Source organism: Pantoea sp. MQR6 (genome assembly GCF_022761075.1).
GTDB classification, from domain to species: Bacteria; Pseudomonadota; Gammaproteobacteria; order Enterobacterales; family Enterobacteriaceae; genus Pantoea; species Pantoea phytostimulans.
Map to the genome: position 1 here is coordinate 57,672 of NZ_JAKYXB010000002.1, position 57,671 is coordinate 115,342.

General features: G+C 53.1%; 52 protein-coding genes (2 of these 52 cut by a window edge). 36 read left to right on the forward strand and 16 right to left on the reverse strand.

The window, feature by feature from the left end:
* The 8 genes from sfsA to panD form a co-directional block, all read left to right on the forward strand.
* On the forward strand, positions 1-270 hold the 3' end of the coding sequence (gene sfsA, locus MUG06_RS10460) for a DNA/RNA nuclease SfsA (RefSeq protein WP_215847586.1). It extends 435 nt beyond the left edge of the window; the window shows 270 of its 705 coding nt (coding positions 436-705); its start codon lies beyond the left edge, outside the window; the stop codon is at positions 268-270.
* A 247-nt stretch (positions 271-517) separates the two neighbouring features.
* Positions 518-973, forward strand: a complete 456-nt coding sequence (dksA, locus tag MUG06_RS10465) for an RNA polymerase-binding protein DksA (RefSeq protein WP_008925615.1) — start codon at positions 518-520, stop codon at positions 971-973.
* A 73-nt stretch (positions 974-1,046) separates the two neighbouring features.
* A complete protein-coding gene (gene gluQRS / locus MUG06_RS10470) occupies positions 1,047-1,976 on the forward strand; it encodes a tRNA glutamyl-Q(34) synthetase GluQRS (RefSeq protein WP_215848334.1) in 930 nt (309 codons plus the stop codon).
* 40 nt (positions 1,977-2,016) lie between these two features.
* The gene (pcnB, locus tag MUG06_RS10475) at positions 2,017-3,429 is read left to right on the forward strand and encodes a polynucleotide adenylyltransferase PcnB (protein ID WP_215848335.1); all 1,413 of its coding nucleotides are present in this window, start codon (positions 2,017-2,019) and stop codon (positions 3,427-3,429) included.
* A complete protein-coding gene (gene folK, locus MUG06_RS10480) occupies positions 3,426-3,911 on the forward strand; it encodes a 2-amino-4-hydroxy-6-hydroxymethyldihydropteridine diphosphokinase (RefSeq protein ID WP_243078563.1) in 486 nt (161 codons plus the stop codon). Before pcnB ends, folK begins: the two co-directional genes overlap by 4 nt.
* Before the next feature lie 85 nt (positions 3,912-3,996).
* Positions 3,997-4,791: a 3-methyl-2-oxobutanoate hydroxymethyltransferase gene (panB, locus tag MUG06_RS10485; protein ID WP_215847587.1), complete on the forward strand. Its 795-nt coding sequence runs from the start codon at positions 3,997-3,999 to the stop codon at positions 4,789-4,791.
* A gap of 15 nt (positions 4,792-4,806) precedes the next feature.
* Positions 4,807-5,661 (forward strand): pantoate--beta-alanine ligase, encoded by an 855-nt coding sequence (gene panC, locus MUG06_RS10490; RefSeq protein ID WP_215847588.1) that lies wholly within the window; start codon positions 4,807-4,809, stop codon positions 5,659-5,661.
* Between the two features lie 50 nt (positions 5,662-5,711).
* Positions 5,712-6,092 (forward strand): aspartate 1-decarboxylase, encoded by a 381-nt coding sequence (panD, locus tag MUG06_RS10495; RefSeq protein ID WP_215847589.1) that lies wholly within the window; start codon positions 5,712-5,714, stop codon positions 6,090-6,092.
* A 70-nt stretch (positions 6,093-6,162) separates the two neighbouring features.
* Here the strand turns inward: panD and MUG06_RS10500 are convergent, their stop codons facing one another.
* Together MUG06_RS10500 and MUG06_RS10505 are read right to left on the reverse strand one after the other, a co-directional pair.
* Positions 6,163-6,933: an ABC transporter permease gene (locus tag MUG06_RS10500; protein WP_215847590.1), complete on the reverse strand. Its 771-nt coding sequence runs from the start codon at positions 6,931-6,933 to the stop codon at positions 6,163-6,165.
* On the reverse strand, positions 6,930-7,856 hold the full coding sequence (locus tag MUG06_RS10505) for an ABC transporter ATP-binding protein (RefSeq protein ID WP_243078564.1): 927 nt from the start codon (positions 7,854-7,856) through the stop codon (positions 6,930-6,932). Before MUG06_RS10505 ends, MUG06_RS10500 begins: the two co-directional genes overlap by 4 nt.
* Positions 7,857-7,963: 107 nt before the next feature.
* Here MUG06_RS10505 and can point away from each other — a divergent pair, with 107 nt between their 5' ends.
* Positions 7,964-8,626 (forward strand): carbonate dehydratase, encoded by a 663-nt coding sequence (can, locus tag MUG06_RS10510; protein ID WP_215847591.1) that lies wholly within the window; start codon positions 7,964-7,966, stop codon positions 8,624-8,626.
* 193 nt (positions 8,627-8,819) lie between these two features.
* Here can and hpt read toward each other — a convergent pair whose 3' ends face one another.
* A complete protein-coding gene (gene hpt / locus MUG06_RS10515; RefSeq protein WP_215847592.1) occupies positions 8,820-9,356 on the reverse strand; it encodes a hypoxanthine phosphoribosyltransferase in 537 nt (178 codons plus the stop codon).
* Between the two features lie 164 nt (positions 9,357-9,520).
* Between hpt and MUG06_RS10520 the strand changes: the two genes are divergently transcribed.
* The gene (locus MUG06_RS10520) at positions 9,521-10,804 is read left to right on the forward strand and encodes a cystathionine gamma-synthase family protein (protein WP_243078565.1); all 1,284 of its coding nucleotides are present in this window, start codon (positions 9,521-9,523) and stop codon (positions 10,802-10,804) included.
* A 2-nt stretch (positions 10,805-10,806) separates the two neighbouring features.
* Here the strand turns inward: MUG06_RS10520 and cueO are convergent, their stop codons facing one another.
* Positions 10,807-12,396 carry a multicopper oxidase CueO gene (gene cueO / locus MUG06_RS10525; RefSeq protein WP_243078566.1) on the reverse strand — a complete coding sequence of 530 codons (1,590 nt, stop codon included), beginning with the start codon at positions 12,394-12,396 and terminating at the stop codon, positions 10,807-10,809.
* Between the two features lie 179 nt (positions 12,397-12,575).
* Here cueO and MUG06_RS10530 point away from each other — a divergent pair, with 179 nt between their 5' ends.
* The 3 genes from MUG06_RS10530 to speD all read left to right on the forward strand — a co-directional run bounded on the left by MUG06_RS10530 (position 12,576) and on the right by speD (position 14,737).
* On the forward strand, positions 12,576-12,923 hold the full coding sequence (locus MUG06_RS10530; protein ID WP_215847595.1) for a YacC family pilotin-like protein: 348 nt from the start codon (positions 12,576-12,578) through the stop codon (positions 12,921-12,923).
* 120 nt (positions 12,924-13,043) lie between these two features.
* Positions 13,044-13,913, forward strand: a complete 870-nt coding sequence (gene speE / locus MUG06_RS10535; protein WP_243078814.1) for a polyamine aminopropyltransferase — start codon at positions 13,044-13,046, stop codon at positions 13,911-13,913.
* Between the two features lie 8 nt (positions 13,914-13,921).
* Positions 13,922-14,737 carry an adenosylmethionine decarboxylase gene (gene speD / locus MUG06_RS10540; RefSeq protein ID WP_215847596.1) on the forward strand — a complete coding sequence of 272 codons (816 nt, stop codon included), beginning with the start codon at positions 13,922-13,924 and terminating at the stop codon, positions 14,735-14,737.
* Positions 14,738-14,851: 114 nt separating this feature from the next.
* On the opposite strand, the gene MUG06_RS10545 is transcribed toward speD, so the two are convergent.
* Genes MUG06_RS10545 through MUG06_RS10555 form a run of 3 tightly spaced genes read right to left on the reverse strand, consistent with a single transcriptional unit; the run spans position 14,852 to position 17,846 of the window.
* Positions 14,852-15,613, reverse strand: coding sequence for a DeoR/GlpR family DNA-binding transcription regulator (locus MUG06_RS10545; protein ID WP_243078567.1), 762 nt, complete (start codon positions 15,611-15,613; stop codon positions 14,852-14,854).
* A gap of 6 nt (positions 15,614-15,619) precedes the next feature.
* Complete coding sequence (locus tag MUG06_RS10550) at positions 15,620-16,600, reverse strand: D-threonate 4-phosphate dehydrogenase (RefSeq protein ID WP_243078568.1); 981 nt, start codon at positions 16,598-16,600, stop codon at positions 15,620-15,622.
* The gene (locus MUG06_RS10555) at positions 16,593-17,846 is read right to left on the reverse strand and encodes a four-carbon acid sugar kinase family protein (protein WP_243078569.1); all 1,254 of its coding nucleotides are present in this window, start codon (positions 17,844-17,846) and stop codon (positions 16,593-16,595) included. Before MUG06_RS10555 ends, MUG06_RS10550 begins: the two co-directional genes overlap by 8 nt.
* Positions 17,847-18,035: 189 nt before the next feature.
* Between MUG06_RS10555 and MUG06_RS10560 the strand changes: the two genes are divergently transcribed.
* The 7 genes from MUG06_RS10560 to MUG06_RS10590 all read left to right on the forward strand — a co-directional run bounded on the left by MUG06_RS10560 (position 18,036) and on the right by MUG06_RS10590 (position 26,332).
* Positions 18,036-19,184, forward strand: a complete 1,149-nt coding sequence (locus MUG06_RS10560) for an iron-containing alcohol dehydrogenase (RefSeq protein ID WP_243078570.1) — start codon at positions 18,036-18,038, stop codon at positions 19,182-19,184.
* A gap of 11 nt (positions 19,185-19,195) precedes the next feature.
* Positions 19,196-20,080, forward strand: coding sequence for a dihydrodipicolinate synthase family protein (locus MUG06_RS10565; RefSeq protein WP_243078571.1), 885 nt, complete (start codon positions 19,196-19,198; stop codon positions 20,078-20,080).
* Positions 20,081-20,136: 56 nt separating this feature from the next.
* Positions 20,137-21,090: a phosphoglycerate dehydrogenase gene (locus MUG06_RS10570; RefSeq protein WP_243078572.1), complete on the forward strand. Its 954-nt coding sequence runs from the start codon at positions 20,137-20,139 to the stop codon at positions 21,088-21,090.
* A 42-nt stretch (positions 21,091-21,132) separates the two neighbouring features.
* Positions 21,133-22,443, forward strand: a complete 1,311-nt coding sequence (locus MUG06_RS10575; RefSeq protein ID WP_243078573.1) for an MFS transporter — start codon at positions 21,133-21,135, stop codon at positions 22,441-22,443.
* An 83-nt stretch (positions 22,444-22,526) separates the two neighbouring features.
* The gene (locus tag MUG06_RS10580; RefSeq protein WP_215848337.1) at positions 22,527-23,864 is read left to right on the forward strand and encodes an MFS transporter; all 1,338 of its coding nucleotides are present in this window, start codon (positions 22,527-22,529) and stop codon (positions 23,862-23,864) included.
* Complete coding sequence (locus tag MUG06_RS10585; protein ID WP_243078574.1) at positions 23,861-24,904, forward strand: cyclase family protein; 1,044 nt, start codon at positions 23,861-23,863, stop codon at positions 24,902-24,904. The genes MUG06_RS10580 and MUG06_RS10585 overlap by 4 nt, the downstream gene beginning before the upstream one ends.
* Positions 24,905-24,985: 81 nt before the next feature.
* Positions 24,986-26,332, forward strand: coding sequence for an Nramp family divalent metal transporter (locus tag MUG06_RS10590; RefSeq protein WP_243078575.1), 1,347 nt, complete (start codon positions 24,986-24,988; stop codon positions 26,330-26,332).
* 31 nt (positions 26,333-26,363) lie between these two features.
* Here the strand turns inward: MUG06_RS10590 and yacL are convergent, their stop codons facing one another.
* Complete coding sequence (yacL, locus tag MUG06_RS10595) at positions 26,364-26,738, reverse strand: protein YacL (RefSeq protein ID WP_215847605.1); 375 nt, start codon at positions 26,736-26,738, stop codon at positions 26,364-26,366.
* Positions 26,739-26,955: 217 nt separating this feature from the next.
* Between yacL and MUG06_RS10600 the strand changes: the two genes are divergently transcribed.
* The 8 genes from MUG06_RS10600 to MUG06_RS10635 all read left to right on the forward strand — a co-directional run bounded on the left by MUG06_RS10600 (position 26,956) and on the right by MUG06_RS10635 (position 35,978).
* Complete coding sequence (locus MUG06_RS10600; RefSeq protein ID WP_243078576.1) at positions 26,956-27,870, forward strand: LysR family transcriptional regulator; 915 nt, start codon at positions 26,956-26,958, stop codon at positions 27,868-27,870.
* A gap of 134 nt (positions 27,871-28,004) precedes the next feature.
* A complete protein-coding gene (locus tag MUG06_RS10605) occupies positions 28,005-29,432 on the forward strand; it encodes a M20 family metallopeptidase (protein WP_243078577.1) in 1,428 nt (475 codons plus the stop codon).
* Positions 29,433-29,448: 16 nt separating this feature from the next.
* Entirely contained in the window at positions 29,449-31,041 is a 1,593-nt protein-coding gene (locus MUG06_RS10610) for an ABC transporter substrate-binding protein (protein WP_243078578.1), read from the forward strand.
* Between the two features lie 12 nt (positions 31,042-31,053).
* Complete coding sequence (locus MUG06_RS10615) at positions 31,054-32,127, forward strand: ABC transporter permease (RefSeq protein ID WP_243078579.1); 1,074 nt, start codon at positions 31,054-31,056, stop codon at positions 32,125-32,127.
* The gene (locus MUG06_RS10620; protein ID WP_215847607.1) at positions 32,124-33,059 is read left to right on the forward strand and encodes an ABC transporter permease; all 936 of its coding nucleotides are present in this window, start codon (positions 32,124-32,126) and stop codon (positions 33,057-33,059) included. The genes MUG06_RS10615 and MUG06_RS10620 overlap by 4 nt, the downstream gene beginning before the upstream one ends.
* Positions 33,052-33,918, forward strand: coding sequence for an ABC transporter ATP-binding protein (locus MUG06_RS10625; protein WP_215847608.1), 867 nt, complete (start codon positions 33,052-33,054; stop codon positions 33,916-33,918). The genes MUG06_RS10620 and MUG06_RS10625 overlap by 8 nt, the downstream gene beginning before the upstream one ends.
* On the forward strand, positions 33,915-34,679 hold the full coding sequence (locus MUG06_RS10630; RefSeq protein WP_215847609.1) for an ABC transporter ATP-binding protein: 765 nt from the start codon (positions 33,915-33,917) through the stop codon (positions 34,677-34,679). Before MUG06_RS10625 ends, MUG06_RS10630 begins: the two co-directional genes overlap by 4 nt.
* A 3-nt stretch (positions 34,680-34,682) precedes the next feature.
* Complete coding sequence (locus tag MUG06_RS10635; RefSeq protein ID WP_243078580.1) at positions 34,683-35,978, forward strand: MmgE/PrpD family protein; 1,296 nt, start codon at positions 34,683-34,685, stop codon at positions 35,976-35,978.
* 52 nt (positions 35,979-36,030) lie between these two features.
* Here MUG06_RS10635 and acnB read toward each other — a convergent pair whose 3' ends face one another.
* Together acnB and MUG06_RS10645 are read right to left on the reverse strand one after the other, a co-directional pair.
* The gene (gene acnB / locus MUG06_RS10640) at positions 36,031-38,628 is read right to left on the reverse strand and encodes a bifunctional aconitate hydratase 2/2-methylisocitrate dehydratase (RefSeq protein ID WP_215847611.1); all 2,598 of its coding nucleotides are present in this window, start codon (positions 38,626-38,628) and stop codon (positions 36,031-36,033) included.
* Between the two features lie 239 nt (positions 38,629-38,867).
* The gene (locus MUG06_RS10645) at positions 38,868-39,863 is read right to left on the reverse strand and encodes an aldo/keto reductase (protein WP_243078581.1); all 996 of its coding nucleotides are present in this window, start codon (positions 39,861-39,863) and stop codon (positions 38,868-38,870) included.
* 98 nt (positions 39,864-39,961) lie between these two features.
* Between MUG06_RS10645 and MUG06_RS10650 the strand changes: the two genes are divergently transcribed.
* Positions 39,962-40,861: a LysR family transcriptional regulator gene (locus tag MUG06_RS10650; RefSeq protein WP_243078582.1), complete on the forward strand. Its 900-nt coding sequence runs from the start codon at positions 39,962-39,964 to the stop codon at positions 40,859-40,861.
* Between the two features lie 715 nt (positions 40,862-41,576).
* Here MUG06_RS10650 and lpdA read toward each other — a convergent pair.
* From lpdA to pdhR, 4 genes are all read right to left on the reverse strand, one after another.
* The gene (lpdA, locus tag MUG06_RS10655) at positions 41,577-43,001 is read right to left on the reverse strand and encodes a dihydrolipoyl dehydrogenase (protein ID WP_243078815.1); all 1,425 of its coding nucleotides are present in this window, start codon (positions 42,999-43,001) and stop codon (positions 41,577-41,579) included.
* A gap of 159 nt (positions 43,002-43,160) precedes the next feature.
* Positions 43,161-45,059 carry a pyruvate dehydrogenase complex dihydrolipoyllysine-residue acetyltransferase gene (aceF, locus tag MUG06_RS10660; protein ID WP_243078583.1) on the reverse strand — a complete coding sequence of 633 codons (1,899 nt, stop codon included), beginning with the start codon at positions 45,057-45,059 and terminating at the stop codon, positions 43,161-43,163.
* 14 nt (positions 45,060-45,073) lie between these two features.
* Positions 45,074-47,740, reverse strand: coding sequence for a pyruvate dehydrogenase (acetyl-transferring), homodimeric type (aceE, locus tag MUG06_RS10665; protein WP_243078584.1), 2,667 nt, complete (start codon positions 47,738-47,740; stop codon positions 45,074-45,076).
* Between the two features lie 103 nt (positions 47,741-47,843).
* Complete coding sequence (gene pdhR / locus MUG06_RS10670; RefSeq protein ID WP_215847615.1) at positions 47,844-48,608, reverse strand: pyruvate dehydrogenase complex transcriptional repressor PdhR; 765 nt, start codon at positions 48,606-48,608, stop codon at positions 47,844-47,846.
* A 516-nt stretch (positions 48,609-49,124) separates the two neighbouring features.
* Here pdhR and aroP point away from each other — a divergent pair.
* The 3 genes from aroP to MUG06_RS10685 all read left to right on the forward strand — a co-directional run bounded on the left by aroP (position 49,125) and on the right by MUG06_RS10685 (position 53,024).
* Positions 49,125-50,480: an aromatic amino acid transporter AroP gene (gene aroP / locus MUG06_RS10675; protein WP_243078585.1), complete on the forward strand. Its 1,356-nt coding sequence runs from the start codon at positions 49,125-49,127 to the stop codon at positions 50,478-50,480.
* A 175-nt stretch (positions 50,481-50,655) separates the two neighbouring features.
* A complete protein-coding gene (locus MUG06_RS10680; protein ID WP_243078586.1) occupies positions 50,656-52,068 on the forward strand; it encodes an MFS transporter in 1,413 nt (470 codons plus the stop codon).
* A complete protein-coding gene (locus MUG06_RS10685) occupies positions 52,065-53,024 on the forward strand; it encodes a family 43 glycosylhydrolase (RefSeq protein ID WP_243078587.1) in 960 nt (319 codons plus the stop codon). The genes MUG06_RS10680 and MUG06_RS10685 overlap by 4 nt, the downstream gene beginning before the upstream one ends.
* Here the strand turns inward: MUG06_RS10685 and ampE are convergent.
* Together ampE and ampD are read right to left on the reverse strand one after the other, a co-directional pair.
* On the reverse strand, positions 53,006-53,860 hold the full coding sequence (gene ampE, locus MUG06_RS10690) for a beta-lactamase regulator AmpE (protein ID WP_215847619.1): 855 nt from the start codon (positions 53,858-53,860) through the stop codon (positions 53,006-53,008). The genes MUG06_RS10685 and ampE overlap by 19 nt on opposite strands.
* 25 nt (positions 53,861-53,885) lie before the next feature.
* Positions 53,886-54,428 (reverse strand): 1,6-anhydro-N-acetylmuramyl-L-alanine amidase AmpD, encoded by a 543-nt coding sequence (ampD, locus tag MUG06_RS10695; RefSeq protein ID WP_243078588.1) that lies wholly within the window; start codon positions 54,426-54,428, stop codon positions 53,886-53,888.
* Positions 54,429-54,625: 197 nt separating this feature from the next.
* Here ampD and nadC point away from each other — a divergent pair, with 197 nt between their 5' ends.
* From nadC to hofC, 4 genes are all read left to right on the forward strand, one after another.
* The gene (nadC, locus tag MUG06_RS10700) at positions 54,626-55,522 is read left to right on the forward strand and encodes a carboxylating nicotinate-nucleotide diphosphorylase (protein ID WP_243078589.1); all 897 of its coding nucleotides are present in this window, start codon (positions 54,626-54,628) and stop codon (positions 55,520-55,522) included.
* A gap of 176 nt (positions 55,523-55,698) precedes the next feature.
* Entirely contained in the window at positions 55,699-56,154 is a 456-nt protein-coding gene (gene ppdD / locus MUG06_RS10705) for a prepilin peptidase-dependent pilin (RefSeq protein ID WP_243078590.1), read from the forward strand.
* Positions 56,141-57,526: a type II secretion system protein GspE gene (gene gspE / locus MUG06_RS10710; RefSeq protein WP_243078591.1), complete on the forward strand. Its 1,386-nt coding sequence runs from the start codon at positions 56,141-56,143 to the stop codon at positions 57,524-57,526. Before ppdD ends, gspE begins: the two co-directional genes overlap by 14 nt.
* Positions 57,519-57,671 carry the 5' portion of a protein transport protein HofC gene (hofC, locus tag MUG06_RS10715; protein WP_243078592.1) on the forward strand. 1,047 nt of this gene lie beyond the right edge of the window, so the window shows 153 of its 1,200 coding nt (coding positions 1-153); the start codon lies at positions 57,519-57,521; its stop codon lies beyond the right edge, outside the window. The genes gspE and hofC overlap by 8 nt, the downstream gene beginning before the upstream one ends.

Sequence of the window (57,671 nt, forward strand, 5' to 3'; positions counted from 1 at the left end):
AAAGGCTACTTCCCGGATGCGGTGACGACTCGAGGTCAAAAGCACCTGCGCGAGCTAAGCGCAGTTGCCGCTGAAGGTCATCGAGCTGTCTTGTTGTTCGCGGTTCTGCACTCGGGGATTGAGGACGTTTCCCCGGCCCGTCATATTGACGCGGCTTACGCAGAACAACTGGTCCAGGCGCAGAAGGATGGCGTTGAAGTTTTGGCGTATCAGGCAAACTTATCGGTGGCAGGTATGTTTCTTAAAAATCCTGTTGCAGTAAAGTTGTAATATCTTTAGCAATTATTTGTGCTAAGAATGTTCTGAGCATGACGCCAATTACGCTGCTCCTCACAGGCTTGTCAAGGTGCGTTCACGAATAATTGCTAACCTTGACTGCTTCTGTTATTTATAGCGGCCTGTTTTTTTCCCCGTTGGGGGATCGATGTACCCGAGAGATGTCAAGAAGCAGGCAGGCGGCAACGCACCTGTTGCAAGAAGTTGAAGGGTATAGTGCGTGTTATCCAGGAGAAACAACATGCAAGAAGGGCAAAACCGTAAAACATCGTCCCTGAGTATTCTCGCAATCGCTGGGGTTGAGCCTTATCAGGTAAAACCGGGCGAAGAGTATATGAATGATGCCCAGCTGACCCATTTTCGTAAGATTCTGGAAGCCTGGCGTAATCAACTGCGGGACGAAGTGGATCGCACCGTATCGCACATGCAGGATGAAGCTGCCAACTTCCCGGACCCGGTTGACCGTGCCGCGCAGGAAGAGGAATTCAGCCTGGAGCTGCGTAACCGCGATCGCGAACGTAAGCTGATTAAAAAGATCGAAAAAACGCTGAAGAAAGTTGAAGATGACGACTTTGGCTATTGCGATTCCTGTGGCGTAGAGATTGGCATTCGCCGTCTTGAAGCGCGTCCTACCGCCGATCTTTGCATCGACTGTAAGACATTAGCAGAAATCCGCGAGAAACAAATGGCTGGCTAATGCCGCAGCCACTTCGTTGCCGCGCATCAAGAGAACTGCAGGTTTTCTCGTTGCGCGGTAACCTCTAATGCACATGTCAATGTCATCTTGCACTGGGCGCTTCGCCCCATCCCCTTCCGGTGAACTTCACTTTGGCTCACTCATCGCTGCTTTAGGCAGTTACCTTAGCGCGCGCGCGCAAAATGGTCGCTGGCTGGTACGCATTGAGGATATTGATCCGCCGCGTGAAATCCCGGGCGCCGCCACGCATATTCTGCAGCAGCTTGAACAATACGGTTTGCATTGGGATGGTGAGGTGCTGTGGCAATCGCAACGGCATGAAGCTTATCGCGAAGCCCTCGACTGGCTACAACAGCATCGTCAAAGCTACTTTTGTACCTGCCCGCGCAGCCGAATTCAGCAGTTGGGCGGCTTTTATGATGGTCATTGCCGCGATTTACAGCGGGGATCGGAAAACGCCGCATTACGTTTGCGTCAGCATGCGCCGGTGAATGAATTTACCGATCGCCTACGCGGCACGTTGCAGGCCGATCCTCGTCTGGCGCAGGAAGACTTTATTATTCATCGTCGCGATGGGTTGTTCGCTTATAACCTGGCGGTGGTGGTTGACGATTATTTCCAGGGTGTGACCGAAATTGTTCGCGGTGCTGACTTGATTGAACCCACGGTAAGGCAGATCGCGCTTTATCAGCAATTTGGCTGGGCGGTGCCGCAATATCTGCATTTGCCGCTGGCGATCAATGCTGACGGCAATAAGCTTTCGAAGCAAAATCATGCGCCGCCGTTGCCTCAAGGTGATGCACGGCCGCTATTGGTTGAGGCGCTACGCTTTCTTGGTCAGCAGGTTGATGAGAACTGGCAGGACGAAACGCAGGAGAAACTGCTGTCTCGTGCGGTGTCACAGTGGAATATCGCTTTGATCCCTCAAGACAACGCTCTGAAACCGGATGCCAGGACAACAGCATTCTCAAACGGTTCTCAACAGGCTATGATTAGCCGCTGATTTTACCCACACCCTTTTTACGTCACTGTCGAGGTGTCCCATTTTTACCCGAGTAGCTAATTTTTGCAGAAAAGTCCTTAAGCGTGATGACGAGGAGGCACCAGTAGAGGTTGAACCCGAGCGTCTTATGACCATTATTCCTCGTGAAAGCCATATCATCTCACGCAAAGACATCAGCGAAAATGCCCTCAAAGTGCTGTATCGCCTGAATAAAGCCGGTTACGAAGCCTATCTGGTAGGCGGCGGCGTGCGCGATTTGCTGTTAGGGCAAAAGCCGAAGGACTTCGACGTGACCACCAATGCCACGCCAGAGCAGATGCGTAAGCTGTTCCGCAACTGTCGGCTGGTGGGTCGCCGTTTCCGTTTGGCCCATGTGATGTTTGGCCCGGAAGTGATTGAGGTCGCGACTTTCCGTGGTCATCATCAGGCTGAAGAGGAAGTGGACGATCGCAACACGTCGCAGCGCGCTCAAAGCGGCATGCTGTTGCGCGATAACATCTTTGGCAATATTGAAGATGATGCGCAGCGTCGCGATCTCACCATCAATAGCCTTTATTACAGCGTGGCTGATTTCAGCGTGCGCGATTACGTCGGCGGTCTGCACGATTTGCAGGAAGGCATTATTCGACTGATTGGCGATCCGGAAACCCGCTATCGCGAAGATCCGGTGCGGATGCTGCGCGTGGCGCGTTTCGCCGCTAAATTGAACATGCGCATTGCACCAGAGACCGCTGAGCCGATTCCTCGCCTGGCCACGCTATTACGTGACATTCCGCCAGCGCGCCTGTTTGAAGAGTCGCTTAAGCTGCTGCAAGCCGGTTACGGTTACAGTACCTATCTCAAGCTGTGCGAATACCAGTTATTCCAGCCGCTGTTCCCGACGCTGTCACGCAACTTCACCGAAAACGGTGATAGCTTCATGGAACGCATGCTGGCGCAGGTGCTGAAAAATACCGATAACCGCATCCACAACGATATGCGCGTAAACCCGGCATTTTTGTTTGCTGCCATGTTCTGGTATCCCCAGTTGGAAACTGCCGAGCGCATTGCGCAGGAAAGTGGCCTGACCTACTTCGAAGCCTTTGCCATGGCGATGAACGATACGCTGGATGAAGCCTGCAAAGCGCTGGCGATTCCTAAACGTATTACTTCGCTGATTCGCGATATTTGGCAACTCCAGCTGCGTATGTCTCGCCGTCACGGTAAACGAGCGTGGAAGCTGATGGAGCATCCAAAATTCCGTGCAGCCTACGATTTGCTGGCGCTGCGTGCTGAAGTTGAGAATAACCCAGAGCTGTTGCGCCTGAGCCAGTGGTGGGGTGAATTCCAGGTCGCTGCACCGCCGCATCAGAAAACCATGCTGAATACTCTGGGTGATGATCCTTCACCGCGCGGTAAAGCGCGTCGTCGTCGTCCTCGTTCGGCTGCGCCACGGAATCAAAGCGCGTCATGACCCGCGTTTACCTTGCGTTAGGCAGTAATCTCGCCGATCCGCTGCATCAGGTTGATGCAGCGTTGGCAGCGCTGGATGCGCTGCCCGAAACGCAACGTATCGCCACCTCCGCGTTTTATCGCACCCCGCCTTACGGTCCAGCGGATCAGCCAGATTATCTTAACGCTGCCGTCGCGCTGGAAACCCAGCTGTCGCCTGAAAGCCTGCTCGACCACACTCAACGCATTGAGCTTGAGCATGGTCGCGTACGCAAAGCTGAGCGTTGGGGGCCGCGCACGCTGGACATTGACGTCATGCTGTTTGGCGAAGCGGAGATCAATACCGAACGCCTTATCGTGCCGCATTACGACATGCTGAATCGCGCCTTTATGCTGCTGCCGCTGCTTGAGATTGCGCCCGATGCTGCCCTGCCCGATGGACGCGCACTCAAAACCTTTCTTCCTACACTGGATGCCAGCAATATTCGCCTCTGGCACGCCTGAACCGCACAATAGCACTTCTTTCATTCCGCTCCTTGACGCTATCCAGTAAACTTCGCCCATCAGAACTCCCTGAGTTGAGAAGGTTATGAAACCCACCACGATTTCCCATTTACGCCAGTGGAAAGCCAGCGGTAAAAAATTCGCAACGCTGACCGCTTACGATTTCAGTTTTGCTCGCCTGTTTGCTGATGAAGGTATTCAGGTGCTGCTGGTCGGTGATTCTCTTGGCATGACGGTTCAAGGTCACGACTCGACATTACCGGTTACGGTTAGCGATATTGCTTATCACACGGCGGCAGTACGTCGTGGTGCGCCGCAGTCGCTGCTGCTTTCTGACCTGCCCTTCATGAGTTACGCCACGCCTGAGCAAACCTTCGAGAATGCCGCGCAGCTGATGCGCGCCGGGGCCAACATGGTGAAAATTGAAGGTGGCGAGTGGCTGGCTGAGACCGTACGTATGCTCGCCGATCGTGCGGTGCCGGTATGTGGTCATCTCGGGTTAACGCCGCAGTCGGTGAATATTTTCGGTGGCTACAAAGTGCAAGGTCGTGATGAGGCAGGTGCTGAACGCGTGCTGGCTGATGCATTGGCACTGGAAGCAGCAGGTGCACAGTTACTGGTGCTTGAATGCGTGCCGGTCGCGCTGGCGAAGCGCATCACCGAAGCGTTGACCATTCCCGTGATTGGTATTGGTGCCGGTAACGCCACCGATGGTCAGATTTTAGTGATGCATGATGCCTTTGGCATTACCGGCGGGCACATTCCCAAATTCGCTAAAAATTTCCTGGCCGAGACCGGCGACATTCGCGCGGCGATTCGCCACTATATTGCCGAAGTGGAGTCTGGGGCTTACCCCGCCGCTGAACACAGTTTCCAGTAATTCAGGAGAATTGCAGTGCTGATCATTGAAACGCTGCCGTTGCTGCGCCGTGAAGTGCGCCGCTGGCGTCAGGAAGGCAAACGCATCGCATTGGTGCCGACCATGGGTAATCTTCACGACGGACATTTAACGCTGGTTGATGAAGCGCGTAACCGCGGCGACATCGTTATCGTGTCGGTTTTTGTTAACCCGATGCAATTTGATCGTGCCGACGATTTAGCGCGCTATCCACGCACCTTGCAGGAAGATTGCGAAAAGCTGAACCGTCGCGGTGTAGATGTGGTGTTTGCGCCCTCTCCGGCCGAAGTCTATCCGCACGGCACTAAAAACCAGACCTTTGTTGAAGTGCCGGTACTTTCTTCACTGCTGGAAGGCGCCAGCCGTCCTGGTCATTTCCGTGGCGTTGCCACTATCGTGAGCAAGTTATTTAATCTGGTTCAGCCCGATATCGCCTGCTTTGGTGAAAAAGATTTCCAGCAGCTGGCGATCATCCGCAAAATGGTGGCGGACATGGGCTTTGATATCGACATCGTTGGCGTGCCTACCGTGCGTGCCAAAGATGGCCTGGCGCTGAGCTCGCGTAATGGCTATCTCAGCGATGACGAACGCAAGCTGGCACCGGCGTTAAGTCAGGTGATGAATGAGATCGCCACGCAGTTGGCCAATGGCGAACGGCACGTTGATGAGATGATTGAAGCCGCTAACCAATCGTTGCTGGAAAAAGGTTTACGTCCAGATGGGCTGGCCATTTGTGATGCTGAGACGCTGCAACCCTTGACGGTCGACAGTCAGTGCGCGGTGGTATTAATGGCGGCGTGGCTCGGTAACGCGCGTTTAATCGATAACAAACAGGTCGATCTCACCCAGTAATTCGCTGTTGCTGGAGAGATTTTTTCCGCTGCATAAGAAAGGTTTTGGCTATGATTCGTACCGTTTTACAAGGTAAGTTACATCGGGTGAAAGTGACGCAAGCGGACCTGAATTATGAAGGTTCCTGCGCTATCGACCAGGATTTTCTTGATGCCTCAGGCATCCTGCAATACGAAGCGATTGATATCTACAACGTGACCAACGGTCAGCGCTTTTCAACCTATGCCATTGCGGCTGAACGCGGCTCAAAAATCATTTCCGTGAATGGTGCAGCGGCGCGTTGTGCCTGTGAAGGCGATATTCTGATTATCTGCTCGTATGTGCAGGTGGAAGAGGCTGAAGCGCGGACATGGCAGCCTAAAGTGGCCTATTTTGAAGGCGACAACCAGATGAAGCGCCTGGCGAAAGCGTTGCCCGTTCAAGTAGCCTGACGCTTTGTGCTATTCGCTCCAATAAAATAACGCAGCCTGAGCTGCGTTATTTATATTGCTGATGCTGCGATTAGCTGCGTAAACCGCGGCCACGCTGAATCAGGCTATACACCAAGATATAAAACACCACAATAAAGCCGATCAGCACCGACAACGTGAAAATGATCGGCACATCGTTGATACCCAGAAAACCAAAGCGGAACCCGCTGATCATATAAACCACCGGGTTCAGTTTCGACACCATTTGCCAGAACGGTGGCAGCAGCGTCAGCGAATAGAACACGCCGCCAAGGTAGGTTAACGGTGTCAGCACAAAGGTTGGAATCAAGCTGATGTCATCAAAAGTACGCGCAAACACGGCATTCAGCAGGCCCGCCAGTGAGAACAAAATTGCTGTCAGTAACAAGGTTACTGCCACCATCGTCCATGAATGCACGTGGAACGGCACAAAAAACAGAGAGATTGCTGTAACCAAAATACCGACGCACACGCCGCGCGCGACACCACCACCAACATATCCAGCGATGATAATGTGTGTGGGAACGGGCGCGACTAACAGCTCTTCAATGTTACGCTGGAACTTCGCGCTGAAGAAGGATGACGCCACGTTAGCGTAAGCATTGGTGATCACCGACATCATGATTAAGCCCGGCACAATAAACTGCATGTAGCTAAAACCATGCATATCGCCAATGCGTGAACCGATCAAATTACCGAAGATAATGAAATAGAGCGTCATGGTAATTACCGGCGGCACCAGCGTCTGAATCCAGATGCGGGCAAAGCGGTTAATTTCCTTGCTCCAGATGCTCTTTAACGCCACCCAGTACAAATGTGTCATGCTTTTGCTCCTGTTTTTCCCTGCACCAGGCCGACGAACAACTCTTCCAGTCGGTTGGCTTTGTTACGCATACTCAATACCTGAACGCCCTGCGCACTAAGCTGGCTGAATACGCTGTTTAATCCCTGTTCACGCATCACTTCCACTTCCAGCGTTGAGGTATCAACCAAGCGATACTGAAAACCTTCCAGTGCTGGCAGCGGGCTGCGCGGGGCTAAATCAAGAATGAAGGTTTCCGATTTCAGCTTGGAGAGCAAACCTTTCATGGAGGTGTTTTCCACCAGTTCACCGCTCTGGATAATGCCAATATTGCGGCACAGCATTTCGGCCTCTTCCAGATAGTGCGTGGTAAGGATAATGGTGGTGCCTTTCGCATTGAGATCTTTCAGAAACACCCACATTGAACGGCGCAGCTCAATGTCTACGCCGGCGGTGGGTTCATCAAGAATCAGCAGTTTGGGTTCATGCATTAAGGCGCGAGCAATCATCAGGCGACGCTTCATACCCCCGGAAAGCATACGCGCACGCTCGTTGCGTTTTTCCCACAGATCGAGCTGCTTCAGGTATTTTTCAGCGCGCGTATTGGCTTCTCGACGTTCAACGCCGTAATAACCCGCCTGATTCACGACAATCTGCATGACGGTTTCAAACGGGTTAAAGTTGAACTCCTGCGGCACCAATCCGAGCTGCCGTTTGGCATTTACCACATCTTTTTCCAGGTCGTAACCAAATACCCGCACGCTGCCTTCGGTCTTATTCACCAGCGAGCTAATAATACCGATAGTGGTGGATTTACCGGCGCCGTTTGGCCCCAGCAGCGCATAAAAGTCGCCCGCCTCAACGTTAAGATCAATCCCTTTCAGCGCCTGCATGCCGCCGGGATAGGTTTTAGTTAACCGGGAAAGTTCCAGTGCATAAGTCATTACGAATCCATACCCTGTTGTAGTGGCATTTTTATGCCGTTTGAAATTATTAAGCCTTCGCCTATAGTACGCCCACGCACAACGCGCAGTAACAGGTCGCTCACGCCATGACAGACATCGATACCCTGATCAGTAATAACCGCGAATGGTCCAAATTACTGGTCGAAGAAGATCCCGGCTTTTTTGAGCGGCTTGCCCAGGCACAAAAACCCCGCTTTTTGTGGATTGGCTGTTCAGACAGCCGCGTTCCCGCCGAGCGCCTCACCGGACTTGAACCGGGCGAACTTTTTGTTCATCGCAACGTGGCCAATCTGGTGGTTCACACCGATCTCAACTGCCTTTCCGTGGTGCAATACGCCATCGAAGTGCTGGAAGTTGAACACGTCATTGTTTGCGGCCATTATGGCTGCGGCGGTGTACAGGCGGCGATGGATAACCCGGAGCTGGGTTTGATCAACAACTGGCTGCTGCACATTCGCGATCTCTGGTACAAGCATAGCGTGTTGTTGGGGGAACTCCCGCCGGATAAGCGCCTCGATAAACTGTGCGAAATCAACGTGGTTGAGCAAGTTTATAACCTTGGACACTCTACCATTCTGCAATCCGCCTGGAAACGCGGGCAGAATGTTTCGCTGCACGGCTGGGTATACGGTATTCAGGACGGCTGCTTGCGTAACCTTGATGTCACCGCCAACAGCCGCGAAATCCTTGAGCAACGTTATCGCCACGGCATTGCCAATTTATTGGTCAATTCCGAAAGCCCGCAGTAATCCGTCTGGATATACCCTAAATCATTCTCGTTGCAGCCACACGGCAAGCGTATTTATCCCGATGAGCTGACTCAAGTCAGTGATTCGGATAAACACAGGTAGCCAACGCATCTGCAGCGTGAAGAATGATGGGTATCGCGGCGACAAGCCTACACTAAGCAGGCTGTCGTAGCCTTGGAAGAATGTGCGGTGCTTATGCTTCGAGCGGAACGACTTTACCGATATAAGGCAGATTACGGTAGCGCTGCGCATAGTCGATACCGAAGCCCACCACGAATTCATCGGGAATAGTAAAGCCGACATATTCTACTTTTACTTCAACTTCACGACGTTCCGGTTTATCCAGCAGAGTACAAATTGCCAGTGATTTCGGTTGGCGCAATGCCAGGATTTCACGCACTTTGCTCAGTGTATTACCGGAGTCGATGATGTCTTCCACGATCAGCACATCTTTACCACGAATATCTTCATCCAAATCTTTCAGGATCTTCACATCACGCGTGGTAGACATGCCGCTGCCGTAGCTTGATGCCGTCATAAAATCGACTTCATGCGAAACATCGATGGCACGGCACAGATCGGCCATAAACATAAAGGAGCCGCGTAGCAGCCCGACAAGTACCATGTCACTGCCGCTGTCGCGGTAATGCTCGGTAATCTCTTTGCCCAGTTCGGCGATGCGCTCGGCGATTGCCTGCTCAGGGATCATCACTTCAACAGTGTGTTTCATTGCGTTCAGCCCGGTTACGTCAGAAAGCCACGAAGTCTATCATAGTCGATACCGCCGCTGACGCCGTACGGCAAAGGCAAACGTTACCGTGGCGAAAAAGGATGCAGTAGCGTTAACTGTATGAATCGTACGCTGCTCGTTAACCCAGGTTAGCCGGAGATTTCATGACCTCTTCATCCAGTAAAAAGACCCACATAGGCGATCGTCCCCTTCATCCTGAAACGCAAATGCTGAATTACGGCTTTGATCCACGCCTCTCAGAAGGCGCGGTTAAACCGCCGGTTTTCCTCACCTCCACCTTTGTTTTTAACAGTGCTGAAGAAGGACGTGATTTTTTTGATTACGTCTCAGGACGCAAAGAACCACCAGAAGGGAAAACTGGCGGGTTGGTCTATTCGCGCTTCAACCATCCCAACAGCGAAATTGTTGAGGATCGGCTAGCGATTTATGAACACGCTGAAAGCTGTGCCCTGTTTGCATCGGGCATGGCGGCAATTTCAACCACGCTGCTGGCCTTCTCCCGTCCTGGCGAAGTCATTTTGCATTCGCAACCGCTCTATGGCGGCACCGAAACGCTATTGAGTAAGACGCTGCATAATCTGGATATTCAGGCGGTGGGTTTCAGCGATGGCAATGATGAAAGCAAAGTGCGTGACGCTGCACAGCGCGCAATGGCGCAAGGTCGGGTGGCGATGATCCTGATTGAAACGCCCGCCAACCCGACCAACAGTTTGGTAAATATCGCCTTGATTGCGCGCATCGCCGACGAGATCGATCAGCAGCAAGGATCACGTCCGATCGTGGCTTGTGACAACACCCTGCTTGGCCCGCTGTTTCAGCAACCGCTGACGCTGGGCGCGGACGTGTCGCTCTATTCACTGACCAAATATGTGGGTGGGCATTCTGATTTAATTGCTGGCGCGGCGATGGGCAGTAAAGCGCTGATGACAAAAATCCGTGCCTTACGCAGCGCGATTGGTACGCAGCTCGATCCCCATTCCAGCTGGATGATTGGTCGCTCGCTGGAAACGCTGTCGCTGCGCATGGAAAAAGCCTGGCATAATGCCGAAGCGGTGGCTGCATTTTTACGCGACCATGCGAAGGTGGAAAAGCTGCATTGGCTGCCCTATCTGGATGCAGAGAGCGCAGAAGGAAAAACCTACCGTGAGCAATGTCACGGCGCCGGCTCAACCTTTTCATTTGATATCGTTGGCGGCCAGCCAGCTGCGTTTCGTTTTCTTAATGCGCTAGCGCTGTTCAAACAGGCCGTCAGCCTTGGCGGTACCGAATCGCTGGCCAGCCATCCTGGCAGCACCACCCATTCGGGCGTGCCGGAAGCGGTGCGTCAGCGGATTGGCATTACTGACGCGACCGTGCGTTTGTCGATTGGCATCGAGAATGCGGATGACCTGATAGAAGACATTAAGCTGGCGCTTGATATCGCCTGAATTTAGGTCACGGTGAACCCCAGCATCATGCCGGTATCTTCATGCTCCAGCAGATGACAGTGCGCCATATAAGCCTGTTCGGCGGCGGCAACATAGTTGAAGCGCACCAGCACTTCGCTGCGCCAGCCGTCAACATTCACGATATCTTTCCAGCCCTGACGATGCGGGGCTGGCGGTTTGCCATTCTCCGATAAAATGCGGAACTGCGTACCGTGAATATGGAAGGGATGCAGCATGCTGTCGCCTTCCCCGGAGATCGTCCACTTCTCTACCGCGCCCAGCTCGACATTGAACATCGGCTTAGCCATATTAAACGCCTGACCATTGATTTTATTGCCGTTGTGGAAGTCATAGGCCGCTGCGGTTTTTTGCTGGCTTGGTGCGCCGTGATCCATTGAATGTTCGCCGTGCGCCATGCTGCTATCACCGCCGCCCATTTTCATCTCATGGTGGCCCTTGCCCATCGCTTTCTCGCCATAGCGCTGCATTAATGCCTGCATACCTTGCTGGTCAAGCTGCGGATCCATCATCAGTTGCAGCCAGCGCGTATTGAGCCCTTCGGTTTTTGGTATAACAGGCAACGTGGCTAACGTGTCGGGTAACGTGGCGCTGGCCATCACGCGCAGCGGTAAAATCTGCACCAGCGGCAAGGGCTGGTCGAACGGTGCCAACGTCATACCCATTTGCTCAACAGGTAATGTCACGATGTCAAAGGCGTTGCCGTCAGAAGTGTCGATCATCACCTCAAAACGTTCACCCGGCAACAAAGGCAGCGACGCAATTTTGACAGGTTCAGCCAGCAAACCGCCGTCACTGCCGATCACATACAGTGGACGTTTATCGCTGGCAGCAATGTGCAGCGAACGGGCGTTACACCCGTTGAGCAGGCGCAAACGCAGCCAGCCACGTGGCACGGCATGTTGCGGATACTGCACGCCGTTGGTCAGCATCATGTCGCCAAACCAGCCCACCGCGGCACGCATGATATCCAGTTGATAATCGATACGATCGCCCTGCTTTGTGAGCAGTTTGTCCTGAAAAATCAGCGGCACATCATCTGCGCCCCACTGCGTGGGCAGACGTAATTTGCCGGATTCATTATCTTCTAACAGCACCAATCCAGCCAAACCCTGCGCTACTTGATGACCGGTTTTGCCATGTAAATGTGGATGATACCAACAGGTTGCCGCTGGTTGATCGGGCGTAAATGTCACTTGCCGCGTCGTGCCCGGCGCAATGCTGGCGTGCGGTCCGCCGTCAACCGCGCCGGGGATTTCCAAACCATGCCAGTGCAGCGTCGTCGCTTCGTTGAGCCGGTTGTGAATATTTACCGTGACTGCCTTGCCACTTTGTAACACCAACGCCGGCCCGAGCAGATTGCCATTATAACCCCAGGTTGGAACGTCTTTGCCCTTCCACTGCGTGCTGCCTTGCCTGGCGGTGAGGTTGTATTGGCCTCTGCTATCCGGTTCCAGTAAGGAAGGAATCGGCAGCAGCGGGCGTTCAGCCGCCATTAGCGAGCGGCTCCAGAGCGGCAGCGCACCCGCCGCGCTCAGTGCAGCGGTGAGTTTGAGGAAATGGCGACGTTGCATGGTAATCATCCTTGTGACAAGAGAGGGCATAGCCTAAACCCTGACCTAATGGGAAGGTCAAGCATTCCCACCAGAATCGCCCGAAAAAATGCGGTCCTCTGCGGTAGCGGGCAAATTAATCGAAAACCTGTTAACAACTGTGCTAACGTCAATAAGATTATCCCTTGAAGAGAATGACTATGAAGAAGAGCATCAAGATCCTGCTGTTGTCAGGACTCCTTGGCTTCTCCTCCACCAGCTTTGCCTTGAGCGAATCCGAAGCCGAAGATCTGGCCGATCTCACGGCGGTGTTCGTTTATTTGAAAAACGACTGCGGCTATCAAGATTTACCCGATGCGCAGATTCGTAAAGCATTGGTATTTTTTGCGCAACAAAATCGCTGGGATTTAAGCAATTACAGCAACTACAACATGAAGGCGCTTGGCGAAGATAGCTATCGTGATTTAAGCGGTATTGCGATCGCCAATGACAAAAAGTGTAAGTCCCTGGCGCGTGATTCTTTAAGCCTGCTTGCCTACGTTAAATAACCCGCAGAACCCGCTCTCCTGCTGAACATTTGACCGTGCAACCACGGTCAGAGTTAGCTATGATGTGCCGCCCATTTTCATGGCGATGTCATTAGAGGAGAGCCTACCATGCCCCAAAAAATGGCCCAAAAAGAAACGTGGTATGAAACGCTTCATGCTGGATTTGGACAGTATTTTACCGTCGATAAACAACTCTATCGGGAAAAGACAGCGCATCAGGATTTAATCATCTTCGAAAATGCGGAGATGGGCCGCGTGATGGCGTTGGATGGTGTGGTACAAACCACTGAACGTGATGAGTTTATCTATCATGAAATGATGACGCACGTGCCAATTCTGGCGCACGGTGCAGCCAAAAGCGTACTGATTATTGGCGGTGGCGATGGCGCGATGTTACGTGAAGTCTCACGCCATCCGCAGATTGAAAAAATCACCATGGTGGAAATTGATGCGGGCGTCGTCACTTTTTGCCGTCAATATTTGCCCAATCACAGCGCCGGTGCTTATGACGATCCGCGCTTCACGCTGGTGATTGATGATGGCGTCAACTTCGTTAATCAAACCCATGAAAAATTTGATGTCATTATCTCTGACTGTACCGATCCTATCGGCCCAGGCGAGAGTTTGTTCACCTCAGAATTCTATGCTGGCTGCAAGAATGCCCTTAATGAAAATGGCATCTTCGTGGCGCAAAATGGCGTGTGTTTCCTGCAACAGGACGAAGCCATCAACAGCCATCGCAAACTCAGCCACTACTTTGCCGATGTCAGTTTCTACCAAGCCGCGATTCCGACCTATTACGGCGGCATCATGACGTTTGCCTGGGCGAGCGACAATCCGGCGCTGCGCCAGCTCGACGCTGCAACTTTGCAGACGCGTTTCGAGACCGCTGGCCTGAACTGCCGTTACTACAACGTGGCAATCCATACCGGCAGCTTTGCCCTGCCGCAATATCTGTTGAATGCTTTGTCACAGACCGAGCATTTATAAGGGGGTGAATGAAATTGCAAAAGCTAAAACTACATGGCTTCAACAACCTGACTAAAAGCCTGAGTTTTTGTATTTACGATATTTGCTATGCAAATACGGAAGCTGAGCGCGATGGCTATATCGCCTACATTGACGAGCAATATAACGCGACCCGTTTGACTGAAATTTTGACGGAAACCTGTTCGATCATTGGTGCCAACGTGCTGAATATTGCACGCCAGGATTATGAGCCGCAGGGCGCGAGCGTGACCATTCTGGTGAGCGAAGAGCCGATCGATCCGAAAGATATCGATAACTCGGAGCATCCTGGCCCGCTGCCGAATTCTGTGGTTGCTCACCTCGACAAGAGCCATATCTGCGTACACACCTATCCCGAAAGCCACCCCGAAGGCGGACTTTGTACCTTCCGTGCAGACATTGAAGTCTCCACCTGTGGCGTGATTTCACCGCTGAAAGCGCTGAATTATTTGATTCACCAGCTCGAATCGGACATCGTTACGGTTGATTATCGCGTGCGCGGATTCACCCGTGACGTGAATGGGTTGAAGCATTTCATCGATCACGAGATCAACTCGATTCAGAACTTCATGTCAGATGACATGAAGGCGATGTATGACATGGTGGACGTGAACGTCTATCAGGAAAACATCTTTCATACCAAGATGATGCTGAAAGATTTCGAACTGAAACATTACCTGTTTAATACCAAGCCGGAAGATCTCAGCCCACAAGAACACAAGCGCATTACTGATTTGCTGTGGAAAGAGATGCGTGAGATTTACTACGGCCGCAACATACCTTCAATGGGTTTGAAGACGCTGTAGTGGCTGCCTCCGCGGGCTAAGTTAGGTGCTCGCTGGAGCTGGTTCTCGCAGTCCCCCACCTCGCTTCTCCCCCCTTCATGGGGGAAGGCTGGGAGGGGGACAAACGACCCCGATCTATTTCGTCAACTGTAAGCCAATGCCGCGTTCACGTAACTCCCGCCTCACGTCCTCTTCCAGCCGGTTGTCGGTCACCACATCGGTTAAATTTTCCAGCGGCGAAGCGCAAAACAGCGACCAGGAACCGTATTTACTGCTATCAGCCAGCAAGACACGTCGTGCGGCATTCGCTAACAGATCGTGCTTCAGTCCCGCTTTCTCTTCGGTCGGCGTGGTAATGCCGCGCTCCAGACTCCATGAGTTGCAGCTGACAAACGCGATATCGGGGTTAATGCTGCGCAACAGACGGCGTCCATGTTCACCAATACACGACTGGCTGGAATCATCAATGCGCCCACCAATAATGGTCACTTCGATCTGTTTGAATTCGGAAAGAAACAGCGCGATATGTAAATCTGCGGTGATGACGCGCAGCGGCAGGTGCGTGAGCTGCCTCGCCAGTTCCAGCATAGTAGTGCCGGCATCCAGCACCACTGCATCACCCGACTGCACAAAGCTGGCTGCTTGTTCAGCAATCGCCTGTTTTTCGGCTAAATTACGCTGCATTTTCTCCAGCGTGGTGGGCTGGCTGGGAATAAACCGGTTTAAGGTCACACCGCCGTGGCTACGGCTGATTACGCCCTCTTTATCCAGCTTGATCAAATCACGCCGAATGGTGGCCGGTGAGGCGGAAATCGCACTCACCAACTGCTCTACAGTCACCAGATTATGGCTTTTCAGATAATCCATAATCTGGTCAAGACGACTTTGTCCCTTCATATTTCCCTATGCAAGCTGCATCGCGAGTTTGATCGAGATCGCCATGCTCTCAGACTTCGCTTTACCTGTCCAGGCGATATCAAACGCGGTGCCGTGGTCTGCCGAAGTGCGGATAAAAGGCAGTCCTGCGGTAATGTTCACGCCATCATAAAAGCCCAGCAGCTTCAGCGGGATATGTCCCTGATCGTGGTACATCGCCACCACAATATCGTACTGCCCTTCCTGACATTGCAGGAACACCGTGTCTGGCGGACAAGGCCCATAAACGTCAATGCCCTGCGCTTTCATCGCCTTGATTGAGGGTGCAACCGTGGTGATCTCTTCATCGCCAAATAACCCATTTTCACCCGCGTGGGGATTAACACCCGCGACGGCAATACGCGGCTTCTCAAAACCGACGCGGCGCAAGAAGGTATCCGCCATGCCAATCACCGTTTCAATGCGCTCACGATTCAGCGTATCGAGGAACTTACGCAGCGCAATGTGCGTGGTGACATGAATCACCTTCAGCTTATCGGTATACAGCACCATGGCGTAATTTTTAGTGTTGGTAAGGTGCGCCAGCAGTTCGGTATGTCCCGGATAGATATGGCCTGCCGAATGCAGCGCTTCCTTGTTCAGCGGCGCGGTGGCAATCGCCTGCACTTCTCCGGCCAGCGCCAGTTCCGTCGCGCGCTTTACGCAGCGCCAGGCCAGATCGCCCGCTTCTTTTTGTACCACGCCAGGTTTTAACGCTTCCGGGTTCGCCAACGGTTCATCAAGGATGTTGATGATGCCTGGCGCAAAATGCGCATCCTTTACGCTGTCGAGCACCCGCAATTCAGCTTGCGGGGTGATATTCATCGCCATGATGCGGCGCAGAGTACTGGCACAACCCACCACCACTGCTGGCGCGCCGTTCAGATCGCCTTCAGACAGCGCTTTGATGATAATTTCCGGGCTGATGCCCGCAGGATCGCCCATCGTCACCGCAATAATTTTATTCACTCGACTTCTCCTCAATAAAACGTATGGCTTCTACCAGGGTGTTTTCGTCGCCAAAGCCACCCGCTTTGGTCATCACCGGCAAGATAAATTCACTGTTAAGCAGAACCCCGTGCGGCACGCAGCCCGCCACCAGACCCTGAATTTGAAACCCGCTGGCACCCAGCGCCTGGGCAACGGCAATGGCCACGTCGCCGCCGGAAAGATAAAGCGCATTTGGCAATTGCTGACGGCACACGGTGCGCGTCATCTCGCCGAGAAACGCACAAATCGCCTCGCCCAGTTGTTGACGTGTCATGTTGTGTTGCTGGCAAAGTTGATCAATTTCTTGCCGCTGATTGGCTCGTTGGCAGGTTCGAATCACCGTGTGCTGACCTGCACGCAGCGTCGCCACGCTTTGCGTGATCCATTCCGACGCGGAAGGCCACGCTGGTTGCAAGAACAGCTCACTAATATTGATGTCGATCAGAGCAATGTTGCGCTGCCTCGCCAGCTTGCTGATTTGCTGCTGGGCGCTGGCGCTCATCGATCCCACCACCGCTAACACCGGCTTTGCTGCACGGGTAGAAAGGTGCGCACCCAGCGCATCGCTTAATCCCGCCGCGCCGACTAATAAAGGCGTTTCAGCTAAACGCGCCGCAGCGCGTACCAGACGGGCGATATCCGCGTCCTGTTCTGCATCCACCACCACCACACCGCGCAGGTTATTCAGTACGGTTTCCAGATGCTCGCTTCGTAATGTGGCGAGATCGATCTGTGTGCCCGGCAGCTGCAATTGTTGCAACACATTGGCACTTGAGATTGGCGTTTTAGGATCGCTGGCAAATTCGGTATCGGTGAGCAGCACATCATCTAAATAAACCGCGCCGTTTCGCGTGGTGCGTCCAAGACGCGGCACCGCCGGCACCACCAGCGCCAGCTGTTTGCCGCTGGCTTTGAGTGCGGCATTCACTTCTGCGCCGACATTGCCACGCAAGGTCGAGTCAATTTTTTTAACCAGCCAGCCGGCGTGTAGGGCGTGCTGCTTTACCACCTGCGTAATGCGCTCCGCCGCCAGCTCAGCGCTGATTGCCCGACTGTCAGTGCTGATCACCCAAACATCTACTGCCTCGCTGTTATGCGGCATCTCGCTGTTGAACAGCACATGTACACGCGCTCCCGCCTGGGCCAGCCCGCTGCCCGCATCGTTCGCGCCGGTAAAATCATCGGCGATCACCAATACCGGGGTTTTCCATGACGATTGGGTCATTGTTTCTCCTGTTTCGGCTGCTTGCCGCTGACGATGATTATATTCAATCATGATTGATTATATGTGAGCAAGATCAAATTAATCGAAATCAATATGCCCTATAAATTGAGGCACAGTAAGTGACGGAACTCGCACTGATATGAGCAAACACAATCATTCAGTTCAGATACACAGTGAAAAGGGTATGAAATGAATATCAACAGCACGGTTATCAGCGGCTATCAGGCGCTGAATGACATTCGCTATCTGCTTAACGGTAAGGCGAAAGCATTACTGGTTACCGACAAGAATATCGAAAGCATTCCTGCGGTTCAGGCGCTGATCGCACAACTGAAACAGCAGATTGCTCGCGTCAGCATCGTGAACAACGTACCGCCAGAGCCAAGTCAGCATGATGTCGCGGCTATCCTCAGCGCATTGCCCTCACGTGACGTTGATTTAGTGATTGGTGTCGGCGGTGGCAGCGTACTGGATGTCGCTAAGCTGCTTTCCGTGTTGTGCGTAGAGAATGCGCCGTCGCTGGAGGCGCTGTTAGCGGGCGAGAAACCGCAGCATCGCACCACGTCGCTGTTAATTCCTACCACCGCAGGAACCGGCTCTGAAGCCACACCCAACGCGATTTTAGCCATCCCAGAAAAAGAGACCAAAGTCGGCATTATTTCGCCGGTAATGCTGCCCGATTTCGTGGCGTTGGTGCCTGAACTCACCACCAGCATGCCTGCACATATCGCCTCTTCAACCGGCATTGATGCGCTGTGTCACCTGATCGAATGTTTCACTGCCACCGTGTCGAACCCGGTGAGTGATAACTATGCGCTGATTGGCATGAAGAAGCTGTTCGCCAATCTTGAAACCACCATTAACCAACCGGGCAATCTACAGGCGCGACTGGAAATGTTGTGGGCTTCCTATTATGGCGGCGCCGCCATTGCCCACGCCGGTACGCATCTGGTGCACGCCATGTCCTATCCGCTGGGCGGCAAATATCACCTACCGCACGGCGTTGCCAATGCCATTTTACTGGCACCTTGCATGCGTTTCGTTCGTCCTGCCGCAGTGAGCAAATTTGCTCAGGCATACGATCTGCTGCCAGAAGCAGATAGCTCGCTAAGTGAAGAAGCCAAATCTCTGGCGTTGGTGGATTACTTCACTGCGCTGGTCAAGCGCCTGAAACTGCCAGCCAGTCTGGAAGAGCTGGGTATCAGCCCGGATCACCTGCCCTATTTAGTGGAAGCGGCATTAGATGTGCAACGTCTGATGAAAAACGTGCCAACGGCGGTCAGCGCCAACGATGTGCGTGACGTGTATTTGACGCTGTTTCCTTCACACCAGGCATAACGAGGATTCTCATGAGCCAGAAAATAGTCGGCGTATTAACCGCCATCATCACCGCCTTTGATCGTGATGGCGCTTTCAATCCCACCACCCAGCGCGAGCAGGTAAAACGCCAACTCAATGCAGGTAACGGTATCTTCTGCGGCGGCACCAACGGCGAATTCTTCGTGCTGAACGAGCAGGAAAAAATAGCGGTTACCGAAACCTGCGTGGATGAAGTCAACGGCAGCGCGCCAGTGGTGGCGCACATCGGTGAAATATCGACCCGTGAAACCATTCGCCTTGGCAAGCAGATAGCCAAACTGGGCGTGGACGCCGTATCCGTGATCACGCCCTATTTCGTGCCGTTGAAGCAGGAAGAGTTGATTTATCACTACCAAACCGTGGCCGACGCGCTCGACGTCCCGCTATTCCTCTACAACATTCCGGCGCGTACCGGTAATACCTTGCAGCCCGAAACCGTGCGCAAGCTGGCCTCACATCCCAACATTATCGGTATCAAAGATTCTGCGGGCAGCTATGAAAGCCTGAGTGGTTTCCTGAAAGCCGCTGAAGGCATTGATAACTTCGACGTGCTGAACGGTCCAGATTCATTGATTCATCAAGGATTTGTCGATGGCTGCTCAGCCTGCATTTCTGGCCTCGCCAACGTCGCGCCGCAAGAGATCAACGCTATTTGGGCACACTTCAACGCTGGTGATGTCGCCGCCTCACGTCTGGCACAAGAGAATGTGACGGGCCTGCGTACGGATTTATACAGCGTCGGCTTCTCGCCAGCGGCGGTGAAAAAAGCCGTCACGCTGCTGGGCTATGACGTCGGTGAAAGCCGCTATGCCGTGCATTTCAGCGCCGAAGAAGAGCAGAAGATCCGTCAAATCGTGAATCAATATTTGCAGTAATGGCCGTCAGGGTGGCCTTTGCTGCCCTTGCCTGAAACCTGACACCGGGAAAAATTATGAAAGTGATTTGCACCTCGCCCTCCTTTGCTAAATATGATGCGGCGCCCATCGACACCCTGAAACAGCATGGCTTTGAGCTGATTACGCTGCCCGCCGATGCGCCATTGTCGACGCTGGAGCCGCATCTGGCTGAAACCGTCGCGATGATCGTGGCCTTTACTGACGTCAACGATGAGCTGCTGGCGAAAGCGCCCCAGTTAAAAGTGGTATGTAAACATGGCGTTGGCGTCGATAACATCGATCTGGATGCAACGCGCGCGCGCGGAATTTATGTCACCAATGTCCCTGACGCCAACAAGCACGCGGTGGCTGACTTCGCTTTCGCGCTGATGCTTAACAGTGCGCGTCAGATCACGCAGGCCGCAGAGGAAACCCGCGCCGGCAACTGGCCACGCATTTTCGCCACCGACGTCTACGGTAAAACGTTGGGCATTATCGGGCTGGGCAATATTGGTAAGCAGGTCGCGCTGCGTGCCAAAGGCTTCAACATGCGCGTTATCGCGTTTGATTTTTATCCCGATGAGAAATTTGCCGCCGAGCACGGCATCGAATTCGTCAGCATGGATCGTCTGACTGAAGAAGGCGATTTCATCACGCTGCATACGCCACTGACCGATGAAACCCGTAACCTGTTCAATGCCGCGCGTATCAAACGGATGAAGAAATCTGCCTTCCTGATCAACGTCTCACGCGGGGGCGTGATCAACGAAAACGATCTGTTCCAGGCGCTACAGGACAACGTGATTGCTGGCGCTGCTGCTGACGTATTCGACTACGAACCCTTAGCTGAACATCCGCTGTTTACGCTGCCGAATTTTATTCCTACCTCGCACATCGCCGGTTATACCGACGGCGCAATCAGCGCTATTGGCGAACGTTGCGTGCAGCAAATTATTCAGTGCCTTAAACAGGGTGAACGCCCAGTTAACGTGATGAACGGGTTGGCGTAAGACCGACCGCTTCTCTTACCGAACAGTTTGGTGATTATAACGATGAACAACACCTCGCGTATCCGTTGGTGGATCGCTGGCTTGATGTGGCTGGCGATCGCCATTAACTACATTGATCGAACTGTACTCTCTGCTGCTGCGCCGCACCTGATCACTGAGCTGGACATCAATCCAGAAATGATGGGTTTTATCATGGCCGCGTTCTTCTGGTCTTATGCGCTACTGCAAATTCCGGCAGGCTGGTTTGCTGACCGCTACGGCCAGAAAAAAGGGCTGGGCATTGCCGTGGCGTGGTGGTCAATCGCGACCATGGCGATGGGTTTAGCCACCGGTTTTAAATCATTGCTGGCCATGCGTCTGGCGCTGAGCATCGGTGAAGCGGCTGCTTATCCGAGCAATGCGGGTATTACCGCGCGCTGGTTCCCCGACCGCGAACGTGCCACCGTTTCTGGCCTTTTCGACAGTGCGTCGAAATTTGGCGGCGCGGTGGCCATGCCATTGATCGTCTGGATGATCGCCATGGTTGACTGGCGTATCACCTTCCTAGTAATCGGCGCAATTGGCGTGTTTTGGGTCATCGCCTGGTACTTTATCTATGCAGAGAACCCGGAAGATCATAAGAAGATCAGCCAGAGCGAAATCAGTTTGATCCGCGATGGCCAGACACAAAAACATGGCGATAAAAGCGTTCGTCCCATGAAGTGGTACAAACTGCTGCGCTACCGCAACATCTGGGCAATGTGTATTGGCTTCTTCACTATTAACTATACCTCCTACTTCTTCATTACCTGGCTGCCGACTTATCTGGTGCAAGACAAGGGTATGGATTTCCTCAAAATGGGCATGGTGGCTGCGCTGCCGCTGATTTGTGGCATGGTGATCGAAGTGATTGCCGGTTGGATGTCAGATCGCATTGTCCACAAGAAAATCTTGTCGCTGACCGCCACGCGCAAACTGTTCCTCACCGTGGGTCTGTTAATGGCGCTGTGCATTGGTTTCGCGCCGTTCACCGATTCCGTCTTTATGACCGTGCTGCTGCTGTGTATCGCTAAATCGGGCACCACCGTGGCGGCTTCGCAGGTCTGGGCATTGCCTGGCGACGTTGCACCGCAGAACAGCGTGTCGATTGTCGCCGGTCTGCAAAATACGGTCTCCAACATGGGTGGCGCGGTGGGTCCGATCATTACCGGTGCGATTGTCGGCGCTACCGGCCACTTTACCTGGGCGCTGGTGTTTTCCGCCGTGCTGGTGGTGATTGGTATTCTTAACTACCTGTTCCTGCTGGGCAAAGTCGAGCCAATCGTTGACGAAGAACAGGTTCATGAACATCAGGCGGTGAGCCACAGTCTGTGATCACCTTCTGACATAACGCCGCATGCGTCCTGCATGCGGCATTCCCTCTCTGTAACCACAATAAAAAACAATTGGAGGCGATGATGTCGCTGAATTCCAATGGATCACCTGCAGTCGTTTCGGCAAGTAAAAGTAAAGGGAAGTTTCGTTACGTGATTCTGACGGTGCTGTCAGTGGGTATCGCCATTAACTACATCGATCGTGCGGCGATGAGTGTCGCCATGCCATTTATGAGCGAGGAGCTGCACATCTCGCCCACCGACAGTGGTTTGCTGCTGTCCGCCTTCTTCTGGAGCTATGTGCTGTTCCAGCTGCCCGGCGGTTGGCTGGTTGATCGGCTTGGCCCGCGCATCACCTTCGCGTTAAGTAGCCTCGGCTGGGGATTAGCCACCGCGGCCTGCGGCTTAGCCAGCAGCATAGCCGCGTTGGTTGGCTTTCGGTTTGTACTGGGCGCGGTAGAAGCACCGAGTTATCCCGCCAGTTCGTCAACGGTGACGCGCTGGTTCCCGCGTCAGGAACGCAGCTTTGCCGCCGCGACCTTTAATAACGGCAGCAAAATCGGCGGCACGCTGGCGATTCCAATTATCTCGCTGCTGATTGCATGGGTTGGCTGGCGCGCCACTTTTGTGATTTCTGGCGTGGTCGCGGTGGGTTGGGCACTGGGTTGGTATCTGTGGTATCGCGAACCGCGCGATCACCCTTCCGCCACCGCCGAAGAAGTGGCCTTCATTGAAGCGAATCAGGATGCGGAAACCGGCGCTCCGATGAGCATTCGCCAGCTACTGACCCAGCGCACGGTGCAGGCAATGATGGCGGGCTTCTTCTGCATCAACTTCGTCTCTTATTTCTTCTTCACCTGGTTCCCTACCTATCTGGTGGAAACCTTCCATCTTTCGTTGATGAAGTTCGGCTTGCTCGGCATGTTGCCCGGCGTGGCGGCGATTATCGGCGGCTGGTGCGGTGGCTTGCTTTCCGACAGCCTGGTGCGTCGCGGTTATTCACTGAGCGTCGCGCGAAAAATTCCGTTGGTGGGTGGCATGCTCGGCAGCGCGACCATTGGCTTAGCCGCCTTTTCGCCGACGGTGGGCCTGGCGCTGGCGGCATTGTGTTTTGCCAACTTCTCGGCAACCTTTGCTTCCGCCGCGCTGTGGGCGCTGCCGTCTGACGTTGCGCCAAACCGCGCCAACGTCGCCACCATCGGCGGTATCCAAAACATGGCTGCCAACCTGGCGGGCATCATCTCGCCGATCATGATTGGCGTGATTATGCAGTACACCCATTCATTCGTTATCCCATTAGAAATCGCAGGCGTGGTGGGCATTATTGGCGCGCTGATTTACGGTTTCTGGCTGCCGCGCGTAACGCCGATGACGCTGAACAACGCCCAGCCACTGGATGCATCCGCAAGGAGTGAAGTATGAATACCCGCTGGAAAAAACGGCCTGCGCTGTCAACCTGGGGCGATTTTGGTCCCGACGATCAGTTGGGTCGTCTGAATTTGCTGACCGCCGCCAAGGTACTTGAAGGGATTGCCGAAGTGCGTGAAGGCCAAACGTTTTGCCTGAGCCTGCCGCTGGATCTGCCTGGCGGCACGGCGATGAATCCACGTCGCCCACCGCCGCAGCTTAACGCCACGCGGCGTGGTGAAAACGCCAATATGACCTATCCACTGTCGCGGGATGATGCACGCCTGAGCGATGTCATCTGTGACGACAGCGTGACGCTGGCGCTGCAGTACTCAACGCAATGGGACAGTCTGGCGCACATGGGGCAATGGTTCGATGTGAACGATAACGGCGATGCCGAAATGGTGTTCTACAACGGCTATAAAGCGGGGGTGGATATTGTCGGAGAAACCGATTATCGCGGCGGCTGTGGTTGTGATGGCGGTACGCATCTCGGTGCAAAAGCATTGGGTATTGAGAATATGGCGCAGCACGGTATTCAGGGTCGTGCGGTGATGATCGATATCAAACGCCACTTCGGTATTAGGCGTTTCGCCTTTGGTTATCAGCATCTGATGCAGATCATCGAGGCCGATAATATCGACATTCGGCCCGGCGATCTTGTGTGCTTCCGTACCGGCATGGATGAAGCGATTATTGAAATGAACGGTGAACCTGATATGGCTTATCTCAACAGCCATTTTGCCGGGCTGGATGGTAGCGATCCGGCGCTGCGTCAATGGGTACATGACAGTGGCGTGGTTGCGCTGCTGGCTGACAATCCTGCGGTGGAAATTCTGCCCGCTAAACCTCTTAACAATGATTTTTATCCGTCACATCCGCTGCACGATCTCTGCCTGTTTCGGCTTGGGGTTTATCTCGGTGAACTGTGGCTGATGAGTCCGCTGGCTGACTGGCTGGCCCTACAGCAACGAACCGCGTTTCTGCTCACTGCACCGCCGCTGCGCCTGCCTGGTGCGGTGGGTTCACCCGCCACGCCGGTGGCGACGGTGTAAATTTACTCCCCCTAAACCCTACGGTGACGCGCAAAAAGAGCAAAAATGCCATTGCAGTCACCCTCATTGTGAGGCTTCACCATGAGTACATCGCAACAAGAAATCAGCATCCCGGTCGCCGATCACCACTTGCCGACCACCTTTCGTGGGTATCTGCGCAGTTTTGGTCCTGGCTTAGTGCTGGCGATGACCTTTCTCGGCACCGGTGATCTGGTGGCTTCCACCGTCGCGGGCGCTAATTATGATTATGACCTGCTCTGGACGCTGATCATTGCCCTGCTCGCGCGTGGTTTTATGATCTCCTACATCGCCAAATACACCTTGATGAACCGCTTTGGTGATAACGACATTATTCAAGGCTACAAACGCGTCTGGCGCGGCTTTCCGCTGTTTTTTGGCATCCTGATCGCCATTGTGGCGTTCGTGGTGCAGATGAGTTTTTTACGTGCCGGCGCGGTGGGTCTTTATCAGCTTTTTAATCATTTCGGCGGCGAAACCTGGGGCGTGTTTCTCTGGAGCGTGGTGATTGTGAGCATGACGCTGCTGATGATGCTGACACGCAATCAATATCGTCACCTCGAAACGCTGGCGCGAATTGCGTCGGTAATTATGATTGGCTCGTTTTTGTATGCGATGATCAAGGTCGGTCATTTTGATGTTAGCGGCTTTCTGCGCGGCCTGACTTTCGGCCTGCCGGAAAACGCCGGGCCTTTTTTTGCCGTGTTCATTGCTGTCTCGACCATTGGCGCGATTGGCGGCTCCACCAGCAACCTGCTCTATCCCGGTTTCATGCGTGACAAAGGTTGGGTTGGGCCGAAATACCGCAAGCTACAACAGCTTGACTTGCTGTTTGGCATGTTACCGATGCTGGTGATTAACGTGCTGTTCTGGAGTGTGGCCGCCGAAGTGGTGCACGGTTCGGGCAGCACCATCGCCGATGAAAATGATCTTTCTGCTATGATGTCCAGCGTCGTCGGCCCAGCCGGGCCTTACTTGCTGTGGACCTGTATTTTTCTCGCCAGCTTTACCAGTTTTCCTTCGCAGTCTCGCGGCTTCTGTTCATTGATTTTCAGTTGTGTGCATCACACGGGAAACCTGAATCAACGTTACGCAACACCAGATGATAATCCGTGGTTTAAGCGGGTGCAGATTGCGGTCTATATCATTCTGCCGATTCTTGTCACCTTTCCCGGTGCGCCAGATTTAGTGATGCTGAATATCCTCGGCACCAGCGTCGCGACCTCTTTGGTCTTGCCGCCGCTGCTGGTTGGGCTGTTTATCATGACCAGCCGCAAGCGTTTCATGATGGAAGGTCAGGCAAATCGCCTGTGGGAACAGGCGTTGTTGGGGGTGATTTCACTGATTGGAATCTGGTCGACGTTTGAAATTGTGCGCAATTTCTTTCGTCAGATAGCGCATATACTTTAAGCCGGAACGCAGGTTGAGCGGCGAATGCGGCTCAACCTTTATGGCCATATTGCTGGAGGAATTGGCGATAAGCGGCGATCACCAACAAAAAATCCTCTACACCACAGAATGACAGGCTCTCTTCATCGTAATAGTTCATGCCTTCTTCCATACCGTCATCTTCCAGTGCCAGCAGATTAGCGCGGATCATCACCTCTTCTTCATCCAGCAAAATGGTGTATTCGCTGCCGACGCGCTGCCATTGTCGCACGCTGCCTTTTACCTCTTCGATGGCCGCTTCCACTTCATCCAGCAATCCGAGATCATTTTTCACTTCTTCATTAAACCAATGGCCAACTGCTTCATGATCCATCGACATGCGCACTTTAATCTGGCCCGTTACATCTCGTAAAAACTCATATTCCATTGCGTTATCCTCTTGCTCTCGCGGCTCACCTTGCACTCCCTGAGTGCATTTTGTGCGCAGCCTGCCCTCTACATTGTGACAGATGGCGCATTATTGCAGGCCACAGCGCCCTTTGCAGCGTTTTTCCCTTGATGAAAGTCTGGCGCGTTTCTTGCGTGTAACAAAGTGTGTAATCCCGCAGACGTTGCTTTCCCATTCATCCAAAGAGGTCCCTGCTATGGAATTGAAATGGTTTGAAGATTTTCTCAGCGTTGCCCGCAGTAACAGTTTTACCCGCGCTGCCGATGAGCGTCACATTACTCAATCCGCCCTGAGTCGTCGGATACGGCAATTAGAAGAGTGGCTTGGCGTGCCGCTGTTTAATCGCAAAACCTATCCGGTGACCTTAACCCCAGAGGGGCAAATCTTTCTTGCTACCGCCAGGGAAACGGTATTCTCCATGACGCATCTGCGTAACGATTTACATCAACGCTTTCGTTCACGTACTGCGGTGCTGCGTTTTGCCATGCTGAATACCCTTTCGCTGACCTTTTTTCCTGACTGGATTCAGCGGCTCAATTTGAAACAACAGCTGGGCTACATTCGTATGTGCAATTCGAAACCGAGTTTTATTGAGCATATCGCCACGCTTCACAGCGGTGAAACCGATTTTCTCCTGACTTATGCCCATGATGCCGTGTCGCTGATCCATCAGCTCGCGCCTTATCCGATGGTGCAACTGGGACGTGAGCGCGCCATTGCTGTTTGTCGTCCCGACAGCAGCGGCAAGCCGCTCTATCCGGTTGATCCGCATGGCGGACCGATTCCGTGGATCAGCTACGGACAACACTCCTTTTTTGCCCATGCGCTGGCACAAATGCTGAGTGAACGTCCTTTGCCATTGGAAGCGGTATACGAAAACGGTATGTCGGTGAATTTGAAAGCGATGGTGCTGGCAGGTGGCGGCGTCGCCTGGCTGCCGCTCAGCCTGATTCATCAGGAACTGGCCAGCGGCATGCTGGTACGCGCAGACGACAGCCGCTGGGATATGTCGCTGGCGATCCGCCTCTATCGACAACCGGTGTTACAGAACCCGCAGGCGGAATTGCTGTGGGATCGGGTACAGCAACTTCAACCCGCTACTGCGGCGTGAATGAAAACTATGCAATTTTGGAATGGGTTGTGTGAATTGCTCATTGGCCTTTTGCCAACCTGTTCGCCCATGCTGACGACACAGAGACGTGAAAGCGTCTGCCGCTGTGCGGATCAACCAATCTGGGGATTGCAATGGAAAACAAAGCGTTAGTCTGGAAGTGGGTTGAAGAACACCAAGCAACTTTTTGTGCACTCAGCGATCGGGTCTGGGGTATGCCAGAGATTTGTTATACCGAATACCGCTCGGTCGCTGAGCATACCGCGATGCTAAAACAGCAAGGATTCCGTGTGACCGAAAACGTTGCGGATATTCCCACTGCCGTGATGGGTGAAGCGGGCGATGGCGGGCCGATCATCGCTTTCTTGGGTGAATATGATGCGTTGCCCGGATTGAGTCAGGCGGCAGGCGTAGCGTCCTATTCACCCTTGCCAGGCAACGGCAACGGCCATGGCTGCGGTCACAACTTATTGGGTTCAGCCGCCATGCTGGCCGCCACTGCGATGAAAGCCTGGTTGGAAGAAACCGGCCTCCCTGGCCGCGTACGCTACTACGGATGTCCCGCGGAAGAAGGCGGTGCAGCTAAATCCTTTATGGCGCGCGCTGGCGCATTTGACGGCGTTGATGTAGCGATTACCTGGCACCCTAGCGCTCATCATGAGGTGGCAAAACCGCTGTCACTGGCGAATACCCGCATGGACTTTTTCTTCACTGGCCGTTCTTCTCACGCCGCCGCCTCGCCGCATTTGGGCCGCAGCGCGTTAGATGGTGTCGAACTGATGAACGTTGGCGTGCAGTATCTGCGTGAACACGTGCCACAGGATTCGCGTATTCACTACGCCATGCTCGATTCTGGTGGTATCGCACCCAACGTGGTGCAGGCGAAAGCTGCGGTGCGCTATGCCATTCGCTCACGCGATGTTCACGCCATGTTTGATCTTAACGAACGCGTCAAACGCGTGGCGCAAGGTGCGGCGATGATGACTGACACTAAAGTGGAGATCAGCATCATGAGCGCGGTGTCCAACCTGTTGGGCAACCGTCCATTGGAAGAAGCGATGCAGCGCAATCTTGAGGCGCTTGGGCCGGTGGCTTTCGACCAAGCCGACCTCGCTTTTGCGGCCGACATTCAAGCGACCTTGTCGCCCGAAGAGATCGACAGCTGCTACCGCAAAACCGGCGTGAAACCGGCTAATCCTAAGCCGCTCAGCGATTACATCATTCCTCTCGATACACAGGGTGAAGTGATGATTGGCTCGACCGACGTTGGTGACGTCAGTTGGGTGATTCCGACCGTGCAGGCGCATGTGCCGACCATGGCCATTGGCACGCCGGGCCATTCATGGCAACTGACTGCGCAAGGCAAAATGCCCGCCGCGCACAAAGGCCTGACGCATGTAGCCAAAGTCATGGCGGCGACCGCAGTTGATGTGCTGACAGACAAAGTGCTGTTGGCTCAGGTGAAAAAAGCGCATTTCGAACAGATCAGTGAAAAGCCTTATCACTGCCCGATTCCACCCGACGTTAAGCCACCGATTCAGCCACGCCCGGATAACCTGTAATCCTCTGGAGAGAATAATGAAAGCAATACAGATTACCGTCGCGTTAGCGTTGGCTGGGGCCTGCTGCGCGCCGCTTCAGGCTGCTACCCCGCCCGATTCACTGGTGATGGCGTGGAACATTGACGCCATTAGCACCTGGGATCCGGCCCAAATTGGCGAAGTGGTGACCAGTGAAATCTACGCGAATACCTGCGACACGTTAGTGGATTTTAAGCTGAGCGATGAAAAAGAGCTGGTGCCAAACCTGGCGAAAACCTGGGATGTTTCAGCCGATCGCAAAACGATCACCTTTCACTTGCAGGACAATCTGAAATTCGCCGATGGATCGTCCGCCACCGCAGGCGATCTGGCCTGGTCAATGCAGCGCGTGGTGAAACTCGGATACGGCAACGCCGCAGCGATTAAAGAGTACGGTTTCACCAAAGAAAACGTTGATAGCCTGATTACCGCGCCTGACGACAACACGCTGGTGATGGCCTTCGATAAAGCCTATCCCACCAATCTTCTCCTTCAGGCGATTGCCGCCAACAACGTCTCTTCGCTGCTCAATCGCAAATGGGTCGAACAGCAAGCGGTGGACGGCGATCTCGGGCATAAATATCTCTCTACGCATACCGCCTGTGTTGGGCCGTATCAGATGATGCGCTGGAATGCGGGCGAAGGCGTGGTGCTTCAGGCTTCACCCCATTATTGGGGCAAAGCGCCGGCACTAAAACGCGTGTTGATTCGTCACGTTGCAGAAACCGGCACGCAGCGGCTGTTATTAACCAAAGGCGATGTGGATATTGCTCGCGATCTCTCCGCTGACGATCTTAAAACGCTGGATGAAGGCGGTCAGGTCAAAGTGGAAAAAGCCCTTAAACCGCAGCTTTTTTTCTGGACCTTCAACAATGAAGATCCCATTTTCAAGAATGAAAAAGTGCGTCTGGCGATGCGTTATCTGATCGATTACGACGGCCTGGCGAAAAGCGTCATGCCCTACCTTGGCGTCCCTCACGCCAGCTTCGTGCAGCTTGGCGCCTTTGGTGCGCTGGATGAACAGGCGGGCCAACCGTTTAAACTCGATCTCGACAAAGCCAAACAACTGCTAACCGAAGCCGGTTATCCCAATGGTTTCAGCGCGTCGGTGATCTTCGGCACTCTGCCGCACTCCGCGCCAATTGCGCAAAGTGTGCAGCAGAATGCCGCGAGGATCGGCGTCAAGTTAACCCTTGAACGCATGGCGAACGCCCAACTGTTTAGCCGGGCGCGGGGCCGCGAATTCCAGAGTGCGATGATGGCATGGCAAACATCTGTGCCCGATGCCTACGGCAACGCCTCGCGCTTAGTGTTCAATCCTGACAACCGCAAAGAAGCCCGCGCGACGCAATATCCTAGCTGGCGTGCTGCCTACTACGACCCGACGATGAACCAAAAGGTCAATGCCGCCTTGCTGGAACCGGATGACATCAAGCGCAGCGCGATGTATGCCGATCTGCAACGTGAGCAGATGGAGAAAGGCCCGATGGCGATCATGTTCCAGATGTACAACAGCGCCGGGATCAGTCCGGTGGTGAAGAACTGGACCTGGAACGGTTTCCGCGTCTGGTACGGTGACGCAAGCAAGTAACGGAGGTAACAGATGTCTCAGGTGATCACACCCACATCGATCAATACCTCGCCCTCTCCCTTATGGCGCCTTTGCAGGCGCCTGTTTCGGGGGCTAATTTCAATCGCTTTTACCCTGCTGGGACTGGCCGCATTAACCTTCTTTATTGGCCGACTGCTGCCGATCGATCCGGTCGTTGCAGTGATTGGTGATAACGCCAGTCAGGAAGCCTACGACAAGATGTTTCATCAGTTGGGGCTGGATCAACCGCTGTGGCAGCAATTTATCGATTACGTCTGGCAGCTGCTGCATTTCAACTTTGGTACCGCGTTGACCACCAGCCATCCCGTGGCTGAAGACATTGCCCGCGTGTTTCCGGCCACGTTGGAGCTGGCCACCGTGGCGGCGATCCTGGGTGTTGGACTCGGCATTCCGGCGGGGGTTTATGCCGCAATGTACCGTAATTCGTGGTTCGATCATCTCATCCGTTTCGTTGGCTTATTAAGCTATTCCACACCTCATTTCTGGCTCGGTTTAATGGGATTACTGCTGTTTTATGCCACTTTGGGCTGGATCGGCGGGCCCGGACGCATCGATTTTCTCTATGAGTTTGACTTGCAACCGGTGACCGGATTCTGGCTGATCGACAGCGCATTAAGCGGCAACTGGGCGGTATTCAAAAATGTGTTCGGCCACATCATTTTGCCCGCCTCGATTCTTGGCCTGAGCGCGCTGGCCTACATCAGCCGTATGACGCGCAGCTTTATGATTGAGCAGCTGTCGCAGGAGTACATCATCACCGCACGCGTCAAGGGGTTGTCGTGGTCGCGCTGTGTCTGGATCCACGCCTTCCGCAATATCGCCGTGCCGACGCTCACTGTGGTGGCGCTATCCTGGGCCTGGCTGCTGGAGGGCGCAGTGCTGACCGAAACGGTGTTTGCCTGGCCCGGTTTTGGCCGCTACCTGACGAATGCACTGCTGGCGGGAGACATGAACGCGGTGGTCGGCTGCACGCTGCTGATTGGTGCGATCTTTGTTGGCCTGAATATTCTCTGCGATCTGCTGTATCGCATCTTCGATCCGCGAACCCGTCAGGAGGGTCAATGACCGATTCTGCCCATAAAACCCTGCGAGTCCGTCCTCAGAGCGGCCTGCGTGCCTGGCTGAGCGATCCGGCTCCACACTCTCCGTTGCAGGCGCAGGTTCAGCTCGGCTGGATCCAGTGGCGCCGTTTTTGCGCCAACCACTCCGCGCTGTTTGGTTTGCTGGTATTGCTGGTGATTATCGCGGCAGCGCTGTTTGCGCCGTGGCTGGCCACGCAGGATATCTTCGCGCAGAACCTGGCGTTTCGCCTGCAAGCGCCCAATGCCCAGCACTGGTTGGGCACCGATGAGCTGGGACGCGATATCTTTAGCCGCCTGCTCTACGGTGCACGCATTACCTTGTATATCGCTGCACTCACCGCTCTGATCATCACGCCGCTCGGCCTGCTGATTGGCACCGCCGCAGGTTATCTGGGCGGCTGGGTCGATACGGTGTTGATGCGATTAGTTGATATCTTTCTCGCCTTTCCCAGCCTGATTCTGGCGCTGGCGTTTGTCGCTGCACTCGGCCCCGGCATCGAAAACGCCATCATCGCCATTTCTCTCTCCGCGTGGCCGCCGATTGCTCGCCTGGCACGCGCCGAGACGCTGGCAATCCGCAAGATGGATTACATTGCGGCGGTGCGGCTACAAGGTGCGTCTTCGTGGCACATCATCGTACGTCACATCATTCCAATGTGCCTGCCTTCGGTGGTGGTGCGCGTCACGCTCAATATGGCGGCGATCATTCTCACTGCCGCCGGGCTGGGCTTTCTCGGTTTGGGCGCACAAGCCCCCAGCCCGGAATGGGGCGCGATGCTGGCTTCAGGTCGTGAGTTCATGCTGAACAACGGTTGGATCGCCGCCATTCCCGGTTTAGCCATCCTTTTCACCAGTCTGGCTTTCAATTTGTTGGGTGATGGCCTGCGCGACGTAATGGATATTCGCCATGAGTAATCAACTGCTGAAGGTAGAGAATCTCAATATCGTTTTCAAAGGCGCGCATGAAGATCATCACGCGGTACGCGACGTCAGTTTTCAAGTCGGGCGTGAAAAAGTCGCGATCGTCGGTGAATCCGGTTCCGGCAAATCACAAACCTGCCGCGCACTGCTAAAACTCACCCCGAAAATCGCTCAGGTAAGCGCGACGAAAATGCAGTTTGGTGACATTGATTTGCTCAACAGCAGCGAGCGAAAAATGCGCACGGTTCGTGGCAATCGCATTTCGATGATTTTGCAGGATCCGCGTTTTTCTCTGAATCCGCTGATGCGCATTGGCGATCAGGTGGCGGAAGCCTGGCGCATTCACAGCCGCGTGAGCCGAAAGGAAGCGCAGACACGGGCGCGTGAAATGCTGGCTTCAGTGCATATCCGTGAAGTGGAGAAAGTCGCACAGCTTTACCCGCATGAAATTTCGGGCGGCATGGGACAGCGCGTGATGATTGCCATGATGCTGATCCCCGAACCCGATTTGATTATTGCCGATGAACCGACCTCGGCGCTGGACGTTACCGTGCGTCAGCAGGTGTTGCATATTTTGGATGAGCAGCTGTCACGACGTCAGACCGGTTTGTTGTTCATTACCCACGATCTCAATCTGGTTTCACGTTTCTGCGATCGCGTGCTGGTGATGTACGCCGGACGCATTGTTGAAGAAATTCGCGCTGATCGGCTGGAACACGCCCAGCATCCTTACACGCAGGCATTGCTGGCCAGCCAGCCGCGACTGCATCATCCCGTTGAATTGCTTCGCGTGCCCAGGCGTGATCCTGCCTGGTTACATGGCCCCCGTTTCCGTGATGGAGTTGCCCTATGACCCCGATTCCAGGCACTGAACGCAGTATCGAAACGGTTAATCTCAGCATCGCATTCGGTAAAGGTGCGCAATATCGTCAGGTAGTCGATGACGTCAGCATCACGCTGGCGCATGGCGATTGTTATGGTTTGATCGGCGAATCGGGTTGTGGGAAATCCACCATTTTGCGTGCCCTCGCCGGCCTTAATCACGATTACCAAGGTCATATCCTGTTCAATAACCGTGAGCAGCAGCCGCTGCGCGATAAAGCATTTTATCGTCAGGTTCAGATGGTATTTCAGGATCCTTATGCCTCGCTGCATCCGCGCAAAATGGTGTGGAACAGCCTGCGAGAACCCTTGAAGCTGCATCGGATGGATCGTCATGAAGCCCGCATCAGCGATGTGTTGAATGCAGTGGGCCTGTCAGATGCGTTTCGTTATCGCTATCCCCATCAGCTTTCGGGTGGGCAACGCCAGCGCGTGGCGATTGCGCGTGCGCTGATTCTTGAGCCTTCGGTGTTATTGCTGGATGAGCCGACCTCGGCGCTGGATGTCTCGGTGCAGGCTGAAATTTTGAACCTGCTCAGCGTGATGCGAAAACAGCGGCAATTAACCTATCTGATGGTGACGCACGATTTGGCGGTAGTGACGCATTTGTGTCAACGCGTCGGCATTATGCATCACGGCAAGCTGCTGGAAGAGTTGAGCGCCGATACGTTACGGCGCGGTGCCGCTAATGAACCTTACACGCGCCAGTTTCTGGCTGCCAGCGAGGCATAACTGATGACGTTGATCGAAACTTTAGCGCGCTGGTGTGCCGAGCCGCCCGCCTTCTCGCCTCACGCACAGCAGCTGGCGCGTGAGGCTATTACCGACACGCTGGCCTGCCTGGTTGCCGGGCGCGACGATTTTTCTACCCGCGCCGTAGCACAAGCCTGGACTGCCGATGCCCGCAGCGTGGCGGTCGATGCACTGATTAACGCGACCGCAGCGCATGCAATCGACTTTGACGACAACTTCGCGCCGGGGATGAGCCACGCTTCTGCCGTTTTAGTGCCGGCGCTGCTCGCGGTGGCACTGGCTGAAAAGTGCAGCGGATCAGCGCTGATCAAAGCCTATTTAATTGGCTTGCAGGCGCAGGCATTTATCGGCGATGCGGTGGGATATGGTCATTACACCGCAGGCTGGCACGGCACCTCAACCGTTGGTTGCATTGGCAGCGCGGCGGGCGTGGCGGCGTTGATGGGTCACGATGCGGTGGCGATTGCGCGTTCGCTGAGCATTGCCGTTAGCCTTGCTAGCGGTGTAAAAGGCCAGTTCGGTACGCCATTAAAACCCTTCCATGCCGGGATGGCGGCACGTAACGCCGTTGACGCCGCAACGCTGGCAAGCACCGGTATCAGCGGACGTCTGGACATCATTGAATGCCCAATGGGGTTTGCTGAACTCTACAATGGGAGGCTGCAGGTGCCAACGCTGCCGGAAAGCAGCGATCCGCATGTAATTGAAAGCATCGGCGTGATGCCAAAGAAACATCCCTGCTGCGGTTCTACTCATCGCATTCTCGACGCCATTGCCGACCTGCAACAGCAGCAGCAGTTTCAGTTGGATGATATTGAACAGATACATTGTCAGGTGGGCATTGCGAACTGGCGTAACCTCGCCTATCCACAGCCAGAAGATGAGATGCAGGCACGCTTTTCCATGCCCTATTGCGTGGCGGTGATGTTGCAGCGAGGTGCATTAAGCGTGGCCGATTTTACTGCCGAGGCGGTAAAGCATCAGGCAAAAAATCCCTTGTTATTGCGGGTAAAAATGGACGCCTGGACGCCAGAGCAGGAAGCAGAACAGCGCGATTTACCGCATATACTGACGCTGACGCTAAAAGAAGGTCGAGAAATCATCCATTCACGTTATCAGGCCAAAGGAACGCAAGCTGAACCTTTTAGTGAGGCGGAGCGGCGATCAAAATTTTTGGATTGCTGTGGCGAACTCACCGATCGGGAGCGGCTTTTTTCTCGCTTGTCTGCGCTGGAACAGGAAACTACGCTGCATTTTTTACGGGAAATGATGGCGTAAACAGAAAAGAAAAAGGGGCGAATCATCGCCCCTTGTTGCTATCGCTTGTCGATTAAACCGCGGTCTGGAAAATCACGCCGTCGGCTTTCTCAGTGTACTGATCCAGCTTATCGAAGTTCAGGTAGCGGTAAGTATCGGTGGCAGTCTTATCCACCTGCGCCATGAACTGCTGATACTCTTCTGGCGTAGGCAGCTTGCCTAACAGAGAAGAGACCGCAGCCAGTTCCGCTGACGCCAGGAAGACATTCGCGCCGGTTCCCAAACGGTTCGGGAAGTTACGGGTTGAAGTCGATACCACGGTTGCGCCGTCTGCTACACGTGCCTGGTTACCCATACACAGTGAACAGCCTGGAATCTCGATACGTGCACCGCTCTTACCGAAGACGCTGTAATAGCCCTCTTCTGTCAGCTGCGCGGCATCCATTTTGGTTGGCGGAGCCACCCAAAGACGCGTTGGCAACTGACCTTTGTGACTGTCGAGCAGTTTACCGGCAGCGCGGAAGTGACCGATGTTGGTCATGCATGAACCGATGAAGACTTCATCGATCTTCTCGCCCTGTACGTCAGACAACCAGCGAGCATCGTCTGGATCGTTCGGTGCGCACAGGATCGGCTCTTTGATCTCAGCCAGATCGATATCGATAACGGCGGCATATTCTGCATCCGCATCGGCTTCAAGCAGCTGAGGATCGTCCAACCATTTCTGCATGCCTTCAACACGGCGCTCAAGCGTACGACGATCGCCATAACCTTCAGCAATCATCCACTTCAGCAGCACGATATTGGAGCTGAGGTACTCTTTGATCGGTGCCTGATCCAGCTTGATGGTACAGCCTGCGGCAGAACGTTCTGCTGACGCATCGGTCAGTTCGAATGCCTGCTCAACTTTCAGATCTGGCAAGCCTTCAATTTCCAGGATGCGGCCAGAGAAGATGTTTTTCTTCCCTTTCTTCTCAACGGTCAGCAAACCTTGCTTGATGGCGTAAAGCGGAATCGCATGCACCAGATCGCGCAACGTGATGCCCGGCTCCATCTTACCTTTGAAGCGCACCAGCACCGATTCCGGCATGTCGAGCGGCATCACGCCCGTTGCAGCAGCAAACGCCACCAGACCAGAACCCGCCGGGAAAGAGATACCGATTGGGAAACGGGTGTGAGAATCACCGCCGGTGCCGACCGTATCTGGCAGCAGCATGCGGTTCAGCCATGAGTGAATCACGCCGTCGCCTGGACGCAGTGACACACCGCCACGGTTCATGATGAAGTCTGGCAGCGTATGGTGCGTGTTCACGTCAACCGGCTTTGGATATGCCGCAGTGTGACAGAACGACTGCATCACCAGATCGGTGGAGAAGCCAAGACACGCCAAATCTTTCAGTTCATCACGGGTCATTGGACCGGTAGTGTCCTGAGAACCGACGGAAGTCATTTTTGGTTCGCAATAGGCGCCTGGGCGAATGCCGACGGTGCCGCATGCACGACCCACCATCTTCTGTGCCAGCGAGTAACCGCGGCTGCTTTCTGCCACATCTTTCGCCTGGCGGAAGACATTGCTGATCGGCAAGCCCAGTGACTCACGCGCTTTGCTGGTCAAGCCGCGACCGATGATCAGCGGAATACGGCCACCGGCGCGGACTTCGTCAATCAGAACTTCGGTTTTCAGCTCAAAGTTAGCGAGCAGATCGCCGGTTTCATGGTTGCGGACTTCGCCTTTGAACGGATAGATGTCAATAACATCACCCATGTTCAGGTCGCTAACGTCGACTTCGATTGGCAGTGCACCGGCATCTTCCATAGTGTTAAAGAAGATTGGCGCAATTTTGCTGCCCAATACCACGCCGCCGCCTTTCTTGTTTGGCACGTTCGGGATGTCGTCACCCATAAACCACAGCACCGAGTTGGTGGCAGATTTACGTGATGAACCGGTACCGACAACATCACCGACGTACGCCAGCGGGAAGCCTTTGGCTTGCAGCGCTTCGATCTGTTTGATCGGGCCGACACTGCCTGCTTCATCTGGCTCAATGCCTTCACGGGCATTTTTCAGCATCGCTAAAGCATGCAATGGGATGTCTGGACGTGACCACGCATCCGGCGCTGGAGAGAGGTCATCCGTGTTGGTTTCACCGGTTACTTTGAAAACTGTAACAGTGATTTTTTCTGCTAACTCTGGACGAGACAGATACCACTCGGCGTCTGCCCAGGATTGCATCACCTGTTTGGCATATTCATTGCCCGCTTTGGCTTTCTCTTCTACATCGTAGAAGCTGTCAAACATCAGCAGCGTGCGAGAAAGCGCCTTCGCAGAGATAGGTGCCAGTTTGGCATCATCAAGAGCTTCAATCAGCGGATGAATGTTGTAACCGCCTTGCATGGTGCCGAGCAGTTCAACCGCTTTTTCAGGGGATACCAGAGGAGAGGTTGCTTCGCCCTTGGCGATGGCCGCCAGGAATCCCGCTTTTACATACGCCGCTTCATCGACGCCGGGTGGAACACGGTTGACCAAAAGATCGATCAAAAATTCATCTTCACCCGCAGGCGGGCTTTTCAGCAGTTCAACCAGCGCGGCCATCTGGGAAGCATCTAAAGGCTTAGCTACGATTCCCTGGGCTGCACGCTCGGCAACGTGCTTACGGTATTCTTCTAGCACGACTTTCTCCTCGCTCTCATTGTATGGGTTTCCGGTGCACCCCGATGACAAAGCATTCCGTGAGTAGGGTAAGGTGCCCGGTTCCGCGTGGGGCAGCATAGCAGGATTTCGCCTGATTGTTAATCTGTTTACAAAAAAGCAACATTGTTAACTTCTGTAGCAGATTTAGCTAGAAAACGCCGTTGAGACGAAAAAAAGCAGGGCATTACGCACCTGCTTTTTAACTAATGAGGAGCAGATTATGGGTTATCAACCAGGCCCATTTCTGCGCGGGAATAGCGTTCACCCTGAACGTTCTGCGCGGCAAAGAGCGCATCGAGTTGAGCTACATCTGCCGCCTGTAGCCTGACATTGACTGCCGCACAGTTATCTTCCAGATGATGAATTTTACTGGCGCCCGGAATCGGTACAATATCTTCTCCTTTTGCTAATACCCACGCCAATGCCATTTGTGCCGCAGTAATATCATAACCTTGTGCCATTTTAGTGAGTTGATTAACTAACTTTTGGTTATGCTCCTGCGCCTGTTGCTGAAAACGCGGTAAACCGCGACGGAAATCATCTTCCGCGAATGTGTGACTTAGCTTGCCCGTCAGGAAACCGCGTCCGAGTGGGCTGTAAGGCACGAATCCGATGTTTAACTGACGACAGGCCGCTAAAATTCCCTGCTCCGGGTCGCGCGTCCATAACGAATATTCACTTTGTACCGCTGAGATAGGATGTACCGCATGCGCACGATGCAAGGTCGCTGCAGAGATTTCTGACAGCCCGAGATAGCGAACTTTGCCCTCCTTCACTAACGCCGCCATCACACCTACCACCTCTTCAATCGGCACGTTGGGATCGAGGCGATGCTGATAAAGAAGCTCAATGGTTTCCACCCCTAAACGCTGTAACGATCCTTCTACTGCGCGGCGGATATGTGCCGGATCGCTGTTTACGCCCGTGACGCGCTGCCAACCCTCGCCCTCTTCATTAATGCGGAAACCAAACTTCGTGGCGATTTTTACCTGACCATGCCGACCTTTAATCGCTTTCGCGATCAGTTCCTCATTGGTAAAAGGCCCGTACACTTCAGCGGTATCGAGAAAATCCACGCCCAGATCGAATGCACGATTAAGCGTGTTTAGTGCCTGCTGCGCATCATTTTGGCCATAAGCGAACGTCATCCCCATGCAGCCTAAACCCAATGCTGATACGCGTAATCCCTGATTGCCCAATTGACGTTGTTGCATGGTTCTCTCCTCGTTGTGTTCAGTGTTAATGTTATAACCCTCAACAATCACGGCAACAATTGTGCTTATCTTGCCGATTTAGTGAGTAAAACTCAGCAATGACCCATCATCGCGCCACGCTTCAGGAACTTGAAATGTTCGCTGCTATCGCTCAGCACCGCAGCTTTCGTAAGGCTGCAGAGGAGCGAAATGTCACGCCTTCTGCACTCAGTCACGCCATGCGCAATTTTGAGCAGCGCCTGGACGTGCGGCTGTTAAATCGCACTACACGTAATGTGGCGCTGACCGAAGCGGGCGAACGTTTTCTCCAGCGCATTCAACCCGCTTTACTCGACTTGTCCCAGGCGGTGGATGAACTCAATGACTGGCGCAGCGATCCGCGTGGAACCCTAAAGCTCAATATGCCGCGCTCGGCAGAAGCCTTGTTCTTCGACTCGCTGATTTTGCCGTTTGTGCAGCGCTATCCTGAGATTACGCTTGAGATCGACAGCAACGATGCGCTGGTAGATATCATTGATGCTGGATATGACGCGGGTATTCGCTACGGCGATGTACTGGCGCAGGACATGATTGCCCTGCCTTTCGGCCCGCCAATGCGCGCGCTGGCGGTGGCAAGCCCTGCTTATATTGCGCGCTACGGCGCACCGCAAACGCCAGATGCCCTACTGAAATTTCCCTGTATTGAGCGCCGCTTTCCCAGCGGCCGTCGTTATCGTTGGGAGTTTTGGACGGAGGGACGGAAACAGGAAGTCTCTGTCAGCGGCACGCTGGTCCTGGATAATAACGAACGTATTTTGCAGGCGGCGCTGGCAGGTGCAGGGATCGCCTTTTTGCACCAGGCTACCGTGGAACAAAGCCTGGATGAAGGGACGTTAGTGGAGGTACTCGCGGAATATACTGGCTATGCAGAAGGGTTCTGGCTCTATTATCCCAGCCGTCGTTATTTATCGACGCCGCTAAGACATTTCATTAACTGGTTGCGAGAGAATAAGGATTGAGCCAATCAATAATTACATTTAAATAAATCATTAAAATTAAGAAATTGAGCGATAAAAAAGCGAGCCATATTGAACACGGCTTGCTTTGATGACATTAAAAGAGAAATCAATATACCCTTCATTACGCAAAGCCAAACGACACTCGCCTCATTAAAAAATCAAGCCAGATAAAAACCCAACTTTGACTTTTTAATTTTATGAATCGCATTACAATCTCACTCATTAACTTACTTAAATTCAATAAAAAAACAAACGTAAGGGAATAAAAAAGAGAAATAAAATAAGACGTGAGTCGAGAGCCGGTGGGCGTTTGAGGCTTCCTGCCTCAGTTATCAGCCTTAGGGAGAAGGAGAAATCCCCACTGATAATATCGCTTGCATAAAAAAAGAGACGTTATTATGAAGTCTAAATAGGGGTTACTCATAATTTATGGCTAATACTTTTAGGGTTAACGCTAGCGCGTTGCTACGCCTTATGTGAGGTAAGGTTAAACGTAATGATCATCAAACTTTCGGCTGTGCTTAATGAAGAAAAAAGGCAGTAAGCACTTCGTTAAGTGCGGAGTTCACGCTGCCATTTCTGATAATGTAAATATTAGCTTTAGCGACCTTTATCCGTTATAACTATTCCATTTTCTTATTTTTTTAATACTTTTAAAGGGATGCGTAATAAAAAACGGCTCCTTTCGGAGCCGCTTAATTAATTACGCAGGCGCTTATTTCTTTTTCGCTTTCGCGTTTGGCAGATCGGTGATGCTGCCTTCAAAGATTTCTGCCGCCAGACCAACGGATTCATGCAGCGTTGGGTGAGCATGGATAGTCAATGCGATATCTTCCGCATCGCAGCCCATCTCAATCGCCAGGCCGATTTCGCCCAGCAGCTCGCCGCCGTTAGTCCCGACAACGGCGCCACCAATCACACGGTGCGTTTCTTTGTCGAAAATCAGCTTGGTCATGCCGTCTGCACAGTCAGAAGCGATAGCACGACCTGAAGCAGCCCACGGGAAAGTGGACGTTTCATAGCTAATGCCTTTCTCTTTCGCTTCTTTCTCGGTCAGACCCACCCAGGCAACTTCTGGCTCGGTGTAAGCAATTGATGGAATCACTTTTGGATCAAAGTAGTGCTTCAGACCAGAAATCACTTCAGCGGCAACGTGACCTTCGTGCACACCTTTGTGCGCCAGCATTGGCTGACCGACGATATCGCCGATAGCGTAGATGTGCGGCACATTGGTACGCATTTGCTTGTCAACGCGGATGAAGCCACGATCGTCCACTTCCACGCCCGCTTTACCCGCATCAAGACCTTTACCGTTTGGCACACGACCAATCGCAACCAGCACCGCATCATAACGCTGCGCTTCGCCCGGGGCTTTTTTGCCTTCCATAGAAACGTAGATGCCGTCATCTTTCGCTTCAACAGCGGTGACTTTCGTTTCCAGCATCAAGTTGAATTTCTTGCTGATGCGTTTGGTAAAGACTTTCACTACGTCTTTATCGGCAGCCGGGATCACCTGGTCGAACATTTCAACCACATCGATCTCTGAACCCAGCGCTTTATAAACGGTCGCCATTTCCAGACCGATAATACCGCCGCCCATAACCAGCAGACGTTTCGGCACTTCTTTCAGCTCCAGCGCGTCTGTGGAATCCCATACGCGGGGATCTTCATGAGGAATAAATGGCAGTTCAATTGGACGTGAACCCGCAGCGATAATGGCGTTGTCGAAGTTAATGGTGGTTGATCCACCTTCGCCTTCAACCACCAGCGTGTTGGCACCCGTGAATTTGCCGAGGCCAGTAACCACGTTCACTTTACGGCCTTTCGCCATACCCGCGAGGCCACCAGTCAACTGGTTGATAACCTTCTCTTTCCAGGAACGAATTTTGTTGATGTCAGTTTGCGGCTGGCCAAACACGATACCGTGCTCTTCCAGAGCTTTGGCTTCGTCGATCACTTTGGCGACGTGCAGCAGCGCTTTTGACGGGATACAGCCTACGTTCAGACAAACACCACCGAGGGTGCTGTAACGCTCAACGATTACGGTTTCCAGACCTAAATCAGCGCAACGGAAGGCTGCAGAGTAACCTGCAGGACCTGCCCCAAGTACCACGACTTGAGTTTTAATCTCTGTACTCATCATGACCTCTTATTTGATATCCGGCGGGTCAGACGTTCTTATGATGCCCTTGTTCCACCGGGACTTTCACCGCAAGAGTTTACAGAATTGTTAACAAACTGCCAACCGCGGTGCTACGAATGTTACAAGAAGGCCGGCATCTGCCGGCCTTGTTTGTACTTACATCACCAGACGACGAATATCTGCTAACAGGTTGCCAACGATGGTAATGAAACGTGCACCATCAGCACCGTCAATGACACGGTGATCGAAGGAAAGAGAGATTGGCATCATCAGACGCGGCGCAAACTCTTTACCGTTCCATACCGGCTCCATGGCAGACTTGGAGACACCAAGGATAGCCACTTCTGGCGCGTTAACGATCGGTGCGAAGTGAGTCGTACCCAAACCGCCAAGGCTGGAGATCGTAAAGCATCCGCCCTGCATGTCGCCCGCAGTCAGCTTGCCATCGCGCGCTTTCTTCGAGATCGCCATCAGCTCACGAGACAGCTCGGTGATGCCTTTCTTGTTCACGTCTTTAAATACCGGAACAACCAGGCCATTTGGTGTATCCACTGCCACACCGATGTTGATGTATTTCTTCAACGTCAGCTTCTGCGCATCTTCGGACAGCGAGCTGTTGAAGCGTGGCATCTGCTCAAGAGCAGCGGCAACCGCTTTCATGATGAACACTACTGGCGTGAATTTCACATCCAGTTTACGTTTCTCAGCTTCAGCGTTCTGCTGCTTACGGAAGGCTTCCAGCTCGGTGATATCTGTTTTATCGAAATGCGTAACGTGAGGGATCATCACCCAGTTACGGCTCAGGTTCGCACCAGAAATTTTCTGAATACGACCCAGTTCGACTTCTTCGATTTCGCCAAACTTGCTGAAGTCGACTTTCGGCCATGGCAACATGCCCGGCAAACCGCCACCGCTGGCTGCAGTCGGTGCTGCTTCCGCACGTTTAACCGCATCTTTCACGTAAGACTGTACGTCTTCTTTCAGGATGCGACCTTTACGGCCGGTGCCTTTCACTTTCGCCAGGTTAACACCGAACTCACGGGCCAGACGACGGATAACCGGCGTGGCATGTACGTAAGCATCATTCTCTGCAAACTCGCCTTTGGCTTCGGCTTTCGCCGGTGCCGCAGCGGGTTTAGCGTCAGTTTTGGCAGGTGCCGCAGTCTCTTGCTTCGCTGCTGGAGCTGGAGCCGCAGCCGGTGCTGCACCTTCAACTTCGAACTCCATGATCAGTGAACCGGTGCTGACTTTATCGCCCGTCGACACTTTCAGCGCTTTCACGGTGCCGGCGAACGGTGCAGGCACTTCCATCGAAGCCTTATCGCCTTCAACCACAATCAGTGATTGCTCAGCTTCGACTTTGTCGCCGACTTTCACCAGAACTTCGGTCACTTCGACTTCATCGCCGCCGATATCCGGCACGTTGACGTCTTTGGCGCCCGCAGCGGCGGCAGGAGCCGTTGCTGCTGCTTCTTTCACTTCTGGCTTCGCTTCGGCCGCAGGTGCTGCGCCTTCTGCTTCAAACACCATAATGTGAGAACCGGTATTCACTTTGTCACCGGTAGAGATTTTGATCTCTTTCACGGTGCCAGCGAACGGAGCCGGCACTTCCATCGAGGCTTTGTCGCCTTCAACCACAATCAGTGATTGTTCAGCTTCCACTTTGTCACCGACTTTCACCAAAATCTCTGTGACTTCGACTTCATCGCCGCCGATATCCGGGACGTTGACGTCTTTGCTCGAGGTAGCAGTAGCAGCGGCTGGCGCTGGCGCCGCCTCTGATTTTTTCTCTTCCGCTGGCGCTGGCGCAGCTTCTGCTGCACCTTCTGCGTCAAACATCATGATCAAAGAGCCCGTTTCGACTTTATCGCCGGTAGAAATTTTAATCTCTTTAACCACGCCGGCCTGCGGTGAAGGCACTTCCATCGAAGCTTTGTCGCCTTCCACGGTGATCAGCGACTGCTCGGCTTCCACCTTGTCGCCAACTTTGACCAGAATTTCGGTGACTTCAACTTCATCAGACCCGATGTCCGGTACCTTAATTTCGATAGCCATTACTCTTTTACCTCTTAAGCCAGACGCGGGTTAACTTTATCGGCATCGATATTGAACTTGGTAATCGCTTCCGCTACCACTTTCTTATCGATTTCGCCACGTTTAGCCAGCTCGCCCAGTGCCGCAACCACCACATAAGAAGCATCAACTTCGAAGTGATGACGCAGATTTTCACGGCTATCCGAACGACCAAAGCCGTCGGTACCCAACACGCGATAATCGCTAGCAGGGACATAGCTGCGAACCTGCTCGGCAAACAGTTTCATGTAGTCGGTTGACGCCACCGCTGGCGCATCACTCATTACCTGAGCGATGTAAGGAACGCGTGCTTCTTCGGTCGGATGCAGCATGTTCCAGCGCTCACAATCCTGGCCATCACGCGCCAGTTCGGTGAACGAGGTGACGCTGAATACGTCAGAACCGATGCCGTAATCTTTCGCCAGGATCTGCGCAGCTTCACGCACATGACGCAGGATTGAACCTGAACCCAACAGCTGGACTTTACCTTTGCTGCCTTCCACGGTTTCCAGCTTGTAGATACCTTTACGGATACCTTCTTCAACGCCTTGCGGCATCGCTGGCATGCGGTAGTTTTCGTTCAGCGTGGTGATGTAGTAATAAATATTTTCCTGCGCTTCGCCATACATACGTTTCAGGCCATCTTGCATGATGACAGCCACTTCGTAGGCATAAGACGGATCGTAAGAAATACAGTTCGGGATAGTCAGCGACTGAATATGGCTGTGACCATCTTCATGCTGCAGACCTTCGCCGTTCAGCGTGGTACGACCGGAAGTACCGCCGACCAGGAAGCCGCGCGCCTGTTGGTCGCCCGCCAGCCACATCAAATCACCAATACGTTGGAAACCGAACATCGAGTAATAGATGTAGAACGGAATCATTGGCAAGTTGTTGGTGCTGTAAGAGGTCGCCGCCGCCAGCCAGGATGAACCTGCACCCAGCTCGTTGATCCCTTCCTGCAGAATTTGACCTTTCTCGTCTTCTTTATAGTAAGCAACCTGCTCACGGTCCTGCGGGGTATATTGCTGACCGTTCGGGCTGTAAATACCAATCTGACGGAACAGACCTTCCATACCAAAGGTACGCGCTTCGTCAGCAAGGATAGGAACCAGACGATCTTTGATCGACTTGTTCTTCAGCATCACGTTCAGGGCACGCACGAAGGCGATGGTGGTAGAGATCTCTTTGTTCTGCTCTTCCAGCAGCGCACCGAACTCTTCCAACGCAGGCATTTCCAGTTTTTCAGTAAACTGTGGCTGACGTGAAGGCAGATAACCGCCTAACTTCTCGCGCTGAGCGTGCAGATAGGTGTGCTCTTCAGAACCTTCTTCGAAGGTGACGTAAGGCAGCTCTTCAATTTTTTCATCGGCAACAGGCACGTTGAAGCGATCGCGGATATAGCGAACGCCGTCCATGTTCATTTTCTTCACCTGGTGAGCAATGTTCTTGCCTTCCGCGGTGTCGCCCATACCATAACCTTTGATGGTGTGCGCCAGAATCAGAACCGGTTTGCCTTTGGTGTCTTGCGCTTTTTTCAGTGCTGCATAGACTTTCTTCGGATCGTGGCCGCCACGGTTCAATGCCCAGATTTCATCATCGGACAGATCTTTAACCAGCTCAGCTGTTTCCGGATATTTACCAAAGAAATGCTCACGCACGTAAGCGCCGTCACGTGATTTGAAGGTCTGATAATCGCCATCAACGGTTTCGTTCATCAGTTGGATCAGTTTGCCGCTGGTATCTTTACGCAGCAACTCATCCCAACGACCGCCCCAGATCACTTTGATCACTTCCCAGCCTGCACCAGCGAAGATGCCTTCCAGCTCATTGATGATCTTGCCGTTACCAGTGACCGGACCATCCAGACGCTGCAGGTTACAGTTGATGATGAAGACCAGGTTATCCAGTTTTTCACGGGTGGCGATAGTGATCGCACCTTTGGATTCTGGCTCATCCATCTCACCATCACCCAGGAAGGCGTAAACGGTTTGTGCTGAGGTATCTTTCAGGCCGCGGTGTTCCAGATATTTCAGGAACTTAGCCTGATAAATTGCCGTCAATGGACCAAGGCCCATGGAAACGGTCGGGAACTGCCAGAATTCTGGCATCAGTTTCGGGTGCGGATATGATGACAAACCTTTGCCATCCACTTCCTGACGGAAGTTATTCATTTGCTCTTCGGTCAGACGACCTTCGAGGAACGCACGCGCATAGATACCTGGAGAAATGTGACCCTGGAAATAAACCAGATCGCCGCCATCTTTGTCACTGCGCGCGCGGAAGAAGTGGTTAAAGCACACTTCATAAATGGTTGCAGAAGACTGGAAGGAAGAGAGGTGGCCGCCCAGCTCCAGATCTTTCTTCGATGCACGTAGCACCGACATGACAGCGTTCCAGCGGATTGCGGAACGGATACGACGTTCAAGAGAGGTATTCCCCGGATAATCCGGTTCATCTTCAACGGCAATAGAGTTGATGTAGTTGCTGATTGCAGAGGAACCTGCAGCAACTTTCACGCCGCCTTTGCGGGCTGCACCCAGTACCTGATCAATCAGATACTGCGCACGTTCTACACCTTCTTCACGGATGACCGATTCGATCGCCTGTAGCCAGTCACGAGTTTCGATCGGATCCACGTCATTGTGTAAACGTTCTGACATGGGTGTGTTCCTTATCTGTGTCTAATACGTTGAATAATCGGGAGCCTGTAAAGCTTAAGGGAGACAGGCTCGTCGCACATGTCCGCACGATCTGTGTCGCACGTTATTCCTTACGTTGCTGTAAACGACGTAGGGAGCGTTCTCGACGGCTCTGCTCCCGACTTCTGTCCAGCAAGATTTCCTCTATGAACGCCAGGTGACGATGTGAAGCTTCGCGTGCTTGTTCTGGCTCACGAGCCACAATCGCCTCAAATATACTGGCGCGGTGACCACTCACTTTCGCCAGCATTTCTCGGCGCGAGTAGAGTAATTCGAAATTCTGGCGGACGTTTTTCTCCAGCATCGGCCCCATCGAGCGTAGCAAATGCAATAGCACAACGTTATGGGCCGCTTCTGTGACAGCAATTTGATACTGCATTACTGCGTCCGCTTCGGCGTCTAAATCGCCGCTATCTTGCGCCTGCTGAATCTGAACATGGCAGTCACGAATACGCTGCACATCATCTTCTGTACCACGCAGTGCCGCGTAATAGGCGGCGATACCTTCAAGCGCGTGACGCGTTTCCAGCAGGTCAAACTGTGATTCCGGATGGTCGGCGAGAAGCTCAACGAGCGGATCGCTCATGCTTTGCCAGAGATGTTCTTGTACGAACGTTCCGCCGCCTTGACGGCGTAACAACAATCCTTTGGCTTCTAAGCGCTGGATTGCCTCGCGGAGTGACGGACGTGAGACATCGAATTGTTTGGCGAGTTCGCGCTCTGGGAGCAGCTTCTCTCCCGGACGAAGCGTCCCTTCCATAATCAACGATTCGAGCTGTTGCTCGATTGCGTCGGAGAGCTTGGGTTGGCGAATCTTACTGTAAGCCATCTTCCCTTCTTATTATGCCAATCGTCCGGAGTAAATTGGTAATACCAATTGCAAAATGGTGGCCGTAAAGTAACAAAGTATTCACCTTGTGTCTATATGGCTTCCGTCACATATCAATCCAGTGCTGCCATGGCCTGACGCTAAGTTACCGTTAAAAAAATGAAAAATTAGTGTCACGCCAAATGTTAAATATTTTCACTTTTACCAAACCTTACACGCGGTTAGTGAATTAAGACACGTCTTACCATAAGGCAAACTTATTCGTGTTTAGTGTTATTTCGTGGCAGAAATTCTGCTGCATTTTTTATGTAAGAAACGGCGGATTTTAGGCCAACTCCCCGCACGAAAAGCGAAAGCAGGTGCAAAGCGATGCGCTTATCACTATTCTTGTCGCCAGGGTAGCAGTGAGCAGCATATCGCTCGCCTGATACCGTAAAAAAATCAATACGTTAATGTAACCACTTCATTACAGCGAACTTGCGCTGCGAGCGAAGAATTCAACATCACGAGGTTTGTATGGAACAACAGCACGGCGAAGCGCTGCAGCGCGGTCTTAAGAACCGCCATATTCAGCTGATCGCGCTGGGTGGTGCGGTGGGGACCGGTCTATTTCTGGGCAGTGCATCGGTCATAAAATCTGCCGGACCGGCCGTTATTCTGGGTTATGCCATCGCTGGCTTTATCGCTTTTCTCATCATGCGTCAGTTGGGCGAAATGGTGGTTGAAGAGCCGGTTGCAGGCAGCTTTAGCCACTTTGCCTATAAATACTGGGGCAACTTTGCAGGTTTCGCTTCAGGCTGGAACTATTGGGTTCTGTATGTCCTAGTGGCAATGGCGGAACTCACTGCGGTAGGCAAATACATTCAGTTCTGGTGGCCAGACTTCCCCACCTGGGCTTCGGCAGCTATCTTCTTCGTGATGATCAACGCCATCAACCTGACCAATGTAAAAGTGTTTGGTGAGATGGAATTCTGGTTCGCCATTATTAAAGTGGTTGCCGTTATTGGTATGATCCTGTTTGGCGGCTGGCTGCTGTTCAGCGGTCACGGCGGCCCGCAAGCCACGGTAAGAAACCTGTGGGAACAAGGCGGATTCTTCCCGAACGGTTTTGGCGGCTTGGTGATGGTGATGGCCATTATCATGTTCTCGTTTGGTGGCCTGGAACTGGTTGGGATCACGGCGGCAGAAGCTGACAATCCAGAAACCAGTATTCCGAAAGCGACTAACCAAGTGCTGTGGCGCATCCTGATCTTTTATATCGGTTCTCTGACCGTATTGCTGTCACTGATGCCGTGGACACGCGTCACCGCTGAAACCAGCCCGTTCGTCTTTATCTTCCACGAATTAGGTGATGCCATGGTGGCTAACGCCCTAAACGTGGTGATCCTGACAGCGGCGTTATCGGTTTATAACAGCTGTGTTTACTGCAACAGCCGTATGCTGTTTGGTCTGGCGCAACAAGGCAATGCGCCAAAAGCACTGCTTAAAGTTGATCGCCGCGGCGTGCCGGTTATGACAATTCTGGTTTCAGCCGTTGCTACCGCGCTGTGTGTGTTGATCAACTACCTGATGCCAGGCGAAGCGTTCGGTCTGCTGATGTCGCTGGTGGTTTCCGCGCTGGTGATCAACTGGGCGATGATCAGCCTTGCTCACCTGAAATTCCGCAGGAAGAAAGATCAGCAAGGCGTGACAACGCGCTTCAAAGCGCTGTTCTACCCAATCGGTAACTGGATTTGCCTGGTGTTTCTGGCCGGTATTTTGGTGCTCATGGCTATCACGCCGGGCATGGCCATTTCTGTCTGGCTGATCCCCGTCTGGTTGGTGATTTTGGGCATTGGTTACATGATTAAAAAGCACACGCAGAAAGCTTAATCTGCTGCCCGCCGACGTTTGTTAAACCTCGGCGGGTTTTCTTTCAAACTTCTGATCTCAGTCACACTTCTCCCTCCACGCCTGTTTTGTCCATCTTAGTGACGAATTGTTGCCAGCCATGATATTGATTTAACGATGATAATTCCTGCTCACACCGGATGCGCAGGAGAAGACCATGAAAGGTGCAGCCCTCTCATTTCGAGAAAAGCTTGGATACGGCATGGGCGATGCCGGATGTAACATGATTGGCGGTGCCATCATGCTATTCCTCAACTATTTCTATACCGATGTTTTTGGCCTGGCCCCCGCGCTGGTGGGCACGTTATTGCTTTCAGTTCGCGTACTGGATGCGGTGACCGATCCGATTATGGGTGCCATTGCTGACCGCACTCAAAGCCGTTGGGGACGTTTCCGTCCATGGCTACTCTGGATTTCCGTACCTTATGTGTTGTTCAGCGTCATGATGTTTACTACGCCGGACTGGCGCTACGAATACAAGGTGATCTGGGCTTTCGTCACCTACTTCCTGATGTCGCTAACCTACACCGCGATAAATATCCCTTACTGCTCACTGGGTGGCGTCATTACTAACGATCCCAGCGAACGCGTTTCCTGTCAGTCTTACCGCTTCGTGATGGTGGGAATTGCGACACTGATTTTGTCGCTCTCTTTGCTCCCTATGGCGGAATGGTTTGGTGGAGAGGACAAAGCGCGCGGTTATCAAATGGCGATGGGCGTACTCGCTCTGATTGGGCTGGGTATGTTTCTGTTCTGTTTTGCGAACGTGCGTGAACGCATCCACCCCGCCGTTCCGAGCCATGACGATTTGAAAAAGGATATGCGCGACGTCTGGAAAAACGATCAGTGGGTGCGCATTTTGCTGCTCACGTTCTGCAATGTTTGCCCTGGCTTCATTCGCATGGCGGCAACCATGTATTACGTGACGTGGGTAATGGGACAAAGCACGCACTTCGCCACGATTTTCATCAGTCTGGGCGTAATTGGCATGATGTTGGGCAGCACGCTGGCAAAAGTACTGACCGATCGCTGGTGCAAACTCAAAGTCTTTTTCTGGACCAATATCGCGCTGGCACTGTTTTCCTGCGGCTTTTATTGGATCGATCCGCACGCCACTGTCATGGTGGTGGTCGCCTACTTCCTGCTGAATATCCTGCATCAGATTCCTTCGCCGTTGCACTGGTCATTAATGGCTGACGTTGATGATTACGGTGAATGGAAAACCGGCAAGCGTATTACCGGGATGAGTTTTTCCGGCAATCTGTTCTTTTTGAAAGTAGGCCTGGCGGTCGCAGGCGCGATGGTGGGTTTTCTGTTGTCATTTTATGGCTACGATGCCGGCGCTAAACAGCAATCTCCGCAAGCCGTCAACGGCATCATATTGCTGTTCACTGTGATTCCCGGCGTAGGCTACTTGATTACTGCTGGTGTGGTTCGCCTGATGAAGGTAGACCGCAAAATGATGCAAACCATTCAGGCCGATCTGGCTCTGCGTCGAGAAAACTTCCGTGATTTACAACCGCTTCATCGACGCGACGGCGTCGCCACTCAAACTGGAGAAGTAAAATGAGCACTATCTTGCCGAATCCTTTTATCGAGCAGCGCGCTGATCCTTTTATTTTGCTTCATCAGCAGCACTATTATTTCATCGCGTCGGTGCCGGAATATGATCGTTTAGAGATTCGACGGGCCTCGTCACTGCAAGGACTACGCGATGCTGAAGCTGTTGTGGTGTGGCGCAAACCGGAAAGCGGCCCATGCAGCGAACTGATCTGGGCACCTGAACTGCATAATATTAATGGACAATGGGTAATCTATTTCGCCGCAGCCCCAACGCGTGACATCAAAGATGGGCTGTTTCAGCATCGTATGTATGCGCTGGTCTGCGACGACGCCGATCCTCTCAGCGGTCAATGGCAACCGTGCCGTCGCGTTTTCACCCACATTGACAGCTTTTCATTAGATGCCACGCACTTCGTTCATCAGGGAAAAAACTGGTATCTCTGGGCACAAAAAGATCCGACGATTCCCGGTAACTCCAACCTCTATCTCGCTGAATTACTCAATCCCTGGACGCTGAAAGGCACGCCAGTGATGCTAAGCCGCCCTGAATATGAGTGGGAATGTGCCGGGTTTAGCGTAAACGAAGGGCCTGCGGTGATTACCCATGGCCAGCGACTTTTTGTCAGTTATTCTGCTAGCGCAACGGACGAAAATTACTGTATGGGTCTGTTATCGATAGCGTTAGATGCACCGCTGTTACAGCCTGAAGCGTGGCACAAATCTGCACGTCCAGTATTTGGTTCAAGCTGGGATAACCATCAATATGGTCCGGGGCATAACTGCTTCACGCAAGATGAGGAAGGCCGGGATGTGCTGGTGTATCACGCACGTAACTACACCGAAATTGAGGGCGACCCGCTGTGGGACCCAAACCGCCACACGCGGCTGAAATACATTGAGTGGCGAGAAGACGGCACACCAGACTTTGGTGTACCGCCTGCCGATTACACTAACGTGCCGTAAATTGTTAGCAACGCTACAACGACAACTAACACCAGCGAAATACGCTTGGCTAACGCCACCGCAACACGTGGCGTTTCAACTTTATCCGTATGCGGATCACGCTCCAGCGAGAACTGCGCCAGGCTGGTTAATACCTGATATTGCGAACGGTGACGATCGGTCAGCGAAGCAAACCAGGCCGGCAAGGCTTTTTCGCCGTGTCCTAGCAGGGCATAAGCGACACCCGCCAGTCGGACCGGGATCCAGTCCACAAGATGCAAAATGCCATCAACACCTGATTGCGCTCGCGCCATCGGTGTTTGATGTTTTGCCAACCAACTTTGCCAGGCACGTAAAAAAGCGTATCCCACCAGCAAAACCGGCCCCCACGCGCCACCTGCCACAAACCAGAACAGCGGAGCGAGGTAGAAACGGAAGTTAATCCAGATCAGCGCATTTTGCAGTTCCCGCAGAAACTCGCGCTCGCTGCATTCAACCGGCACCCCGTGAATAAGTGTTAATTCTGCAGCCATTGCCTGATGCGCAGCGGCATCGTCGTGGCTAGCCGCTTTTAAATAGTTGTGATAATGCAATCGCACCGAGCCTGCGCCAATACACAACAAACCGATCATAATCCAGAACAGCAGTTGCGCCACGCCAAACAGTAGCCCTTTTAGGCTCCACACTACCAGTGCTGTTATCGCCATCGCTAAAACCATCATGAGCAGCGTACGCATCATTGAAAAGTGCTGCCGACGACGAAACAGAGGCTCAAGCCGATGATCGAACTGCCAATGCTCGCCCAGTTTGAACAGGCGCTCCCAGCCTAAAACTAATAACAAGGTAAACAACGTCATACAGACTCCAGGAAAGTCAGAATTTTTATTGCGTTAACAGCTGCTTATAGTATTCCCAGTCAAAAGCAGGACCGGGATCAGTTTTACGTTCTGGCGCGATATCACTGTGCCCGGTAATCCGCGATGGCGTCAGCGGATACGTTTGCATCAGCAACTGCGTTACCTGCTGTAATGATTGATATTGTGCTTCGGTATAAGGCTCAACATCGGTGCCTTCAAGCTCAATACCGATCGAATAATCATTGCAGTTATCGCGCCCTCTAAACTGCGAAACGCCTGCATGCCAGGCGCGCTTATCAAAAGAGACATATTGAACAATTTCGCCATCGCGGCGAATCAAGCAATGTGCCGCAACGCGGAGGTGCGCAATATCGGCAAAATAAGGATGTGCATCCGCAGGCAAGGTGCCGGTAAACAGGCGATCAATCCACGGACCGCCAAATTCGCCCGGCGGTAAGCTGATGTTATGAATCACCAACAATGAAGGCGCTTCCTCTGCAGGACGATCGTTGCAGTGTGGCGAGGGCACCCGACGCGCATGGCTCAGCCAACCTTGTTCAATTTTCATGCCGATTTCCTTATACAAACCTGGCTGAGAATAACATGTATTTTAAGGGTTTCTTGCGTCTTAATGCGTCGATTCTGAGGCCAGGACAATATGCAAGTTAAGGATACTAAACAAAACCCTTCTCCTTGCTGGCATGAATATGCCTTTCAGGCTATTGTGAACGCCACATTCATTGACCCTTTTGGAGCAAAACGCTTATGTCTACGCGTCGTTATGATCCAGACAGCCGCCGTCAGGCGCTGATTGAGCGCATCGAAAATGATATCCCCGAAGCCGTTGCACGTGCTTTGCAGGAAGATCTTGGCGGCGATATCGATAGCGAGCGTGATATTACTGCGCAGCTTTTGCCAGCAGATACTCAAGCCCATGCACAAGTAATCACACGGGAAGCCGGTGTTTTCTGTGGTAAACGCTGGGTGGAAGAGGTGTTTAACCAACTGGGTTCACACGTCTCCCTGACCTGGCATATAGAAGATGGCCAGGCGGTGGAGCCTGATCAGCTGCTGTTCGAAATTGAAGGTTCTGCTCGCTTGTTACTGACTGCTGAGCGTACCGCGCTGAATTTCGTCCAAACGCTTTCAGGCGTGGCGAGTGAAGTCAGCCGTTACGTGAAGTTGCTGGAAGGCAGCCAAACACAGCTGCTGGATACACGAAAAACGTTGCCCGGCCTACGTACTGCGCTGAAATATGCGGTACTTTGCGGCGGCGGTAATAATCATCGACTGGGTCTGTCAGATGCCTTTTTAATCAAAGAAAATCATATTATTGCCAGTGGCTCGATTCGTCAGGCGGTAGAGAAAGCCTTCTGGCTGCACCCTGATGTGCCGGTAGAAGTCGAAGTTGAATCTATAGACGAATTGAACCAGGCGCTGGACGCCGCAGCCGATATCATCATGCTGGATAATTTCAGCCTTGATGAAATGCGTGAAGCCGTCAAAATTACGCATGGCCGTTCGCTGCTTGAGGTATCGGGTAACGTTACCGAAACCACGCTGCCACAAATCGCCCAAACCGGCGTGGATTATGTTTCTGTCGGCGCATTGACTAAACACGTGCGTGCACTCGACCTCTCTATGCGTTTTCAACAAAAATAGACCGCGAAGCCGGACGCCTGTTCCGGCTCATTTTGCGGGCTCGCTTCCACCGCTCTGCTCTTTTACCTGCAACATCACTGATTGCCTGCGTAATAACATCCATCCGCTAAAGACACCGCTGTCGCTGACCCTGCGATATTTTTTAGGCTGTCTCCTTCTTATTCAGGAGACATGCAATGAATGCTCAACGTGGTTTTACCTTAGTCGAATTGATGATTGTGGTGGGCATTGTTGCCATCCTCAGCGCCATCGGCCTCCCCGCTTATCAAAACTATCTGCAACGTGCAGCGCTTACCGACATGTTGCAAACCATGGTGCCCTATAAAACGGCGGTAGAACTTTGTGCCATCGAACGTGGAGGGCCAACGCAATGCCAGGCAGGGCAGCGCGGCATTCCTGCTGCCAAAGGCTCGCGCTATGTCTCTTCTTTGAGCGTAACCAATGGCGTCATTACGCTGTCAGGCCAGGAAAGCCTGAACGGCTTGAGCGTAGAGATGCTACCGATTTGGGACAGTAATGAAGGAGGCCTTAACTGGCAGCGTAGCTGTACCAGCAGTAATACCAGCCTGCGTGACAATTGCCTGGCGCAATTCCGCTTCGCGGATAAAGGAGCTGGCGATGAAAAAGTCTAAGAATGCAATCACTTCTCTGTGCCAGCGCCACCAGGCGATTGTGTTACACCACGATGCGACACAGCTACGCGTAGCGGTTACCGAATCGGTTCCTTCAGGCTTGGCTGAAGCACTGCATTTTGCCAGCCAGTGTCAGATTGAGATTGAGTGCTGGCCGCAGGCGCGGATGGATCAGTTTCAGCATGCCGAGCAGCCGCTAGTTGCCCGTGAAGCTACGCCAACCGAATCAGCCATTGAAGCCACGCAGCAGATTTTGCGTCAGGCGCTGCAGCGACGCGCTTCAGATATTCATATTGAACCTTTGCAGCATGGTTTAAGGATCAGGTTACGCATTGATGGCGTCCTTCATCCGCTCTCCTCATTGCCAGATACTCAACCTGCAGCGCTGTTAGCGAGGTTGAAAATTTTGGGTGGATTAGATATCGCTGAGCGTCGCTTACCGCAAGATGGGCAATTCAGCATGGAGATCGAAGGCAAACCGGCTTCTTTTCGCTTGTCCACGTTACCCATCAACCGTGGCGAAAAAGCGGTCGTGCGCCTGCTTCAAAGTGAAAATGCCGCTTTGTCGCTGGATAAACTGGGCTTGCCAGCCGCCCAGTTACGCCTTATCACGAGCGCATTAGCACAGCCACAAGGTTTGATTTTGGTTACTGGCCCCACCGGCAGCGGTAAAACTTTTACGCTGTATAGCGGGCTGAGCGCCCTCAATAAGCCAGAGAAAAATGTGTGCAGCGTTGAAGATCCCATTGAGATCCCGCTGCCTGGGATTAATCAGACGCAGATTAATCCCAAGTGTGGCCTTGATTTTAACCGCGTGTTGCGTGCCCTGCTGCGTCAGGATCCCGATGTCATTATGGTGGGTGAAATACGTGATGCAGAAACGGCAGAAATCGCCGTTAAGGCGGCACAAACCGGACATTTGGTGTTATCGACGCTTCACACTAATTCCACCGCAGAAACATTGACGCGATTGCGCCAAATGGGGATTCCTGGCTACCTGCTGGGCTCTGCGCTGCGCCTGATTGTTGCGCAGCGCTTAGTCAGGCGCTTATGTCCACACTGCCGCCAGCCTGCGCAGGCAGTCGCGCATTATCCCTCGGAACTTTGGCCTGGCACGCTACAAACCTGGCGAGCACCCGGCTGCGATCACTGTTTTTCCGGTTATTTTGGTCGACTGGCGCTGTTTGAACTGCTGCCTGTTACGGCCAAGCTTCAGAACGCTATTGCCGCTGAAATGCCGCTTGATAGCCTGCTGGCATTGGCAAAACAGCAAGGAATGCGATCGCTGCTGGCGGCAGGACTCGAAGCCGTTAGCCGGGGCGATACCTCGTTAGAGGAAATGCAACGCGTGATAGGACTCGACGATGGCTAATCTGTGTCTGTACAGTTGGCAAGCCGTCGACAGTAAAGGCGAACTGCAAAGTGGCAAAAGCCTGGCGCTTAATAGTGATCGACTGCTTGTGGATCTGACTGAAAACGATCTGCTGCCAATCAACTGGAAGCGAGATAAAGTCTGG

Bases quoted from the DNA above. Each gene is read 5' to 3' on its own strand.
- dksA (WP_008925615.1), top strand. From the start codon at position 518: ATGCAAGAAGGGCAAAACCGTAAAACATCGTCCCTGAGTATTCTCGCA.
- gluQRS (WP_215848334.1), top strand. From the start codon at position 1,047: ATGTCAATGTCATCTTGCACTGGGCGCTTCGCCCCATCCCCTTCCGGT.
- folK (WP_243078563.1), top strand. From the start codon at position 3,426: ATGACCCGCGTTTACCTTGCGTTAGGCAGTAATCTCGCCGATCCGCTG.
- panB (WP_215847587.1), top strand. From the start codon at position 3,997: ATGAAACCCACCACGATTTCCCATTTACGCCAGTGGAAAGCCAGCGGT.
- panD (WP_215847589.1), top strand. From the start codon at position 5,712: ATGATTCGTACCGTTTTACAAGGTAAGTTACATCGGGTGAAAGTGACG.
- MUG06_RS10500 (WP_215847590.1), bottom strand. From the start codon at position 6,933: ATGACACATTTGTACTGGGTGGCGTTAAAGAGCATCTGGAGCAAGGAA.
- MUG06_RS10505 (WP_243078564.1), bottom strand. From the start codon at position 7,856: ATGACTTATGCACTGGAACTTTCCCGGTTAACTAAAACCTATCCCGGC.
- can (WP_215847591.1), top strand. From the start codon at position 7,964: ATGACAGACATCGATACCCTGATCAGTAATAACCGCGAATGGTCCAAA.
- hpt (WP_215847592.1), bottom strand. From the start codon at position 9,356: ATGAAACACACTGTTGAAGTGATGATCCCTGAGCAGGCAATCGCCGAG.
- MUG06_RS10520 (WP_243078565.1), top strand. From the start codon at position 9,521: ATGACCTCTTCATCCAGTAAAAAGACCCACATAGGCGATCGTCCCCTT.
- cueO (WP_243078566.1), bottom strand. From the start codon at position 12,396: ATGCAACGTCGCCATTTCCTCAAACTCACCGCTGCACTGAGCGCGGCG.
- MUG06_RS10530 (WP_215847595.1), top strand. From the start codon at position 12,576: ATGAAGAAGAGCATCAAGATCCTGCTGTTGTCAGGACTCCTTGGCTTC.
- speE (WP_243078814.1), top strand. From the start codon at position 13,044: ATGGCCCAAAAAGAAACGTGGTATGAAACGCTTCATGCTGGATTTGGA.
- speD (WP_215847596.1), top strand. From the start codon at position 13,922: ATGAAATTGCAAAAGCTAAAACTACATGGCTTCAACAACCTGACTAAA.
- MUG06_RS10545 (WP_243078567.1), bottom strand. From the start codon at position 15,613: ATGAAGGGACAAAGTCGTCTTGACCAGATTATGGATTATCTGAAAAGC.
- MUG06_RS10555 (WP_243078569.1), bottom strand. From the start codon at position 17,846: ATGACCCAATCGTCATGGAAAACCCCGGTATTGGTGATCGCCGATGAT.
- MUG06_RS10560 (WP_243078570.1), top strand. From the start codon at position 18,036: ATGAATATCAACAGCACGGTTATCAGCGGCTATCAGGCGCTGAATGAC.
- MUG06_RS10565 (WP_243078571.1), top strand. From the start codon at position 19,196: ATGAGCCAGAAAATAGTCGGCGTATTAACCGCCATCATCACCGCCTTT.
- MUG06_RS10570 (WP_243078572.1), top strand. From the start codon at position 20,137: ATGAAAGTGATTTGCACCTCGCCCTCCTTTGCTAAATATGATGCGGCG.
- MUG06_RS10575 (WP_243078573.1), top strand. From the start codon at position 21,133: ATGAACAACACCTCGCGTATCCGTTGGTGGATCGCTGGCTTGATGTGG.
- MUG06_RS10580 (WP_215848337.1), top strand. From the start codon at position 22,527: ATGTCGCTGAATTCCAATGGATCACCTGCAGTCGTTTCGGCAAGTAAA.
- MUG06_RS10585 (WP_243078574.1), top strand. From the start codon at position 23,861: ATGAATACCCGCTGGAAAAAACGGCCTGCGCTGTCAACCTGGGGCGAT.
- MUG06_RS10590 (WP_243078575.1), top strand. From the start codon at position 24,986: ATGAGTACATCGCAACAAGAAATCAGCATCCCGGTCGCCGATCACCAC.
- yacL (WP_215847605.1), bottom strand. From the start codon at position 26,738: ATGGAATATGAGTTTTTACGAGATGTAACGGGCCAGATTAAAGTGCGC.
- MUG06_RS10600 (WP_243078576.1), top strand. From the start codon at position 26,956: ATGGAATTGAAATGGTTTGAAGATTTTCTCAGCGTTGCCCGCAGTAAC.
- MUG06_RS10605 (WP_243078577.1), top strand. From the start codon at position 28,005: ATGGAAAACAAAGCGTTAGTCTGGAAGTGGGTTGAAGAACACCAAGCA.
- MUG06_RS10610 (WP_243078578.1), top strand. From the start codon at position 29,449: ATGAAAGCAATACAGATTACCGTCGCGTTAGCGTTGGCTGGGGCCTGC.
- MUG06_RS10615 (WP_243078579.1), top strand. From the start codon at position 31,054: ATGTCTCAGGTGATCACACCCACATCGATCAATACCTCGCCCTCTCCC.
- MUG06_RS10620 (WP_215847607.1), top strand. From the start codon at position 32,124: ATGACCGATTCTGCCCATAAAACCCTGCGAGTCCGTCCTCAGAGCGGC.
- MUG06_RS10625 (WP_215847608.1), top strand. From the start codon at position 33,052: ATGAGTAATCAACTGCTGAAGGTAGAGAATCTCAATATCGTTTTCAAA.
- MUG06_RS10630 (WP_215847609.1), top strand. From the start codon at position 33,915: ATGACCCCGATTCCAGGCACTGAACGCAGTATCGAAACGGTTAATCTC.
- MUG06_RS10635 (WP_243078580.1), top strand. From the start codon at position 34,683: ATGACGTTGATCGAAACTTTAGCGCGCTGGTGTGCCGAGCCGCCCGCC.
- MUG06_RS10645 (WP_243078581.1), bottom strand. From the start codon at position 39,863: ATGCAACAACGTCAATTGGGCAATCAGGGATTACGCGTATCAGCATTG.
- MUG06_RS10650 (WP_243078582.1), top strand. From the start codon at position 39,962: ATGACCCATCATCGCGCCACGCTTCAGGAACTTGAAATGTTCGCTGCT.
- lpdA (WP_243078815.1), bottom strand. From the start codon at position 43,001: ATGAGTACAGAGATTAAAACTCAAGTCGTGGTACTTGGGGCAGGTCCT.
- aceF (WP_243078583.1), bottom strand. From the start codon at position 45,059: ATGGCTATCGAAATTAAGGTACCGGACATCGGGTCTGATGAAGTTGAA.
- aceE (WP_243078584.1), bottom strand. From the start codon at position 47,740: ATGTCAGAACGTTTACACAATGACGTGGATCCGATCGAAACTCGTGAC.
- pdhR (WP_215847615.1), bottom strand. From the start codon at position 48,608: ATGGCTTACAGTAAGATTCGCCAACCCAAGCTCTCCGACGCAATCGAG.
- aroP (WP_243078585.1), top strand. From the start codon at position 49,125: ATGGAACAACAGCACGGCGAAGCGCTGCAGCGCGGTCTTAAGAACCGC.
- MUG06_RS10680 (WP_243078586.1), top strand. From the start codon at position 50,656: ATGAAAGGTGCAGCCCTCTCATTTCGAGAAAAGCTTGGATACGGCATG.
- MUG06_RS10685 (WP_243078587.1), top strand. From the start codon at position 52,065: ATGAGCACTATCTTGCCGAATCCTTTTATCGAGCAGCGCGCTGATCCT.
- ampE (WP_215847619.1), bottom strand. From the start codon at position 53,860: ATGACGTTGTTTACCTTGTTATTAGTTTTAGGCTGGGAGCGCCTGTTC.
- ampD (WP_243078588.1), bottom strand. From the start codon at position 54,428: ATGAAAATTGAACAAGGTTGGCTGAGCCATGCGCGTCGGGTGCCCTCG.
- nadC (WP_243078589.1), top strand. From the start codon at position 54,626: ATGTCTACGCGTCGTTATGATCCAGACAGCCGCCGTCAGGCGCTGATT.
- ppdD (WP_243078590.1), top strand. From the start codon at position 55,699: ATGAATGCTCAACGTGGTTTTACCTTAGTCGAATTGATGATTGTGGTG.
- gspE (WP_243078591.1), top strand. From the start codon at position 56,141: ATGAAAAAGTCTAAGAATGCAATCACTTCTCTGTGCCAGCGCCACCAG.